This window comes from Psychrobacter sp. DAB_AL62B, assembly GCF_028895345.1.
Lineage (GTDB): Bacteria > Pseudomonadota > Gammaproteobacteria > Pseudomonadales > Moraxellaceae > Psychrobacter.
This window is the reverse complement of the sequence record NZ_SAXC01000007.1, coordinates 56,397-114,067: the sequence shown is the minus strand read 5'-3', so window position 1 is coordinate 114,067 and position 57,671 is coordinate 56,397. Positions and strand designations below refer to the sequence as shown.

General features: G+C 41.2%; 51 protein-coding genes and 2 tRNA genes (2 of these 53 cut by a window edge). 25 read left to right on the top strand and 28 right to left on the bottom strand.

Annotated features, from left to right (window positions below; all coding sequences use genetic code 11):
- Positions 1-48, bottom strand: the 5' end (the start) of a protein-coding gene (locus EPB74_RS10280) for an alanine/glycine:cation symporter family protein (protein WP_079690947.1). It extends 1,500 nt beyond the left edge of the window; the window shows 48 of its 1,548 coding nt (coding positions 1-48); the start codon lies at positions 46-48; its stop codon lies off the left edge, out of view.
- 938 nt (positions 49-986) lie between these two features.
- Between EPB74_RS10280 and EPB74_RS10275 the strand changes: the two genes are divergently transcribed.
- The 4 genes from EPB74_RS10275 (at position 987) to EPB74_RS10260 (ending at position 4,779) form a co-directional block, all read left to right on the top strand.
- A complete protein-coding gene (locus EPB74_RS10275; protein ID WP_274904063.1) occupies positions 987-1,616 on the top strand; it encodes a LemA family protein in 630 nt (209 codons plus the stop codon).
- A 308-nt stretch (positions 1,617-1,924) separates the two neighbouring features.
- Entirely contained in the window at positions 1,925-3,100 is a 1,176-nt protein-coding gene (locus tag EPB74_RS10270) for a TPM domain-containing protein (RefSeq protein ID WP_274904062.1), read from the top strand.
- Between the two features lie 51 nt (positions 3,101-3,151).
- Positions 3,152-3,676, top strand: a complete 525-nt coding sequence (locus EPB74_RS10265; RefSeq protein WP_274904061.1) for a TPM domain-containing protein — start codon at positions 3,152-3,154, stop codon at positions 3,674-3,676.
- Positions 3,677-3,780: 104 nt separating this feature from the next.
- Positions 3,781-4,779: an adenosine deaminase gene (locus tag EPB74_RS10260; RefSeq protein ID WP_274904060.1), complete on the top strand. Its 999-nt coding sequence runs from the start codon at positions 3,781-3,783 to the stop codon at positions 4,777-4,779.
- A 159-nt stretch (positions 4,780-4,938) separates the two neighbouring features.
- Here EPB74_RS10260 and EPB74_RS10255 read toward each other — a convergent pair whose 3' ends face one another.
- A complete protein-coding gene (locus tag EPB74_RS10255) occupies positions 4,939-5,739 on the bottom strand; it encodes an NAD-dependent deacylase (protein ID WP_274904059.1) in 801 nt (266 codons plus the stop codon).
- Between the two features lie 35 nt (positions 5,740-5,774).
- On the opposite strand from EPB74_RS10255, the gene EPB74_RS10250 reads away from it, so the two are divergent.
- Together EPB74_RS10250 and EPB74_RS10245 are read left to right on the top strand one after the other, a co-directional pair.
- Complete coding sequence (locus EPB74_RS10250) at positions 5,775-6,140, top strand: hypothetical protein (protein WP_274904058.1); 366 nt, start codon at positions 5,775-5,777, stop codon at positions 6,138-6,140.
- A 346-nt stretch (positions 6,141-6,486) separates the two neighbouring features.
- A complete protein-coding gene (locus EPB74_RS10245; RefSeq protein WP_274904057.1) occupies positions 6,487-7,749 on the top strand; it encodes a Na+/H+ antiporter NhaC family protein in 1,263 nt (420 codons plus the stop codon).
- A 133-nt stretch (positions 7,750-7,882) separates the two neighbouring features.
- Here EPB74_RS10245 and EPB74_RS10240 read toward each other — a convergent pair.
- Positions 7,883-7,959: transfer RNA gene (locus tag EPB74_RS10240), tRNA-Arg, on the bottom strand.
- Between the two features lie 381 nt (positions 7,960-8,340).
- Between EPB74_RS10240 and EPB74_RS10235 the strand changes: the two genes are divergently transcribed.
- The 6 genes from EPB74_RS10235 to queF all read left to right on the top strand — a co-directional run bounded on the left by EPB74_RS10235 (position 8,341) and on the right by queF (position 13,983).
- Positions 8,341-9,006 (top strand): c-type cytochrome, encoded by a 666-nt coding sequence (locus EPB74_RS10235; RefSeq protein WP_274904056.1) that lies wholly within the window; start codon positions 8,341-8,343, stop codon positions 9,004-9,006.
- Positions 9,007-9,388: 382 nt separating this feature from the next.
- Positions 9,389-10,351: an ABC transporter ATP-binding protein gene (locus tag EPB74_RS10230; protein ID WP_089555060.1), complete on the top strand. Its 963-nt coding sequence runs from the start codon at positions 9,389-9,391 to the stop codon at positions 10,349-10,351.
- Between the two features lie 56 nt (positions 10,352-10,407).
- Entirely contained in the window at positions 10,408-11,181 is a 774-nt protein-coding gene (locus EPB74_RS10225) for an ABC transporter permease (protein WP_274904088.1), read from the top strand.
- A gap of 75 nt (positions 11,182-11,256) precedes the next feature.
- Complete coding sequence (locus EPB74_RS10220; protein ID WP_274904055.1) at positions 11,257-12,108, top strand: hypothetical protein; 852 nt, start codon at positions 11,257-11,259, stop codon at positions 12,106-12,108.
- The gene (locus EPB74_RS10215; RefSeq protein ID WP_274904054.1) at positions 12,109-12,978 is read left to right on the top strand and encodes a hypothetical protein; all 870 of its coding nucleotides are present in this window, start codon (positions 12,109-12,111) and stop codon (positions 12,976-12,978) included.
- A gap of 141 nt (positions 12,979-13,119) precedes the next feature.
- Entirely contained in the window at positions 13,120-13,983 is an 864-nt protein-coding gene (gene queF / locus EPB74_RS10210) for an NADPH-dependent 7-cyano-7-deazaguanine reductase QueF (RefSeq protein WP_274904053.1), read from the top strand.
- Positions 13,984-14,105: 122 nt separating this feature from the next.
- Here the strand turns inward: queF and EPB74_RS10205 are convergent, their stop codons facing one another.
- The gene (locus EPB74_RS10205) at positions 14,106-15,824 is read right to left on the bottom strand and encodes a proline--tRNA ligase (RefSeq protein ID WP_274904052.1); all 1,719 of its coding nucleotides are present in this window, start codon (positions 15,822-15,824) and stop codon (positions 14,106-14,108) included.
- A gap of 593 nt (positions 15,825-16,417) precedes the next feature.
- Here EPB74_RS10205 and EPB74_RS10200 point away from each other — a divergent pair.
- Together EPB74_RS10200 and EPB74_RS10195 are read left to right on the top strand one after the other, a co-directional pair.
- Positions 16,418-17,197, top strand: a complete 780-nt coding sequence (locus tag EPB74_RS10200; protein WP_274904051.1) for a DUF4230 domain-containing protein — start codon at positions 16,418-16,420, stop codon at positions 17,195-17,197.
- A gap of 169 nt (positions 17,198-17,366) precedes the next feature.
- Positions 17,367-17,579, top strand: a complete 213-nt coding sequence (locus tag EPB74_RS10195) for a hypothetical protein (protein ID WP_274904050.1) — start codon at positions 17,367-17,369, stop codon at positions 17,577-17,579.
- 188 nt (positions 17,580-17,767) lie between these two features.
- Here the strand turns inward: EPB74_RS10195 and EPB74_RS10190 are convergent, their stop codons facing one another.
- Complete coding sequence (locus EPB74_RS10190; RefSeq protein ID WP_274904049.1) at positions 17,768-19,339, bottom strand: cryptochrome/photolyase family protein; 1,572 nt, start codon at positions 19,337-19,339, stop codon at positions 17,768-17,770.
- Positions 19,340-19,612: 273 nt separating this feature from the next.
- Here EPB74_RS10190 and EPB74_RS10185 point away from each other — a divergent pair, with 273 nt between their 5' ends.
- From EPB74_RS10185 to EPB74_RS10155, 7 genes are all read left to right on the top strand, one after another.
- Positions 19,613-20,296, top strand: a complete 684-nt coding sequence (locus EPB74_RS10185; RefSeq protein ID WP_274904048.1) for a phosphoribosylanthranilate isomerase — start codon at positions 19,613-19,615, stop codon at positions 20,294-20,296.
- Positions 20,297-20,491: 195 nt separating this feature from the next.
- Positions 20,492-21,694: a tryptophan synthase subunit beta gene (gene trpB, locus EPB74_RS10180; RefSeq protein WP_274904087.1), complete on the top strand. Its 1,203-nt coding sequence runs from the start codon at positions 20,492-20,494 to the stop codon at positions 21,692-21,694.
- Between the two features lie 127 nt (positions 21,695-21,821).
- Entirely contained in the window at positions 21,822-22,646 is an 825-nt protein-coding gene (trpA, locus tag EPB74_RS10175) for a tryptophan synthase subunit alpha (protein ID WP_274904047.1), read from the top strand.
- Between the two features lie 336 nt (positions 22,647-22,982).
- Positions 22,983-23,858, top strand: a complete 876-nt coding sequence (gene accD / locus EPB74_RS10170; RefSeq protein WP_089556034.1) for an acetyl-CoA carboxylase, carboxyltransferase subunit beta — start codon at positions 22,983-22,985, stop codon at positions 23,856-23,858.
- 189 nt (positions 23,859-24,047) lie between these two features.
- Positions 24,048-25,430, top strand: coding sequence for a bifunctional folylpolyglutamate synthase/dihydrofolate synthase (locus EPB74_RS10165; protein ID WP_274904046.1), 1,383 nt, complete (start codon positions 24,048-24,050; stop codon positions 25,428-25,430).
- 274 nt (positions 25,431-25,704) lie between these two features.
- Entirely contained in the window at positions 25,705-26,922 is a 1,218-nt protein-coding gene (locus EPB74_RS10160) for an SPOR and LysM peptidoglycan-binding domain-containing protein (protein ID WP_274904045.1), read from the top strand.
- A gap of 311 nt (positions 26,923-27,233) precedes the next feature.
- A complete protein-coding gene (locus tag EPB74_RS10155) occupies positions 27,234-27,764 on the top strand; it encodes a DUF2726 domain-containing protein (RefSeq protein ID WP_089556032.1) in 531 nt (176 codons plus the stop codon).
- A 28-nt stretch (positions 27,765-27,792) separates the two neighbouring features.
- Here the strand turns inward: EPB74_RS10155 and EPB74_RS10150 are convergent, their stop codons facing one another.
- From EPB74_RS10150 to gatC, 23 genes are all read right to left on the bottom strand, one after another.
- On the bottom strand, positions 27,793-28,746 hold the full coding sequence (locus tag EPB74_RS10150; protein WP_274904044.1) for a DUF1853 family protein: 954 nt from the start codon (positions 28,744-28,746) through the stop codon (positions 27,793-27,795).
- A 426-nt stretch (positions 28,747-29,172) separates the two neighbouring features.
- A complete protein-coding gene (locus EPB74_RS10145; RefSeq protein WP_274904043.1) occupies positions 29,173-29,970 on the bottom strand; it encodes a hypothetical protein in 798 nt (265 codons plus the stop codon).
- Positions 29,971-30,428: 458 nt separating this feature from the next.
- Positions 30,429-30,959: a DNA-directed RNA polymerase subunit alpha C-terminal domain-containing protein gene (locus EPB74_RS10140; RefSeq protein ID WP_274904042.1), complete on the bottom strand. Its 531-nt coding sequence runs from the start codon at positions 30,957-30,959 to the stop codon at positions 30,429-30,431.
- Between the two features lie 51 nt (positions 30,960-31,010).
- Positions 31,011-31,523: a hypothetical protein gene (locus EPB74_RS10135; RefSeq protein WP_274904041.1), complete on the bottom strand. Its 513-nt coding sequence runs from the start codon at positions 31,521-31,523 to the stop codon at positions 31,011-31,013.
- A gap of 193 nt (positions 31,524-31,716) precedes the next feature.
- On the bottom strand, positions 31,717-32,217 hold the full coding sequence (locus EPB74_RS10130) for a hypothetical protein (protein WP_274904040.1): 501 nt from the start codon (positions 32,215-32,217) through the stop codon (positions 31,717-31,719).
- A 149-nt stretch (positions 32,218-32,366) separates the two neighbouring features.
- On the bottom strand, positions 32,367-32,795 hold the full coding sequence (locus EPB74_RS10125) for a hypothetical protein (protein ID WP_274904039.1): 429 nt from the start codon (positions 32,793-32,795) through the stop codon (positions 32,367-32,369).
- 315 nt (positions 32,796-33,110) lie between these two features.
- Positions 33,111-36,089 (bottom strand): type I restriction endonuclease subunit R, encoded by a 2,979-nt coding sequence (locus EPB74_RS10120; protein ID WP_274904038.1) that lies wholly within the window; start codon positions 36,087-36,089, stop codon positions 33,111-33,113.
- Positions 36,090-36,091: 2 nt separating this feature from the next.
- Positions 36,092-37,279 carry a restriction endonuclease subunit S gene (locus EPB74_RS10115; protein ID WP_274904037.1) on the bottom strand — a complete coding sequence of 396 codons (1,188 nt, stop codon included), beginning with the start codon at positions 37,277-37,279 and terminating at the stop codon, positions 36,092-36,094.
- Positions 37,272-38,738: a type I restriction-modification system subunit M gene (locus tag EPB74_RS10110; RefSeq protein WP_274904036.1), complete on the bottom strand. Its 1,467-nt coding sequence runs from the start codon at positions 38,736-38,738 to the stop codon at positions 37,272-37,274. Before EPB74_RS10110 ends, EPB74_RS10115 begins: the two co-directional genes overlap by 8 nt.
- Positions 38,735-40,606 (bottom strand): DUF262 domain-containing protein, encoded by a 1,872-nt coding sequence (locus tag EPB74_RS10105; protein WP_274904035.1) that lies wholly within the window; start codon positions 40,604-40,606, stop codon positions 38,735-38,737. Before EPB74_RS10105 ends, EPB74_RS10110 begins: the two co-directional genes overlap by 4 nt.
- Positions 40,603-42,084, bottom strand: coding sequence for a type I restriction-modification system subunit M (locus EPB74_RS10100; RefSeq protein ID WP_274904034.1), 1,482 nt, complete (start codon positions 42,082-42,084; stop codon positions 40,603-40,605). Before EPB74_RS10100 ends, EPB74_RS10105 begins: the two co-directional genes overlap by 4 nt.
- Positions 42,085-42,334: 250 nt before the next feature.
- The gene (locus EPB74_RS10095) at positions 42,335-43,195 is read right to left on the bottom strand and encodes a hypothetical protein (protein ID WP_274904033.1); all 861 of its coding nucleotides are present in this window, start codon (positions 43,193-43,195) and stop codon (positions 42,335-42,337) included.
- Positions 43,188-43,886 carry a helix-turn-helix transcriptional regulator gene (locus tag EPB74_RS10090; protein ID WP_274904032.1) on the bottom strand — a complete coding sequence of 233 codons (699 nt, stop codon included), beginning with the start codon at positions 43,884-43,886 and terminating at the stop codon, positions 43,188-43,190. Before EPB74_RS10090 ends, EPB74_RS10095 begins: the two co-directional genes overlap by 8 nt.
- Before the next feature lie 81 nt (positions 43,887-43,967).
- Positions 43,968-45,344: a replicative DNA helicase gene (locus tag EPB74_RS10085; protein ID WP_274904031.1), complete on the bottom strand. Its 1,377-nt coding sequence runs from the start codon at positions 45,342-45,344 to the stop codon at positions 43,968-43,970.
- Positions 45,341-46,189, bottom strand: coding sequence for an ATP-binding protein (locus tag EPB74_RS10080; RefSeq protein ID WP_274904030.1), 849 nt, complete (start codon positions 46,187-46,189; stop codon positions 45,341-45,343). Before EPB74_RS10080 ends, EPB74_RS10085 begins: the two co-directional genes overlap by 4 nt.
- A complete protein-coding gene (locus EPB74_RS10075) occupies positions 46,189-47,307 on the bottom strand; it encodes a YdaU family protein (protein WP_274904029.1) in 1,119 nt (372 codons plus the stop codon). Before EPB74_RS10075 ends, EPB74_RS10080 begins: the two co-directional genes overlap by 1 nt.
- A 2-nt stretch (positions 47,308-47,309) precedes the next feature.
- A complete protein-coding gene (locus EPB74_RS10070) occupies positions 47,310-47,603 on the bottom strand; it encodes a helix-turn-helix transcriptional regulator (protein ID WP_274904028.1) in 294 nt (97 codons plus the stop codon).
- A gap of 126 nt (positions 47,604-47,729) precedes the next feature.
- Complete coding sequence (locus EPB74_RS10065; protein WP_274904027.1) at positions 47,730-48,806, bottom strand: hypothetical protein; 1,077 nt, start codon at positions 48,804-48,806, stop codon at positions 47,730-47,732.
- 118 nt (positions 48,807-48,924) lie between these two features.
- The gene (locus tag EPB74_RS10060; protein WP_274904026.1) at positions 48,925-50,157 is read right to left on the bottom strand and encodes a tyrosine-type recombinase/integrase; all 1,233 of its coding nucleotides are present in this window, start codon (positions 50,155-50,157) and stop codon (positions 48,925-48,927) included.
- Between the two features lie 161 nt (positions 50,158-50,318).
- Positions 50,319-50,395: transfer RNA gene (locus EPB74_RS10055), tRNA-Pro, on the bottom strand.
- 114 nt (positions 50,396-50,509) lie between these two features.
- The gene (gene gatB / locus EPB74_RS10050) at positions 50,510-52,039 is read right to left on the bottom strand and encodes an Asp-tRNA(Asn)/Glu-tRNA(Gln) amidotransferase subunit GatB (protein WP_274904025.1); all 1,530 of its coding nucleotides are present in this window, start codon (positions 52,037-52,039) and stop codon (positions 50,510-50,512) included.
- On the bottom strand, positions 52,039-53,535 hold the full coding sequence (gene gatA, locus EPB74_RS10045) for an Asp-tRNA(Asn)/Glu-tRNA(Gln) amidotransferase subunit GatA (RefSeq protein WP_274904024.1): 1,497 nt from the start codon (positions 53,533-53,535) through the stop codon (positions 52,039-52,041). Before gatA ends, gatB begins: the two co-directional genes overlap by 1 nt.
- A gap of 69 nt (positions 53,536-53,604) precedes the next feature.
- A complete protein-coding gene (gene gatC / locus EPB74_RS10040) occupies positions 53,605-53,919 on the bottom strand; it encodes an Asp-tRNA(Asn)/Glu-tRNA(Gln) amidotransferase subunit GatC (RefSeq protein ID WP_274904023.1) in 315 nt (104 codons plus the stop codon).
- Between the two features lie 617 nt (positions 53,920-54,536).
- On the opposite strand from gatC, the gene EPB74_RS10035 reads away from it, so the two are divergent.
- The 4 genes from EPB74_RS10035 to EPB74_RS10020 form a co-directional block, all read left to right on the top strand.
- A complete protein-coding gene (locus tag EPB74_RS10035) occupies positions 54,537-55,574 on the top strand; it encodes a rod shape-determining protein (RefSeq protein ID WP_197684681.1) in 1,038 nt (345 codons plus the stop codon).
- Positions 55,575-55,929: 355 nt separating this feature from the next.
- The gene (gene mreC, locus EPB74_RS10030; protein WP_079690986.1) at positions 55,930-56,790 is read left to right on the top strand and encodes a rod shape-determining protein MreC; all 861 of its coding nucleotides are present in this window, start codon (positions 55,930-55,932) and stop codon (positions 56,788-56,790) included.
- Positions 56,791-56,932: 142 nt separating this feature from the next.
- Complete coding sequence (gene mreD, locus EPB74_RS10025; RefSeq protein WP_274904022.1) at positions 56,933-57,418, top strand: rod shape-determining protein MreD; 486 nt, start codon at positions 56,933-56,935, stop codon at positions 57,416-57,418.
- Positions 57,419-57,554: 136 nt separating this feature from the next.
- Positions 57,555-57,671, top strand: partial view of a Maf family protein gene (locus tag EPB74_RS10020; RefSeq protein WP_274904021.1) — the 5' portion only. 564 nt of this gene lie beyond the right edge of the window; only the first 117 of its 681 coding nucleotides appear in the window; the start codon lies at positions 57,555-57,557; its stop codon lies off the right edge, out of view.

Here is a 57,671-nt window from a genome sequence, read left to right as displayed (position 1 = left end):
TGCTGGGCTCCAAATAATTCCGTTTACTAAATCGACTAAACCTTCCATATATCTATTCCTTCAACTGTCTCAAAATGACTATATATGAGGATGCAAAGAGTGAGCTAACGATTTAATATCCTTATTAACGCTAGCCACTCAAACTTTTTGCATATACTTAAAATTATCTTTTAAGCTTCATATGTGCATAGTCACCAAGAATGGACTGTAGTTGTCTGTATTTATCCGCTTGGCTTAGTACTAAGCTTGGCTATGCTCGCTCGTTTACTGTCAATATAACTTGGTGTTTTGTCGTTCTGTTATAAGCCTAAACACTGTTGTTAATAGACCAATGGATAAAACAGGCGGTTATAATATTAAATATCCATCATCATGACGGTATTCGATTTACTATGAGCGGTATCGGCTGAGCACAATTGCGTAATAGAATCATAAAGCGATGATTTGTCTGTCTATTCATTCTTTTAAATGATAAATAAATCATTCGCTAGTACTAACGAATAAATAAGTCCACTACCAAATGTGTGCAAACCGTACAGCTACGTAACTGCAATTTGCCATATTTTTTCGTCAATTACTACAATTTTTTTCTTACAAGTATTTATATAGTCATTTCGATAAGCGTTATTGAGAGATAGAATGCCGTAGGCTATGGTGTAGGCATTGTTTGTATCCATATTGAATGTTTTATTAATAGTAGGTGATGAGCAAGCTTATCAAGTTACTTAGTCAAAACAGAGCGCAAGCTTATGCTACAAGTCGTTGCTTGCGGTTGTGTTTTGGTAACGATGAATTGTAAAAAAAGCGTTATAGCGCCATTATTAGCACAATATATCGTAGGCTATGAATATGAAATAGTAGCTTATATAGTCTCGTACTATTATAGTTTCGTACTATTTAAGATAGCATCCAAAAAAGTAGTAAAAAAGCACACTAAAAATTTGTTATTCATTATTTGATTTTTATCATTATTAGGAGACGCCACAATGACGCGTAAATCTATTGTAAAACCTATGTTGCTATCGGCTGTATTAGCGACTTCTACCGTTGGTTTGACCGGTTGTGGTTATAACAATCTTCAAGCCCAAGATGAGCAAGTGACCGCTTCGTGGTCAGAAGTGGTCAACCAATACCAACGTCGTGCAGACTTGGTGCCAAACTTGGTAAAAGTCGTGCAGCAGTATGCTGAGCAAGAACAAGAAGTCTTTACCCAAGTGGCCGAAGCGCGCTCACGTGCTGGTAGTATTACCGTGACGCCAGAGGTACTCAACGACCCTGAAGCGATGGAGCGTTATGCCGCCGCGCAAGAACAGATGACTGGCGCGCTATCACGCCTAATGGCAGTCTCTGAGCGCTATCCTGAGCTAAAATCGGATGCGTTGTTCCAAGACTTACAAGCGCAGCTCGAAGGGACTGAAAATCGTATTACCGTCGCTCGTAACCGCTATATCCAAGAAGTACAAGGTTACAATACGACGGTGCGTCAATTCCCAACCAATATTACTGCCAAAGTATTTGGCATGAATGCCAAGCCAAACTTTAGCGTGGCTAATGAAGCGGAAATATCGACCGCACCAAGTGTTGACTTCGGTGATGATGCAGAGAAAGCTCAGTAAAACCAGATGAATGGATAATGGCTAAAGGTGAGCGCTTATTCTCTCTTTATCTATTAAATACTTGGTTTATTAAACTGAGTTTTTATGCCCGTCTTAGCCACATTTTTGCTGATATGAACACATATAGGTATCTATACATCATAATACCATAGCGTGTTCATACCTTTAGGTGATGGTAAGAGGGCAGCTTGCTTAGTAAAACGTCATTTGAAAGCCGTTATTGCTATATCAATGAATATTGTTGTATCGGCTAATATTGTTGCACCAATTTATTTAGTACAGATGTTACTTGAGGCGGTATAGATTAGATGAATAATTCAAAAACACTCTTATCAGTATTATTATTCACACTAAGCATCAGTAGTGCGTCTGTGCTGCATGCGGCGCCCAACGATAATGCCATTGCTACTGACAATCCCTCGAACATGCAAAACCGTAGTGTCGAGGACTTAGTGGCTATTGCCAAAGCAGGCGAGTCCAACGAAGCAATCAATGATGCCGTATTAGGTAACGAAGCGATTAATGAAGCCATCCTCGGCAATGAGGCAATAAATCCTAATGCTGCTAATACTGATGGCGTAGCAGCGACGCGAGCTCCAACAAAGCCGCCTGTGCAGTCAACTACCGCTAGTGTTGATGCCGATAAGCTTATATTAAATAATCCTGTTATTGATCAAGCTAATATCTTAAACCCGCAAGAAAAACAACGCTTAGAGGCGCAGCTGCGTACGATTTACCAGCAAGGATTAGCGCAAGCGGCGGTTGTCATTGTGCCTACTACCAACGGTGTGCCCATCTTTGACTATGCTTTGCAGGTTGCTGAGAAGTGGCAGCTTGGCAATAAAGACATCGATGATGGTTTGTTGATGGTCGTCGCTGTCAATGACCGTGATATGTATATTTTAACGGGTTACGGACTAGAAGGCGTATTACCAGATGCGGCGGTGAATCGTATTATTCGTGAGGATATTACCCCATTATTTAAGCAAGATGATTATGGTGCTGGCATATTAGCAGGCGTCAGCGCCCTTGGTGCTCGTCTGACCGCTGACCCTGAAGTATTGGCTCGTGCTGATGCACAGGCGGCTGAACGTAATGCCCAGCAAGGCTCAGATGAGCTGCCATCACCTATTTTCTTGTTCATCATGGCGATGATATTTGGTAGCTTTATTACCAGTATATTTGGTCGCGTATTTGGTTCTATTCTTACCGCAGGTGGTTTTGTTGCAGGCTCACTGGCATTGGGCGGCGGTCTATTTATGACCATCATCATGGCAATATTTTTATGGCTATTTTTAATTTCACGCGGCGGCGGCGGTGGCGGTAAAGGTGGACGCGGCGGCGGACGTAGAGGCGGCGGTATGATCTTCCTACCCGGTATGGGCGGCGGTGGCGGCGGCTTTGGTGGTGGTGGTTTCGGCGGCGGCGGTTTTGGCGGTGGCGGCGGTGGTTTCGGCGGCGGCGGCGCTGGCGGTTCTTGGTAAACCTATACACTAGATGACAGCCAGTAATGGCGTACTTGAGGAAATAATATAATGGTAAAAAGCAATTCGTCACAGGCAAGTTTTGCTCGTTGGTGGCGTCAAGTACTTTTTGTCCCTATGCTGCATAGCAAATGGCTGACGCCAGCAGCCAGAGCGCGGTTGTCAGAACAAGTGACGCGCGTGGAGAATGGCCATCGTGGTGAGGTGTTTTTAATTATAGAAAACCATCTCCCCATCCAAGAAGCTTATCGTATCAACTGTCGTGATCGCGCTATTGATTTATTTAGTGAGTATCGGGTATGGGATACCGAAGAAAATACTGGCGTTTTGGTCTATGTTAATATTTGCGAGCATACGTTAGAAATCGTCGCTGATCGCGGTATTAGCACTCATGTTAGCCCGACAGTATGGCAGGCGATGTGCGAAAAAGCTGTGTCCGGTATTGCCAATAAAAAAACAGAAGAGAGTTTGGTTGAGTTGTTAGATGAAGTTGGGCAAGTGCTGCGTCAGTACTATCATCTCGAACATGATCCAGCAGGTAATGAGCTATCTGATACAGTGGTGTTTTTGAAGTAGAGAATGACTGATACGTACCTTTTAAGCACACATATATAGATATATAGCATTGAAGAAAAAATTTCTCGATAGAGAGCCAATATAAAAATCACTACTGGAATACTATGATCGATTTAATAAAAAAATTGCCAAAAGCGGAGCTGCATTTACATATTGAAGGCTCATTAGAGCCTGAGCTTATGTTTAGATTGGCAAAAAAGAACCATATAGAGATTCCTTATAAAGACATAGAAGATGTACGTAATGCCTATAACTTCACCAATCTGCAAACCTTTTTAAATATTTACTATGCGGGCGCAAACGTCCTTGTCACTAAAGATGACTTTTATGATTTGACGTGGGAATACATTCTTAAGTGTGTCGAAGATAATGTCATTCATACTGAGATATTCTTTGATCCACAAACGCATACATCAAGAGGCATTGCTTTTGAAACAGTGATAACCGGCATCAAAGAAGCGCTCACTGATGCTAAGACGCAATATGGCATTACTTCGTGCATCATTATGTGTTTTTTAAGACATTTATCACAAGAAGAGGCGTTTGAAACGTTAGAAGAAGCGTTGAGATTTAAAGACGACATTATCGGTGTTGGTCTTGATTCTTCGGAGATGGGAAATCCTCCTTCAAAGTTCAAAGAAGTGTTTAAAAAAGCAAAAGAAGCAGGCTTTAAATTGGTGGCTCATGCCGGTGAAGAGGCGGATTTTTCGTATATCTACGAAGCCTTGGATTTATTAGAGATAAATAGAATTGATCATGGTGTGCAATCTATAAAAAGCGCCGCGCTGATGCAACGACTAAAAGATGAGCAAATGCCGCTGACAGTTTGTCCAAATTCAAATATTGAACTCAAGGTATTTGAGAATTATAAAGAACATAATATCAAAGAGTTGTTAGATTACGGTCTAAATATCACTGTGAACTCTGATGATCCGGCGTATTTCAAAGGCTATATCAATCAAAATTTTATAAACATATGCGAAAATCTGCCGCTAACCGAGGACGATATTATCACTTTGGTGAAGAACTCTTTTAGATCTTCATTTATAGATGATGAGTTAAAAGAGGCTTACTTAGCGAAAGTTGATCTTGCCCTGCAATAAATACGATTGAGCTACGGCTGCTTTAAGTTGTTTTCATAAATTTGCTGCTATAAGCTTCTTTGCCTAGCGCTAAACTAAGTACAGCATTAATAAGCATAACCTTCGAAAAACTCATACCAGCAACGCCTATTTCTTTTTTTATATGTCATACAAGCATGATTACAACGTAGTGATTTGCTGTATCAGTAATGGCATTATCACGCCCGCTTTTTCTGCTAAGGTAATATCAACGATGGTATTCGGAGTTGGATCGGGATTTATCTCGATAATTTTGGCGCCATTTTGCTTTGCCAATTGCGCTAATCCAGCCGCGGGATAAACGAGGCTTGATGTGCCGATACTAATAAACACCTCGCAATTAGACGCCGCATCTTCAGCTGTTTGCCATGCTTGTACAGGTAGTGATTCGCCGAACCAAACAATATTAGGACGAATATAACCGCCGCAGTGTTGGCAAGTGATTAAATCCTCATCGAAAATCAGGTCATTTTTGCTATTCGCTAAACGATTTGAACGGTTTTCATAAGTCGTATTACATTGACTACAACGATTCTGCCATAAATTGCCATGAAGATGAATCACCGTACTACCAGCCTGCTCGTGCAAGTCATCGACATTTTGAGTGATGAGCGTCAATTGTTGATCGGAGGATTGAGTATGGTACTGCCATTGCGCTAAAGCATCATGTGCCGGATTCGGTGTTTTATCGGCGACCAATTGTCTGCGCCATTGATACCATGACCACACTAGCTTTGGGTCGCGAGCAAAAGCATCAGGTGTCGCCAAGTCTTCCGCAGCATAGTTTTCCCATAATCCCGTTTGCTTATCTCGAAAAGTCGGAATACCACTTTCTGCTGAAATCCCTGCACCCGTTAAGAGGCAAATGCGTTGTTTTGATGCCAATAGTTTGGCGGCACGTTGTACTTCTGCTGTTAACGCTGGTGATAATTCTGCTAACATGAGCTAACCCTTATTAATAATGGATATCCCTTCTTATGATAGACGGAACTTGGTGGCTTGTCATATTGATAGCGGTCGGCGTTGGACTATGGTTTTTTGCAAAATCGCGCGCGCCTAAACATACTGGTAAAAATAATATAAAGTTAAAAAGTAAAAACACACCCCTAAATGATGCGCTACAAAAGACATCCGTACTGATTAAACAGTATTTTCCTGATTATCGCGTTACGCGTAAAGCAAATCATTTACTCGTCAGCAAACAAAATAAAAAAATCGCCATGATTACCATTGATAAAAAGCTTGCTGCCAGTCAGCGCCGCTTGGGTGATGTGCCGGTGATTAATTATCACCGTGTGCCTAGTCGCGCGCAGTTGGCTGCCAATCTAGAAGAGGCAGAATAGTTATAGCAACTTATAGGCAGAAAAACTATCGCTTGATGATATATTCCTGTGATTAAGTGACCGAGTTTGTTTCTACGATTTATTCAGTGTGACTAAAATATAAGAACTTGATAATTAGTAAATAACTGAAATAGAGGGCAGTTGCAAATGAATGGTTATGGGAACACTCAGGAATTTAAAAAACCTTCTTTTAAGCTAGCAGCGATGGCGTTACTGTCGGTCATTTTTAGCCTCATTTTATGTATCATGATCTTTAAAACCGTATCGATACAAGTAGGTTTACTGCTTGGGATGGTTTTTGTCACCTTAATCTCCAGAACCTTGGGCTATAGATTTAATGGTGCTGATGCAAAAGAGCATCGGAGAGTCGACCTTTGGCTTATGGTTTTTCATTGCGATCGGCGCCATTATTTCATCATGGATGGCCGCGGGGACCGTTCCTGCGATCATTTATTATGGCTTGGGTTTTATCTCACCGACTATTTTTCTACCAGCTGGGTTTTTATTGTGTACGATAACAGCGCTAAGTACTGGTACATCATGGGGAACTGTCGGCACGGTAGGCATTGCCCTTATAGGCATCGGTCAAGGCTTGGGCATTCCGCTACCCATAACGGCGGGCATGATTATATCTGGCGCGATTACTGGAGATAAAATGTCACCGGTTTCTGATACGCCAAACCTTACTTCAATGTCGGCAGGTGCTGATTTGTATGAAACGCTCAAGGCTATGATGCAAACGATAGCCCCTGCTTTTTTTATTACTTTAGCGTTGTTCGTATACTTAGGCTTCCGCTATGGCTCGGATGACGCGAATTTGAGTATCATTAATGAAACGCGCTCTGTGTTAGCAGATAATTTTAATTTAAACCCTATCGTTATGCTGCCGATGGCCATTCTTTTGACCTTAAATGTTATCAAGTTTCCCTCCTTACCTTCGATGACCATAGCAGTGATTAGCGGTTTGGTAGTCGCGGTTATCTTTCAGGGTGCTAGTGTGCCTGACGCCTTAGAGTTTTTAAATTCAGGGTTCGAAATCTCTACCGGTTCGGCTTATGTGGATCCCATCTTAAATCGTGGCGGCATCCAAAGTATGATGTGGACGTTCTCGGTGGCATTTATGGCGCTGTCATTAGGAGGTGTTTTAAGTAAAGTGGGCTATATGGAGACATTGATTGCTGGGCTGGTGAGCAGAGCCAAAACGGTGGGCTCATTGACCTTACTGACCATGGCTTCTTCAATGACTTCAACGGCGGCGTTCGGTGAGGCTTATATGTCTTTTATTTTAAATGGTGAGCTGTTTAAAGAGCAGTTTGATAAAGTCGGGCTAAGTCGTGCCATGCTGGCGCGTATTGTCAGTGAAGGGGGATTGATGATGGCACCGATCATGCCGTGGACCACGTTTGGTGCATTTGTAGTAGCAACACTGGGGATTAGCGGATTTGAGTTTGCACCCTATGCTTTTATGAGCTTTTTAAGTCCAATCATATCCGTGCTAATGACCTATTTAGGTTTAGCTGTCGTATGGAATAATAAGAAAAATAAAGGTATAAAAAGGTTTGAAAACGTCGATCTTTCTGATGAACCGGTTTTTATAGCACAACAATAATATTCAAATTCCGCTTTAAACTAAGTGATGGCATGACTAGATAATGAAAAGTAATATTAAAAGATGTGAAACGATGTTTTTAAAGGATATTACAGATATTGGGTAATACAAGGTTATGGTAAAACCTAGAAGTTGGTGCGCTCGGCGGGAATCGAACCCACGACCCTCGGCTTCGGAGACCGATACTCTATCCAACTGAGCTACGAGCGCATAATATGAGCTGACCGCCTAAATATTAACGGGCTAATTAAAAGTAACCGTTTAAAAAAATAGGTGGCAGTGCAGCATTCTAAAGCTGTCCCGAAAAATAAAGACCGCTTAGTCTAACAAATAAAAGTCATAAAGCCAATGAATGAAGGCGGCTATTGAGGTTTTTTAAGAAAAAACAATATAGTCAGCAAACAGGCATGGCAATCTACCTGTCTTTTCCCTTATAATGTCAGGGAGAATCCATATTTATAATCACCGATTACAAGTTCGCTTGCATGCGGGATGGCTGTTTGCTATTGATAACGGGTTGTTATCAAAGGAGGACAGACAGAATGTCCAAGTCGTGTCGGCCCTTGTATACGTAATAAGAGAACGTGACGAATGAGAAAAGTAGTTATGTTATCGGCAGCTGCCATTCTAGGAATCGCTAGTATCGCTGTGAGCCAAGCTGAAAGTGTTGTAGACACTCCTGTAACGATATCTGATGTCGCAGAAGGGCAAGACGTCGTCGAAAACGCCCCTCAAAAGCTGGGTGACGATACCCAAGCTGCTGCAGATACCACAACAGATGCTGCTGCCCCTGCAGATGAAACCGCGCAAGCAGATGCTCCAGCTGAAGAAACTGCAGCAGTAGCACCTGTAGCTGATGAAGAGCCAATTCCAGAAGATACACCACAAGTGCAAAAGCTGATTGCTTTGTATCCTAATTTGATTGCTCGTATTCAGCCTGTTGGTAAAGTATGCTTCGAAGACGATGAAGTTTGTGATGTGACCGCTCGTTCTTCTGGTCCATCAGCAGGCGATGGTCCTCGTGAGGGTAAAGCAGTATACAACGCGGTATGTCAGACTTGTCACGCGTCAGGATTGCTTGGATCGCCTATGCTAGGTGATGCTGGTGCTTGGGGACCGCGTATTGCAAAAGGTGCAGATACCTTATATACGCACGCTATCAATGGCTTTAACGCCATGCCTGCTAAAGGTGGCGCTGATATCCCTGACGAAGAAGTTCAGAATGCTGTTGATTATATGATTGCTGAAGCCAGCTAATTATCATTAGCCCATGTATAGCAATGTATAGCGGCAACTGGATAGCATATTTATACATCAAAAGCTTAAGGGTCGATAATTGATTGTCGGCTCTTATTTTTGCGCTTGGTTTAATAGACTATTCATTTGAAGCGGGCTGTTTTTTAGGCCAATGCCTTTTAGATTAATATTTTATAGATTGTAAGCGTGTAGAGCGCCTATCTCATTTGGTGAGATAGGCGCTTTTTTTGGCAAATGATTTATGCTCAATGATGAGTTGTACTAATAGCATGCTTATAGTATGACGCAGTTGAAATCTATCGTGGCTAGCCTCAGATTAAGGCTTACATAATCTGTTTTATAACCCCTACTATTTATTTCATAAAATTATAAAGAGGTATTCATGTCTGAAGTACCAGCGCTTTCTATCAAACATTTATCCAAAACTTATGACAATGGCTTTTCCGCCCTAAAAGATGTCAGCTTAACCGTACCACAAGGTGGGTTTTTTGCGTTATTAGGGCCAAATGGTGCTGGTAAATCAACAATGATTGGTATTATCAGCTCACTATTTAAGCCAACTAGCGGCAGCGTAAATATTTTTGGTGTTGATCTATTAGCCAATCCTTCGGTAGCCAAGCAATACTTAGGTGTGGTGCCGCAAGAATTTAATTTTAATCAGTTTGAAAAAGTAGAAGATATTCTGATTACTCAAGCTGGCTACTTTGGCATACCGGCTAAAGAATCAAAACCACGTGCAGAGCGCTTGCTAAAAGCATTGGGTCTATGGGATAAGCGTGATAGTAAGTCGCGGGAGCTGTCAGGTGGTATGAAGCGGCGCCTGATGATTGCGCGCGCGCTGATTCATAAGCCTAAACTATTGATTCTTGATGAACCCACCGCTGGAGTAGATATTGAACTGCGCCGCTCGATGTGGGAATTCATGCAGCAAATTAATATTGAAGAAAATACCACTATTATTCTGACCACTCACTATCTAGAAGAAGCTGAGCAGCTGTGTAAGCGCATTGCCATTTTAGATCATGGTGAGATTCGTATTAATACTGAGATGAAAGATTTGCTGGCGCAGTTGTCGGTTGAGACCTTTGTGCTAGATTTAACACAGCCGCTCACCCAGCCTTTAGTCATTGATAAGGTAACAGAAATTTCCCAGCCTGATGAGCTGACGGTGGAGGTGACCTTGAGTAAAGGTGAGACACTCAATTGTGTTTTTGAGCAACTGACTAAACTTGATATCGAGGTTGCCAGCATGCGCAACAAGTCTAACCGCCTAGAGGAGTTGTTTATGCGGCTAGTAGATAAAAATATTCAGAATGAGGACAGCATGAAGGAGGCAGGATTATGAAACAGGAAGTGACTCAGGAAGTGACTCAAAAAGTCACTATAGATCCTAATGAGACGATGTCTGCAGCCAAAAAGTGGATTGCTTTTCAAACTATTTTAATAAAAGAGATTCGTCGAATACTGCGTATTTGGCCACAAACCCTGTTGCCACCGGTCATTACCATGGCTTTATACTTTGTCATCTTTGGTAAGATGATCGGCTCGCGAGTGGGGGACATGGGCGGTGTACCGTACATGCAGTTTATCGTTCCAGGTCTCATCATGATGGCAGTGATTACCAACAGTTATTCTAACGTGGTATCGAGCTTTTTTAGTGCTAAATTTACCGCCAGTATCGAAGAGCTGCTAGTATCTCCGGTCTCTAAGCACGCCATATTAATGGGTTACATCGGCGGTGGTATTTTTCGCGGCTTAATTATTGCTATTATTGTCTCCATCGTTGCATTATTCTTCACTAAGCTGGGTATCGAGCATTTATTCATCACTATATTTACGGTATTGGGAACGTCTATTCTGTTCTCACTTGGCGGTTTTATTAATGCGGCTTATGCCCGCTCATTCGATGACATCACTATTATTCCAAGCTTCGTACTGACACCGTTGACCTTTCTTGGCGGGGTGTTTTACTCGATGGAGAATTTATCCACCTTTTGGTATAACGTTTCACTACTGAATCCTATCGTCTATATGGTCAACGCATTCCGTTACGGTATCCTTGGCTATTCGGATGTCAACGTCTGGTATTCGATGGCAGCCATTTTTGTATTTTGTGTGGTGTTCTATGTGATGTCTTATCGCTTATTAAGTGACGGTTCGCGCATTCGTTTGTAGCATATAGCATGGAATGATTTGTAAAATTTAGCGTGTCGCTTTATTATAAGAGTCCAACATTGTTGGGCTTTTTTTATGGTTGAAATTTCAATGATACACAAGTTTTTTATAATATCTGTATTAAGTAGCTTTTCCAGTACGGCTATCGCTGCATCGTTTGCGACTACAGATGATTACGATTGGGTGGTCGTGGAGATGCCTATAGACCCTGCATCATATAAGTATGACTGTAATCATGATTACAAATACCAGACTCATGCAGCTCTAAAAAACTGCCTTTATAATTTGCGAGAAGATGCTGATAATGCTTTTAGTAAGCAATGGGGGATTGAAGATAGAGTAGTCAGAGAGAGAAATGCGATTTATATTGACGTTCCTAATCGTAAAAAACCACTAGTCTTTGTCGATTGTTCTGATTCTTTCGAGACCGATTTCAATGCTTATTATTCATTACAATCTTATGATAAATCACGGCAATTATTGACCATACATCAAAATCTTTATGAGTCAGAGACTATGACAGTGGTGAATTTGAAGACTGGGTTTTGGCAAGATTTTGAGTTTAGGAAGCTAAGTATCTCTCCTGATATGAGATATATTGTAGGGTTTGAAAGCGAGATGGGCGCTACTGAAGACATTAATATTTGGGCGCTGCAAGATAGTGGCTATTATAAAGGGTATTACAAAAGAGTTTATGGCAGTAGAGAAGACTTGGCAAAATATCAGAATCATAAAGATTTTTATCAAGCGGATAAAGCCCAGCTGGTTTATGATGCCGAAAAGCTTACTTGGTTGAATAATAATAAATTTTATGCGGATTATTTTTATAAGCTAAATAAAAAAGATTCCGCAGCTTTTCGAGTGCGTTATACCTTTATTAAAAATACCTCAACGGATAAGTGGCAACTGCATGCAGGTGATAGGTAAATGATCGCTTTCTCTCATTGTATAAAGACAGTATTGACTGTCGCAGGGTTATTTATATTGACCACAATAACAGCCTTAGATGCACAGGCAGCATCTTCAGCTTTAGAGCCATCGACAAATGAGGAGGTATGGATAAAAGTCGCTGCGCCTGTAGCCATAGACTGGTATGAAGGCAGCTGTCGATACGATCATACTGAATATCAAACATTTACAGATTATGAAAACTGTATTTTTAAGTCGTTAGCCCAAGCGGATAATTCGCAAAGCCGAGAGTGGGGCTTGAGTGACAGAGTCGTTCGAGAAAAAGACACCATTTATATCAGCATACCGAATCAAAAGCAGCCTTTGGTGTTTAAGGATTATCTTGAACCGTTTGAAGAAGAGCATAGAATTCATTATGAATTACAGTACTACGATAAACCTCATCAACTATTACAGTTACTACATACGATGTATGAGAGTCAATCAACCATCATCGTCGATTTAAATACAGGACATTGGCAAGAGCTGTATGCGACCGATCTTAAGTTTTCTGACGATAGGACTCAAGTGGTAGGGTTTGGGGGTAGGCAAGGTATGACTAAAGATATCATGATATGGGAGCGTCAAAAAGATGGTAATGACAGGCGCTATACAAGGCTATTTAGTAGTAATGAATTATATGAACAAGATTATGATGATGACAAAAAACATGAAGTGTACGAAGCGCGAGATATCAGTTGGACAAGCGATAATAAAATCAACGTTGATTTTTATTACAGAGTCAACCCCACTGACACGGTAGCATTTCGCGTGCGCTATATTTATGCGGCTGATAATCAAGAAGGCAAATGGCAGAGAGTTTTACCTGATGCTAATACCAACGATTAAAAAATAATAAAAAGGTTTAACTCTTAAAGGTGGTCAAAATGTTAGCCTATCAGAGTGGTAAATCATTCCCATAAAATAGCTCATTGCTGTAAAATAGAGGTTGTTATTTCATAATATTTAAGCATGAAAGGTAAGTAACTTATGAGCATTCACGGTATTTTAGGCGAGCAGACCACCGATTATCCAACCGAGTATAGTCCAGAAACTTTATATCCAATTGCCCGTAGTATGGGGCGTGATGTCATTGGCTGGCAAGATGATAAGCTAAAAGTGGGCATTGATTGGTGGCATGCGTTTGAGTTGTCATGGTTAAATACGCAAGGTATTTCGCAAGTCGCGGTAGCACGCTTTGGTATTCCGGCAAGCTCGCCATTTATTGTTGAATCTAAATCATTAAAGTTATATTTAAACAGTATTAACTTTACCGAGTTTTCTAGCTGGGAAGTCGTGCAAACATTGATTGCTAAAGACTTATCAGCATGCGTACAAGCCGACGTTAAGGTTGAGCTATTTAGCTTAGATGATGAAAGGTCAGGGTTATTGATTACTCAGCCTGAGGGTATCTGCATCGATGATGCTTTAATCAATAGCAGCGATAAAGTAGCGTTATGTGAGCATCCAGATGCATCGTTATTGAGTGATGATAAAAAGGATGCTAATTTGGAAAGCAGCAGCACTCAACCCTATACTTTCTACTCTAATTTGCTGCGTAGTAATTGCCCGGTCACTAATCAGCCAGATTGGGGCACGCTGGCTGTAACTATGACCAGTAATTGTCCGGTCAATTATGCCAATATGTTGCGTTATATTCTAAGTTTTCGTCAGCATAATGGCTTTCATGAGCAGTGTGTAGAGCAAATATTTGCTGATTTAAGCCAACATTATGAGCCAAGTGAGCTCATGGTTCGCGCATGGTATACACGCCGTGGTGGTATTGATATCAATCCTTGCCGCGTGAGTGATATGGCATTATGGCCATCGCCAAGTCGCTTGATTCGTCAGTAAATATAAGCATTAATAATGATTAATCATACTTAAAGAACTTTTAGACAAAAATTCTAGCCGAAAAAAAGCGCCTACCTCATTTAATGAGATAGGCGCTTTTTTATTGCTAATGTTTTCTTAAGCTATTTGCTGCTTACTTTTGCCAATACTTCTTCACGGCTTAGTAATTGCTTTTCGCTATCACGGCGATTGACGTATTCGTATTTGTCTTCCGCAAGATTGCGATCAGACACCACGATACGATGTGGAATACCAATCAGTTCAAGATCGGCAAACTTCACGCCTGGGCGTTCATTACGATCATCAAGCAATACATTAATACCAAGCGCTTTGAGCTCTTCGTATAATGCGATGGCGGTTTGCAGGACCGTCTCTTCTTTAGACTTCATGGGTACGATAGCCACTTCAAACGGTGCCAGCGAATCAGTAACGTTTGGCGTTGATGGCCACATGATGCCATTTTCATCGTTGTTCTGTTCGATAGCGGCGGCGATAATGCGGCTAACGCCGATACCGTAGCAACCCATCATTAGGGTGACTGGTTTGCCATCTTCGCCTGAAACAGTACAGTTCATCGCTTGTGAGTACTTATCACCCAACTGGAAGATATGACCGACTTCGATACCGCGTTTGATTTGTAGCGTGCCTTTACCATCAGGAGAAGGATCGCCTTGATTGACGTTGCGAATATCAACAATACGGGTGATATGAGCATCGCGCTCCCAATTCATACCAATGGTATGTTTGTTCACCTCATTGGCACCAGAAACGAAGTCTGAGAGTGCTGCTGCTGCACGATCGACAAAGACGGGCATATCAAGCTCAACGCCGATATAGCCTTTATGTAGACCGGCAGCTTTCAATTCTTCTTCAGTTGCCATCGTTAAAGGCACATTGGCTTCTTCGATTTTCTCAGCTTTGATGGTGTTCAGCGTATGGTCGCCGCGTAATACGACAGCGATAAGCTGAGGCTCACCTTCAGGAGTATGGCCATTTACGATCAATGTTTTGACTGTGGTGGCAAGTGCAACGTCTAAATGCTCAGCAACTGCTTCACAAGTAGGCATATTGATGGTATCGACATTTTCGCGTGTCATCGTCGCAGGTTGACGTTCTGCGGTGCTCACTGATTCAGCAAGTTCGACGTTGGCAGCATATTCAGAAGAATCAGAGAAGGCGATATCATCTTCACCACTGTCTGCTAGCACGTGGAACTCATGCGAGGCAAAGCCACCGATTGAGCCGGTGTCTGCTTGTACGGCACGGAAATCCAAACCCAAACGCGTGAATATGCGCGTATAAGCGTCATACATTTCGTCATAGGTTTTTGCCAATGACGCTTGGTCGACGTGGAACGAATAGGCGTCTTTCATAGTAAATTCGCGCGCGCGCATCACACCGAAGCGTGGACGAATCTCATCACGGAATTTATTTTGAATCTGAAAGAAAGTAATCGGTAGCTGTTTATAACTGCGCAGCTCGCCTTGGGCAAGATTGGTGATCACTTCTTCGTGCGTTGGCCCTAAAACAAAATCACGATCATGACGGTCTTTAAAACGTAATAGTTCAGGACCATAATCGTTAAAACGTCCGGTCAGCTGCCAAAGCTCAGCAGGCTGGGTCATCGGCATAAGCACTTCTTGTGCGCCGACATTTTGCATCTCTTCGCGAACGATACGCTCGACTTTTTGCAACACGCGCAAGCCCATTGGCAACCAGATATATAATCCAGAAGCGATTTTGCGAATCAGACCGGCTCTTACCATTAATTGGCTTGAAGCGATATCCGCATCATTAGGCGTTTCTTTTAGGGTGGCAAATAAAAATTGACTGGCTTTCATAAATAAAGCATAACCTTATCAACGATAAAATAAATAAGAAATAGTAGGATATTGAGCGTGTGGTTTGATGGCCGACGCAAGATGACCTTTTATTACTTGGTAATAGTCTAGGACATGGCCTAGCTAAAAAGCACTTCAACAGACAGCACTCTAGTAGATAATGCGTTAATAAAAAGCACTTCAAAAAAGGGCGTAACTTTTCATTTCTGTATGAAAATATCTTTACGTACATCCTAGTATTTAAGACGTATAAGCCTGAAAAAAATGTAAAACGACATTTCAAACATACAACCTGACTATGTTAGGTAAAGTTCGCCTAAGACGCAATGACTTTTTGTTTTTTCAGAGCGAACGTTACTGAAAGAGTCAAATCAGACGGCTACAACTCGATTATTTATCAGTTTTGAGCGTATTTGTGGCAAGTGAAGAAGTATTTTTTGGAAAGGGTATTATTAGTAGTTATGTAGAGTATTGGTAGTCATTACTTGAAGTTGCTGCTTAGAAATAGCATTTATTATTTAGAACGTCATTTTTTAAAACGTAGTTTTTCATGTAATTATAAAAATAAATGATAAAACTCTCAAGGTGCTTATATGAACAGTCCTGATAATCGACCTCCTATTGATAATAATACGACTAACCCAAAAGTAAAAAGACCTATCGCTATGATGTCGTGGATAGTGTTACTTATCGGTCTAGTCGCCATCGCCTTTGCTATTTATAGTGTTCAAAATAGTACCAAAGAAGAGCCGATAGAAACCATTACTCGAGAAGGGGTGGTGCTGCAAATTCAGAAGTTAAATCGTTTAGAAACAGTGGCGTTTAGTGTCGATACGGTGATTACTAGCCAGCGTCCAGGTAGTTGGATGAAACTGTGGCAAGACGAACAAAAGGCGCTGTTTATCGCTCACGGGCGTGTAGAGGCGGGTATTAATTTGAGTGCATTAACGCCTGAGATGGTACAAGTGGTGCAGCCTGCTGAGCAAGTCAATAATGGCCTTGCTGATAGTAATGCTTCGACCGCCGATGGCAATGTTGATGTTAATGTCGATGTCCCTATTTCTATCATGCCAAAGATTAATATTACCTTGCCACCATCAGAGATATTTTCGGTATATCTAGACGATATCGAGATTTATGATTGGCAAACCGGCGCTTTTGGCATGATGCAAGTCGATCCGAAAATATTGCAACAAGCGCAAAGCATGGCTAAAAAAGAAGTCTTGGAACGTGCTTGCCGCGGCGATGTGATGACTATGGCACTAGAGAATGCACAAGTGCAGTTGCAGCAGTTATTTGCTTTGACGGGAGCCGTCGTTACAGTTACCACACAAGGTGCAGGCGCGTGCCAGATGCCAGTAAATAATGCCTAGATAATTTTACCAAAACCATAAACTGGGCAATCATACGGTAGCCTATGGCTAAAATCGTTAAAACCACTGAAAGTAACGCCATTTATATTGTATAGTAGAACTTATCTGTTATTCATAATTAACTTATGAATTTCGTTAGTGATATAACATTATATAAGAGGTGGCGCATATGACAACTCCTAATAATAAACCGTCTTCTAAGTCTGAACGTCAGCTTAATAAGCGTCCTAAGCCAAAAGAATCGCTCTCGTTTTCTACATGGATATTATTAATTATAAGCTTTACCTTGTTAGCCTATGCTCTCTACACTATCCAAACCCGTATATTAGAAGCGCCAGCTGACACTAATAAGGGTGTAGGTAATGTGACTAAAGTGCAGTAGGTGAAGTGTTTATCAAATTGATGCTTTAGTGTTGACGTCATATAGTGAGTTCAGTATAAAAACGATACAGCGGAACTGAAATGAATTTTTCGCAGCCTCTATCGGCGCAGGCACAGCAAGCCAGAAAAATTTATTCCAGTTTCGCGTAAAAACATCATGTATCTGTTTTATTTAGAATTGACTATATGTCAGTCTTTTTTAAATTCAGCAATCGCTAATTGCCGTGCGGCTTTATGATCGACCATAGGCTGTGGATAGTCAATTTTAACTAGCTGACCACTGGTGCTGAGCAGCTTGCGCATCTTATCTTCGCTATGCAAAATGCTGGCAGGAACTTCTTTTAGCTCAGGTAGCCAGTTCTTAACAAATATCCCATCAGGGTCATGGCTTTTGGCTTGGCTAAAGGGGTTCATAATACGGAAGTAGGGCGCAGCATCGGTACCAGTCGAAGCACTCCACTGCCAGCCGCCATTGTTTGACGCAAAGTCACCATCTATTAGCTGCTGCATAAAGTAGCGCTCGCCCCAGCGCCAATCAATCAATAAGTCTTTGGTCAAAAACATCGCCGTAACCATACGCAAGCGATTGTGCATAAAGCCCGTCGCATTGAGACAGCGCATTGCCGCATCGACTAATGGCACGCCAGTCTTGCCTACACACCATGTATTAAAGTCCTGCTGATTATAAGACCAATTAACCTTGATATCGGTATCATGTTTATAAGCTTGATGGCGGATCAGTTCGGGCTTATAGTCTAAAACATGGCGATAAAAATCTCGCCAAGCCAGCTCACTTATCCAGCGGTTGATGTCATTATTGTCAGAAATATCAAGATTGTCACTATTATTTCCATGTAACTCCCCCAGCGCTTTAGTTGCTTGTAAGTAGCAAAGTCTGGGACTGATTGCACCAATAGTAAGGTAGGCTGATAACTGACTGGTCGCCTGTAAGCTTGGTACATCGCGGCTTACATCATAGTTATTAATATCTTCGGCGATAAACTGGTCTAATCGATGACAAGCAGCAACCTCTCCAGCAGGGTAAGCGCTACGAGCTTGACCGAGCTGGGCATCCGTATCTATATGCTTATAGCTTTCCTTACTCTGTAAATGTAGCTGATAGTCGCTGACGATATTTTTGCATAATGCTTCGCTAGTGTTTGCACTAACTTCTGATAATTTTAGATCTACCTTGTTATTGCTATTGCTACTGATAGCTGGTGCTTTATGCATTTGTATATCGCCCACCTCCAAGGTATGTCGCCATTTCTTATAAAATGGGGTAAATACTTGATACATGCTGTCGTCATTGGTAGTGATACTTTGCGGTGGTAAGATACATTGGTCATGCCAGCGGATAAACTCAATATCAGTATCGAGGAGCTGGTTGATTAATTGCTCATCACGTGCAATCTCATTGCCTTCGTACTCATAATTGGCCATGATACAGCTGATATTGTTTGCGATACATAGCGCGTTTAGCGTCTCAACACAATCAGAAAAGCTCGGACAAACTTGTACGGTTAATTTGATATTTAATTGAGTTTGCAAATTTTTTGCGAGAATAGGCAAAGTGCGCGCGATATGGTCAAGCTGTGTGAGCGACATATCATGTGCTTGCCATTGTTCAGGGGTGCAAAAAAACACAGCGCTGACCTGAGCGTTGTCTGCGTTTGCCCGCTCACAGAGTGCAGCTAGAGCGGTATTATCATGAACTCGTAGATCGCGGCGGAACCACATCAGATAATGTGGCTGACTCATATTTTCCTTAAGGTCCTTACTATTGCTGTTTTTTGTGCTTTCCGCCATCGTTTTAGACATCCAAGAATCCTTATTTTAATCAATCACAATCATAAACAAAACTATGAATAAAAGTATGCTAGGATAAGTTTTTGGATGCAATTGATTTGCCATCCGATTAACAAATCATCATCATATCTAATCTTTAGGATTGGTGATTATCATTTAACGCCAGCCAGTTTAGCTAAGCCAATTTAATAATGTCATACTGAGTATTATATTTAAGGTCACACCATGCACGTTAAGTTTTGCGGTTTTACCCAGCTTAGTGATGTTCGTACTGCTGCACAATTAGATGTGGATGCGGTCGGTTTGGTGTTTTATCCACCAAGCCCGCGTGCTGTGACGATCGAACAAGCGCAAACCTTAAGCGCTGCTGTACCAGCCTTTATCAGTGTGGTAGCTTTGGTAGTCAATATGTCTGAGGATGAACTGATTAAACTGGCAAACAATGTCTCTTTTGATATCATTCAATTTCACGGCGATGAAAGCCCTGAGCAGTGTCAACAGCTGGCAAATTCAGTCAATAAGCGCTGGATTAAAGCGTTGCGTATCAATGCTGAGCAAGATACGCTTGAGAGTGTTAATACACAGGTTGACAATTTTGCCGCAGCAGGGGCTAGCAGCATATTACTAGATGCTTACCATCAACATAAATATGGTGGTACTGGCGCACGCTTTGACTGGAGCCTTATACCAAAAGAGAGCTCACTACCGATTATCTTAGCGGGTGGACTTGATGCTGACAATGTCGCTAGGGCTTATGAACTGCCTATTTATGCAGTCGATGTCAGCGGTGGTATTGAGATTGATAAAGGTAAAAAAGACCCTGCTAAAATGCGCGCCTTTATGAAAGCGGTCAAACGCGACCGATGGCAAAACGATACGCTTAGCGAACCTTCGAATATAAATAGCTAGCTTTATAGTTTCAAGTTTTATGGTTTCAAACTGCCAAAGCTAACGACGTAAACTGTTTCCCCTATAGTTATTTTAAAAAAATACTAATCCTAAAAAATACCACTTATTACAGTAGGAATTACCATGAGTCATGTCGCTAATAAAGATTTATCTACCACCGCCCAAGCTATCAATACCTTTACCAATCCAGAAAGCGTGCAAGATTTTAATCAATATCCTGATGCCCGCGGACATTTTGGTGTCCATGGTGGGCGTTTCGTCTCTGAAACCTTGATGGCAGCATTAGAAGAGTTAGAAGCGTTATATAATAGAGTTAAATTAGATCCTAAGTTTTGGGAAGAGTATCACAATGACTTGGTCAACTACGTCGGACGCCCAACGCCGCTTTATCATGCTAAGCGTTTGAGTGATGAAATTGGTGGTGCGCAAATTTACTTTAAACGTGAAGACCTGAATCATACTGGCGCGCACAAGGTGAATAATACGATTGGTCAAGCGTTGCTTGCTAAAATGAGCGGTAAAAAACGTATTATTGCAGAGACCGGAGCAGGGCAGCATGGTGTGGCGACGGCGACGATTGCCGCGCGTTTGGGGCTAGAGTGTATTATTTATATGGGCGCTGACGATGTTGAGCGTCAAAAAATGAACGTCTATCGTATGCGCTTACTTGGTGCAACGGTTGTACCAGTCACCTCTGGCTCACGCACGCTTAAAGACGCCATGAACGAAGCGATGCGTGACTGGGTTACCAATGTTGATAGCACTTATTATATTATCGGTACGGTTGCCGGTCCGCATCCTTATCCGTTATTAGTACGTGATTTCCAAGCGATTATCGGTAAAGAAGCACGTATTCAGCATTTACAGATTACTGGCAAATTACCAGATGCGCTAGTCGCTTGTGTTGGCGGTGGCTCTAATGCCATTGGTTTGTTCTTTGACTTCCTAAACGACACAGAAGTTAAAATGTATGGCGTCGAAGCAACAGGCGATGGCATCGAAACTGGTCGTCATTCAGCGCCGTTGGCAGCGGGTCGTATTGGTGTATTACACGGCAACCGTACCTATTTGATGGCGGATGATGAAGGTCAAATTCAAGAAACGCATTCTATCTCGGCAGGACTTGATTATCCTGGTGTTGGTCCTGAGCACAGCTTCTTAAAAGACATGAAGCGCGTTGAATATGTCGGCTGCACTGATAAGGAATCGTTAGAAGGTTTTCATGAAGTCACACGTAAAGAAGGTATCATTCCTGCGCTTGAATCTGCTCATGCCGTTGCTTATGCACTGAAGCTCGCTAAGACCATGACCCCTGATCAAACCATCATCGTCAATATGTCAGGTCGCGGCGATAAAGATTTGCATTCTGTTATGAAAGCAAAAGGGATTGAGTTGTAATCACAACTATCTTTACTAGTTATTGCATTATCCTTATAAGAAAAACTGCTTAGCGCCCTTTAATATTTAATACAGATTATTTAATAAAGGGTGGAATAAGCCAGTTTATAATAATTAAGAGACCACTATGACCAGAATTGAAAGCACCTTTAAAACCCTAAAAGCACAAAATAAAAAAGCACTCATCCCCTATGTAATGGCAGGCGATCCTAATCCTAGTAACTTTGTTGGTTTGCTACATGACTTAGTCAAGCACGGCGCGGATATGATTGAAGTTGGCTTGCCATTTTCTGATCCAATGGCAGATGGTCCAACTGTTGCGCTGGCAGGAGAGCGTGCGTTGGCAGCGGGCACCAGTACTCGTGATGCGCTAAAAATGGTCGCAGAGTTTCGTCAGCAAGACACGCAAACGCCAATTATCCTGATGGGTTATCTTAATCCAGTTGAGATTATTGGTTATGATAACTTCGTTGCGCTATGTGAGCAGTCAGGCGTTGATGGGGTTTTGATGGTTGATTTACCACCAGCAGAAGCAGGTAGCTTTACCCAGCATTTAACCGAACATACGATGAATGAGATTTTCTTATTGTCTCCAACCACCTTGCCTGAGCGCCGTGAGCAAGTATTGACCCATTGCGGTGGTTATATTTATTATGTGTCTTTAAAAGGCGTCACCGGTTCGGCAACGCTGGATACTGACGATGTCGCAAAGCAAGTACAAGCAATTAAAGCGGAGACGGATTTGCCTGTATGTGTGGGTTTTGGTATTCGTGATGCGACGTCAGCCAAAGCAATCGGTGCTCATGCAGACGGTATTATCGTGGGTAGCGCACTGGTACAAAACTTTGCCGATATCGATGCCAATGATGCCACGGCTGTCGCTAATGCACAGCAGAAAATCATGGCAAAAATGGATGAGTTACGCGGCGCACTTGATAGTTTGAATGCTTAATTTTTTGAGAGTGCGAATGGCTGAGTTAAAATAGCGTCACATTTTTTATAATAATGTTTATACAGACACGGTCAATTGGCTTTGCTAAAGTTAGTTTACGTGTGTAAACTAACATCACATATAAATTGTTACAGTTACGCGTAAGCGTGCTTTATAACTGCTCATGTTATGACTGTATGTGACTCTTAAACTGATTCTTATAAAACGACTCTTAGTGACAAGTGAATGAGCCAACTTGCCGATAAGCCTTTGATAATGGCGAATAATATGACTGATACGATAACAAAATTCGAAACCAATAACGATGGTGCTGCTAGCGCTCAGCAGAGCAGTAGTATGGCTGGGCAATCATGGTTTGATCGCCCGATACCGGGTATAAAGCAGCAATTAACAGCGCCATTAACCGCAGTAGAAACCGAGCCGTCAACAGAATGCACGAGTTGTCATTCAATGATTACCAATACGGCGCTGATTTTTAACTGTTATGTCTGCCCGCATTGTGATCATCATTTGCCGATGAGTGCTCGTGAACGCTTAAACTGGTTACTCGATCAAGTAGAAGGTGAACTTGGGCAAGAATTTACCGCCAAAGATCCGCTAAAATTTGTAGATAGCAAGCCTTACCCACTACGGATGACGGAAGCACAGACCAAAACGGGCGAGAGCGAAGCGCTGATCGTGATGTATGGTAAGCTGCGCAATCTTGATGTGGTCACTTGTGCGTTTGACTTTCGTTTTATGGGTGGCTCTATGGGGTCAGTGGTTGGTGATCGCTTCGTCCAAGCTGCCGAAAAAGCCCTTGAAGATAAAGTACCTTTAGTCTGCTTTGCTGCTTCTGGCGGTGCGCGTATGCAAGAAGGTCTGCTTTCATTAATGCAAATGGCACGAACTGCTGCTGCGATTGAACGCTTAAGAATTGCTGGCGTGCCGTATATCGTGGTACTGACCAATCCTGTGTATGGCGGTGTGACCGCATCACTTGCAATGCTTGGTGATATTCATCTGGCAGAACCTAAAGCGATGATTGGCTTTGCTGGCAAGCGCGTGATTGAACAGACCGTACGCGAGACGCTAGAAGAGCCGTTCCAGCGTGCTGAGTTTTTATTAGAGCATGGTGTGGTTGATGAGGTAGTGCATCGTCATCAGCTGATTGATACTATTTATCGTCTGCTAGCAAAATTATCCCGCGTACCTAATGTTGATGCTCAATAGGTTAATAAACCTATTATTGAGACTCTTATTAAGTATATAACGGCTTAGCGGCGTGCTAATATCTGCCAAATATGTAAAACTAACGAATAGCATTTATCGTGAATAACGGTAAATGCTATTTTTGCTTTCTACCAAGCTCGTTATACTGTCTTTATTCTTTATTTTCAAACTTTGATATAGGTTTTGTCCATGTCTGATTCTTTAGTTTCTCATAGCCCTAGCAGCAGTAGCCCTCACAATGAAGCCAGCCTGACCGAATGGCTTGATTATATGCAGCAGATCCATGTTTCTGCGATAGATATGGGCTTATCACGCGTGCTACCAGTCGCTGAGGCACTAGGGGTGGTACAGTCAGCTAAAGACGACACTTATGTATTTACCGTCGCAGGTACCAATGGCAAAGGTTCAACGACTGCGGTTATTGCGCAGATGTGCCAAGCTGCAGGGTATAAAACGGCACTGTATCAATCACCGCACTTGAGTGTTTTTAACGAGCGTGTGCGCATCAATGGCGAGATGGTCAGCGATGAGATCTTAATTAATGCCTTTAGAAAAGTAGAAGCAGCACGGTTGCAGTGCGATTTAACTTTGTCATTTTTTGAGATGACGACACTCGCAGCTTTACTTATATTTGCCGAAGCAGATTGTGATGTTTGGGTATTAGAAGTAGGGCTGGGCGGACGTTTGGATGTGGTCAATATTATTGATGCTGATATGGCAGTCATTACCAACATCGCCATCGATCATGTCGATTGGCTAGGCGATAACGTTGAAGATATTGGTACGGAAAAAGCGGGTATCTTACGTGATGGCATTAGCGTGATTTATGGCGCTACTGAGATGCCAACCAGTGTACAGCAAGCCATTGATAAGCATCAGGCGACCTGTTATCAAATGGGGAAAGATTTTAGTTACCGCGAAATTGACTCAACTACGTGGCAATATAGCAATGCCGCTGTTACTTTACAATTGCCACGCCCTGCGCTGTCGTTGACCAATACCGCCAATGCCTTGTCAGCGGTATTGGCAAGCCCATTAAATGTTGATACCAATGCCATCGAGCAAGCCCTACAAACGGTAAAGCTCGCAGGTCGCTTTGATTACCGTGAGATGCATAATCGTCAGTGGTTATTTGATGTGGCACATAATGAGCAGGGCGTTGAGTTTTTATTGGCGCAGTTATTACCGTTTTGGCAGCAGCATCTAGCAAAACAAAAAACAGCTGAACAAGTTAACCAAACTGACCAAGCTAAAAGCACACCTGCCAGCATTAAAATGCTGTTTTCCATGCTGGGTGATAAAGATATCAATAAAGTCGTGCAGTGTTTGACTGAAGCAGGTTTGCCGATTAGCGACTGGTTTATTGCCGAAATTGATTATCCTCGGGCAGCCAGTACGGAGCATTTGCAAGATATCTTAGCGCGCTATGTCGATGATGCTCAGATACATGCGTTTAAACGTTTGCCAGAAGCAACCTATGCGATTATAGCTGCCAGTCAGCCACAAGATTTAATCGTGGTATGTGGCTCTTTTCATACGATTGGAGAGGCATTGTTTGCACTTGAGATGTGATAATTTAAGTTAAAACCGTGACCGTTTAATGTTAGTCTTAGTAGCAGCGTGATGGCAGACAGCATGAAAAATATGCTTTATAATCAAAGTGATTTAGAAGGCTGTTATTAGAAGGTCGGCATAAAATTTGAAAACTGTTTGAAAACTGATAGACGTAATCGGCGGCAATAACTGTTTATCAAGGCTATTTATAGTATAGCTTTCTATAACATAGCTTTGAGACGATAGAAGCGCCGCTCAATCAACCTTATTACCAACTAAGAGACGTAAACGGATGAATTTTTCGAGACAAGCCTTATTGGGCATTGGGATGATTATAGGCGGTAGCGTGATGCTATACGCTATGGTGCAACAGATTGGTGATACGAATAAACCAGCGCCAACGTCAGCGATGATAGATAAACCAAGTAGCGAGCAAGCGTCTCCACAGCCACTGACGACTGATATCGAGACAGAAAAACGTATCTTGGCACAAAAACAAAAAGAACGTGCGGCTCGCGTCGCAGAGCAAGAAAAGCGTGCCAAGCTGTTCTTAACCGAACAAGAGGCCGCTGAGGCACAAGCATTGGCAAAAGCAAGAGCTGAAAGTCAGCAGTATATGGCTAGCAGCGCACCCGCTGCTGAAGACAGTCTTAAAGACAGTGCCAATAAAGAGACGGCAAAAAATACACTTGAAACGCCAACCACGCAGTTGAGCAATAATAATAGCGCTAATACATCAGCTGACACGACCACAAACTCGAGTACTAACGCTCAGCAAAAATCTGCCCAAGCGCAACAAGAAGCTCAGCGACAAGCCAGCATCAGAGCACAAGCCGCTGCTAAAAAGTTAGCAGATAGCAAAAAAGAAGCTGAAGCGAAAAGGCAGGCTGAAGCACAGGCCATGGCTGAGAACAAAAGAGAGGCGGCTAAAGTAGCAGAAGCAGCTAAGAATGAGCCGCCTAAGTCGCCCTCTGATTATCAAGTCAAAAGAGGCGATGGTCTGATTAAACTGGCAAGGCAATACAATATGCCGGTAGAAGTCTTGGCTCAAGCGAACAACCTCTCACCATCGGCATCGTTACAGCTGGGTCAAAATATAACGATCCCATCACGTAAGCAAGTACAGCGTTTAGAGCGTGAAGCAACAACTGCTGAGCAATCGCGTGAAGACAAGCGTCAAAAAGAAGAAGCGTTAGCCAAGAAGTCGGTTGATGCGAAGCGTGACGCCCAGCAGAAACTTAGTGAGGCTCGCAAGGAAGTTAAAGAAACCGATGCTAAAGGTAGCTTTGGCGTGCAAGTGGCGTTGGCGAATGACCAAGCCAAAGCGGATGAATTAGCCAAAAAATTCCAAGCAGCAGGCTATCAAGTTAAGACCAGTATTACTAGTCGCGGTGTACGCGTGGTCGTAGGTCCCGAGCGTGGTAAAGTAGCCGCTTTAGCCCTAAAAGATAAAATCAATAGCGACCCCAAAGTTAATACGACCAGTGCTTGGGTATTATACTGGCGCTAAAATAGCGTCTAGGCTGCTACAAATGAATGATTCCTAAATAAATAGCATAGCTTTCGTTATATTTATTTAGCTTCTTACTTTCTTATGATTAAAACACGACATCTGATGTCGTGTTTTTTGTTTTAGTGTTTGCTGATTAGCCCATGCTTAGTTACGATGAGCGTCGCTTTTTTCTGTTTCTCTCTGTATAACCTGTCAGCCTATAAGGGCTGACCTGTTGCGGTTAGAGGTATGACATGTTTAGCCAAGCTATCATATTGGCAAAGCCATCATACCTATCTAACTGTTTTGATAATGTATAAGGTAAAACAATGTCATTTGGTGTTATATTTTTAATATTGGCGGTTGGGTTTTTGGGGCTTATTACCTTACCAAAACTGTTTTCTACTAAACAAATTACTGAACCTGACCCGCAACCTGTACGCGGCGACGAGCTACCTATTTGGCCATTTGCGCCGATGCCGATTATGACCGCTACTGAGGTAATATTTTTTAATAAGTTAAAAAACGCGCTGCCGGAATATCATATCTTTGTGCAAGTTCAGCTGTCACGAATCATCGAGGCGAACAGTAATGAGACCTCCGAGCGCAGTTTTTGGTTTAATCGTATCTGTCGTCAGAGTGTTGATTATGTGATCGTCGACGTTGATGCACAAACTACTTTGGTGGCCATTGAGCTTGATGATTGGACGCATAGCAGTAAAGCACGACAAAAAGCGGATGATAAAAAAGATAAAGCCCTTGCTAGCGCGGGCATTGCTATCGTTCGCTTTCACGCTGAGCGTATGCCTAGTGCGGATATGCTGAGATATGAGCTGATGCAGGTTATTGAGAGTTATTAACAGGTATTAAAACCTTTATTAAAACTACTTAGAATTTGTCATCTATCCGATCGCGCTGCTCAGGGTAGATGACTATCGGTCTATCTCCTTCGAAGTATAGTCCTGTTTTTAGTATATCGTTTGCAGCGCAGGTGAGTGGTGGTTGACGATCATCATAGAAGTCGCGCCTAGTAAACCATTCAATATAGTGGGCGCTTCGCAGTGCGGTTATATCAATTGTCGCGAGATTAGCCGTATTATTCTTATCGCACCATTCATGTATCGGAAAACTCGGCGCTAACCAAGCAGGATAACTAAAATCATTAGTGTTTATTGGCAAAAAGAACCGACCTTTTATGACACCATAACGTTTATCAATTTTAACTTGCCCATGATTTTCAGTGTCTACCCACACTGTACGGAACTGTTTGGTTTGCATATGTGTCATCTTACGCTGCAAATTATCTTTGGAATTAATCCCAACCCAATTCTCAGGCTCAAAAGGCGCTGATCCCATAAAAAACTTAATCGCCAACTCCCAATGTTCGGTTAGCTTTTCTTTATGGTTATATAAAATCAAATCTAGCTCGCCAGTCGTCTGTTTACCATTAAATAACTGCACATTACTAGCAAGTATCTCGTATGGATGTAAGTTACGCGCAAAGCCATCTGCTAACCAAAATGATAGCAATCCTTCAAAATGAAAACCCAAACGATTGGGACTGGGCCGTTTTAATAAATAGCGGGTTAGCTCCTGATAACCATTGGTAGTATCCAGCTCTTTTAAACGCTGCTGATATGCCTCAAACTGCATTTGCCAAAAACTTGCGCTATGTACCGTAATCGCATGTGTATTCTGATGTGGCGCAAAGTCCAGCCATGCCGTCAAAACATTTGGGCATGCCAGCACGTAAGCCAAATCTCGCACATAAGGTCGCCTGTACGCTTCCCAAAGCGCATAAGTTGGGGGAGTATCAGAGCGTGAAGTCTTAAACTCAGACATAGGTCAAACCAGAGTAAACATAAGGTATTTACCCTAGCGGCTTGTTTGGTAAAAGTCTATAGATGACAAGTATCAGCTAGGGTAGTGCTCAGTTTTTTGACTTTAAAACAGGATGTTAATGTGATGAATATTAATGCTGATATCAGGCGAAGATAGCAAGTAAGGTAATAAAATGCTGAATACCGTTTTGAGTATCGGGAGTAGCCATTTTGATAAGTTGCTAGGTGCGTTATGCGGTGGAACTGAGTTAAGAGAGGTGTGATTCTGATATTTCATGTGTCTAGCTCCATGTTATGCCGTCACACTAGGGTGCGTAACGGTGCATGGGCTTATCTTATGTGGTAGATTGATATAGCTAAATACTCATGCATGCATGGATTGTCGTATGCATGCATAGAGCGTTCAATGCATGCATGCGACAATCTGCTATGAGAAGTCACCCTTATCAGCTTCGCTTAATAGACGACATACAGTAGGGAATGACGGTGTTTTATCTGTATCAACATGCAATTTAATATAACTAGCTGCATCGGTGTAAGTGCTAAACCCTTTGTCTTTCATAATCTTAATATATTTCTTTTTACGTTCCTTTTTTTCTTCTCTATGTGGCTGCCACCTTGCATCAGACGCTTTTTTACCCCTAGCTGAAATTTCTTCTTCTAGGTAATCAGTAATATCAACTCGTACATCAACCATTATTCCTCCATACATGATAATTGCTACTTCATGATGTTTGAAAGAAATATCATAAAAACCTAGATCGTATGATAGATATGACAAACTTTTATACATTATTATTCTTACTACCTCTGCGATATTACAACTTAATAACCTCTGTTGCTCTCCTACTGTAAAACCAGCTAATGCATTATTTACTAGAGTGTTATTATTCTCTAGATCTAAATTAAATTGCCGCGCTATATTTTTGAATGTAGACATTGCAAAAACATTTAAACTGCATTCACAATCATAATCACACCCGCAATCAGGACTACCATCAAACGTATTATCTTTTTGATAGTCTATTTCACTTTCTTGTACATAACTATTTATGGCTTCCTCTAGGTTAGCTAAAAAAGTATAGTTATTTTTGCGCTGGATATCATTACAGTCTTTATCAAAGAAAACTAAATTTTCAATCTGCTCATAAGTTGGTTTTGATAAATTACGCTCAAAAGTTGTATTCAATAATTGATACTTACGCGCTTCATCTTTATACGACACAATTCAGACCTTTACACACCCTTAAACCAAAATAGCTGCAAGGCATTACCAGCCTAAAAGTGTGTGAACGGCTGGCTTTCGATTACTCATCGTGCCTTGCAAGATTTTTATTATTATTTACTTAATGAACCATCATACAATCACTAGCCAAACATAGCAGTAAAGAGAAAAGCCAATCATTGAAAACAATGATTGGCTTTTCTCTTTACTGCTATGTTTGGTCGGAACGGCAGGAAGTAAAGTATTGGCTGTACGCTTTTATATGTATAGGTTTATTATTTAATAAATAAAAATATACCGCAAAATATACCGCAATTTGAAAAAGTCACTCAACCTTTAATATTTATTTGAAAGTAAAAAAATACCAAAAATGATGACAGAATAATTATGGTGGTTTGATAATATTCTTAAGTATATTACATTGAGAGACAGATTTTGTCGCTATATCATCTACTTTACTACACAGGCTTTAATATAGATTCGCCTTCTGGACCTTTAATTATCTGTACATGATCAGATGAATTATAATCAAGAACTTCGTACTTATTCATCTCTAAGTCTAATTTTATTTTCGCTAGTGTCTTTCGCACTTCAATTCGGTAGTCATCATAGTGCTTTGAGTTAAACATATCAGATACTTTTATTACCACTAACTGCGCTATAGTTTTAATTTCATTGTTTTTCAAGAAGGTGGTAGTTCGATTAGACATCTCTAGAGCTTCAATACCGAGTGAAAAAATAGAATCAGTATCAGATACTGAATTATCAATCTCGCTATTAGTTGCTTCACTAGAGTCGTCCATAAGCCCCTGTGAAGACTCTGTAATAAAGTCATCAGCCATCTCATAAGCTTCTATTACAGTTATATCTTTAACTTTTAATAACTCAAGTGCTATGTACTCACGTTTATTCAATGTCATGGTTCGCCCTATGGCTATTTGTTGGTTTTGGCTTGTTGGGACGATGTTGAAAATAGGTAAACTACTCATTAGCTACTAAAAACCCTTATTAGATATATTTTATTTAAAAGGGCATTTAGATTATTTTATCTTAGCTAATTTACCGTTTTTTATCTTATATGATTTTTTGGTTTCTTTTTCAGGGCAACACCCTGGATCTGTCTTACCATAGTCGTATGAAACAACGTTTATAACACCATTGTTAATACTATTTATTTTAGCCTTTAACCCAAGCGAAGCTGACCCTAATTTAGTGAACTGGTTTTTGCCAAGACCTTTAAAAACTACCAAATCAACACTTTTTGTGGTCGTATGGCAATTGGTTTTCTCACAATAATAAAACAATACTATTGCATCTTTAATACCGTCAGAATTAATATCTTTCATGACTATTTTTTGGCCTTCAGTATCATACTTAAATGCCTCATCTTGTGCATAGCCAGCATCTAGCGTAATTTTTCTCTCATTTACGTTCAAAATATTAACTTTAGTAGCAACTTCTTTCTTAATCGCTGACTCAATAGACTGAGCATAAGAAGTAATAGATAGAGTAGTGAGTAAACATATAGCGGTAGCTTTAGTCAAGTAACTCATTTAAATGTCCTTATCATAAATAATTTTTATAAGAGTATATAGCGCAGGTTATCTAAATTTGAGCTGTCCAAGAAATGGGCTATGCTCACTAATAATCTGAAGTTTACATTCAATCACTTTATGGTCATCTTAGATAACTGCGTAAGCAAGGATATAACCTAAAGAGTAGTTACACAGAATTCAGGATAGTCTCTTAGCTACAGATAATAGTTTTTTGTTTTTTATCAAACTTTAAGTTCGTTTCCCACATACCGTCATCTACTTTGTAACCATTTTCGTTATTTTGGATGATGTGAAAACCTTCGTTCTCCACATCATTAACTTTTGGTAATTTAAATTGCGGACGTAATGCCATAAATTTAGTGTCTTTAAAATATAATTCTAAGTAAGCCCATTCATAACCTTGTAAATGTTCAATTTTTAATAGAGGTTGACCAAATGCAGTGGCGTTTTTCAAAGAGTAGGTGGTAATTTTATCACCACGATATCCGACTATGTCATAGTCTTCTGAACCTACTTTCACTTTTGTACTTACGATAGATGCTTTATAACGTGCTGGAAGCTTGTCAGTTGGATTAGGATGTTTACACCCTGACATCATTGGTTTTAAATACGATGTCCAATCAGTTGCAGCATTAGCAATAGTTGTTTGTCCTAAAAAGATAACGCCTAAAATCATGAGTGCTCTTTTCATATTTTTCTGCTCTTATAAAGTTTTTAATAAATTTAAGATGGGCGCTATCTCAAAATATCCTATAGTCAGACACCTTACTTTTTTACTGTGCCATTACTAGCCTTTTAAACTTACTCCTGAAAACCTAGTATTATGAACAACAAATAATATTAGTCTTTTGCCCACCCATTCTTATCTTCAATATAAAGAAGAACTGCCAAACCACCTTCATTATCGTCAGGGGTATGTTTCTTCGTTTCAATATACTTGCTAACACCTTCACTTATCTTGTTTGCTTTGTCAGTATGAAGGTAATAACTTTGGCTTTCTAAGCCTATGTTTCTTCCCTGATTATTATAAGTCACGCCTCTTTTAGCAAAAGCTTTTATATCCCATTTGCCTTGATAGCGGTAAGAATTAGGAATATCCTTCCATTGTTTGGATAGTGCTATGAAGCTATTACAATAAATATCACCCTTACAAGCAGCTATTTTGGGTGCCGATTTAGGATTGTTGTATACCTTCATCATCTCAGGTAGTCCTGCAAAGCTAGACACACTACTTACCATCAACGCTAACGCAACCAGTATTTTTTTCATTATAAATCCTTAAAAAAATCGAGTCTTAATAGTAACAGCAACCTGTTTTTATTGTTACTGTTTTGTATGCTAATCACTACATTTTTTGAACGCACTAATTCAAGGATAATCATAGCGGAAACTATAGACGTTAAAAGTGATATATAAGCTGAGGTGGACAGAGCATAAAGGCTATAGTTAATATGGCTTTTATGAATAGGTGGACTAGATTTAAATCAATCATATTTCGTTGAAATTTGGCACAGTTATGGTAGGGGTTAGGTATTACTACCAAACCTGATTGATGATTGATTTGGTAGCTGTACATCTCACAAATCAATAATACTCTTTAATATAAGCATAAGCCCGATCGAACAGTTCCTGATCTTTATGTAACTTATACTTCAAAAGTGCTTTGCGTAAGGATTTTTGTACTTCACGCTCGCCAGCGCTGGTTGTTTGCCAGCCAGGAAAGCGAACGATTCTCACAATGGCATCGATATCAGCCACAATGCGCTCGACCACCGCCGGTGTTTGATCCGTTTTTAGTTCTAGAAATAGTTCAGACAAAGCCGATGTAGGTGATTTCTCTTGGACCTCGATTTCTAGCTCTTTTTCTGCTTGAACGGTTTCTTTCGCAATTTTACAAAGCTCTTTTACAAAATCAATGGATGCTACTAAACCTTTTTCAGCTTTATCTCGTAAAGCCTCAAGGCGTTCACTTAGAGACTTAAAAGTAGGCAAGTCGCCTGCACCCTTAAAGCGCTCAACTAAAGCTTTCTCTAGTTGCTTTACTTTTTTCGGACTAGGATTATTGAAGATATCTTCGATGATATTTGCATCCATGACAAATTCATCTAAGACATGCACACTGCCCACATGCACGTTGTCATGGATCAATTTGGTAGTCTGTGCACCCAGTGTCAACCAAAGCAATTTACCGATACTGTCCGAAGCTGGCTTAACAGACTCATAAACCTGAGCCAGCCACTTATAATCTTGGTTGTAACTGTCTAACACTGAATCCGGTGATAACGACTCCCAAAGCTTAAATAAAAACTTGAAGTCCAATGCGAAAGCATCTTTCTTTTCATTATTAGCTATAGCGTTCTGTGCTGCTTCTAGGCCCTCAAAGCCTTCTAAGGTTCTATCTACGCTTTCAAAGTGGGATAGGGCATTGTGCATGGCTTGTGGTAGTTGTTCGCGCAGCTCTGACAGGTTAGTAATGATTTGCTGAGCGCCTAGCTCATCGAACTCTAGTGCTTTTGCTGCATCATCAAATACACCAAAGTAATCAACAATGCAGCCAAAGGTCTTGCCTGGATATAGACGGTTGGTTCGGCAAATCGCTTGTAGCAAAGTATGGTCTTTCATGGACTTATCTAAGTACATGGTCTGACAAATAGGAGCATCGAAACCTGTTAAAAGCTTTGCAGTAACGATAATGAATTTAAGCTCTGAGCTAGCATCATTAAACTCATCAACAATTTTTTCTTGTTGGCTCTTGTCTATACCCCATTTTTTCTTAAATTCATAATCATCGTTAGCGGTAGTAGAAATAATCACTTTACTGGCCCCTTCAGGAAAGTGCTCGTCAAGTGCCTCTTTATATAGCACACAAGCATGACGATCTGGCGTTACTATCATTGCCTTAAAGCCGTGAGGCTCTACTTTCTCCATAAAGTGGATAGCAATGTCTTCAGCTATTCTAGTAATGCGCTCAGGTGACTTTAAAAAGGCTGCCATTTTAGCGGACTTTTTGTTTAAGGTATCGGCATCTTCATCACTCAGAGCTTGGCTTTCTTTAAAGTCAGCAAAGGCTTTATCAAGCGATTCTTTATCAATATGCACATCGACCAAGCGTGGCTCAAAATGCAAGGGTAGGGTGGCTTCATCACGAATGGAGTCATGAAAGGTATAGCGACTCATATAGCCGCCTTGGTCTTCCTCGGCACCGAATGCCCAAAAGGTATTCTTATCCGCTTTATTAACGGGCGTACCGGTTAAGCCAAATAGGAATGCATTAGGCAACGCAGCGCGCATCTGACGCCCTAAATCACCTTCCTGGGTACGGTGGGCCTCATCTACCAGTACGATAATGTTATCGCGGGTATTCATATTAGGTTTGGCATCACGGAACTTATGAATGGTAGAAACGATAATTTTACGGGTATCACGCTCAAGCATCTGCTGTAATTCTCTGATACTTTCAGTGCTTTCTACGTTAGCAATATCCGCCGCATTAAAGATGCCGCTTATCTGTGTATCTAAGTCAGTTCTATCTACCAACACAATAACGGTTGGACTTTTTAATTTGGCTTCACGGCGTAGTTTTTGTGCGGCAAACACCATCAATAAGGATTTACCTGAGCCTTGGAAATGCCAGATTAGGCCCTTTTTAATTTTACCTTCAACGACACGTTCAACAATTTTATTCGCACCTTCATACTGCTGAAAACGCGGTATTATTTTCATGCGCTGTTTTTTCTTATTACTGCTAAATAGTGAGAAGTTACGCATGATATCGAGCAGGCGCGCAGGGTTAAGCAGGTCTTTTAATTCTTTACCGACTCCACCTAAACCAAAGCTTCTAGCGATAGCGTCGTCATCACTACTTAGACGCCAAGGTGCCCAGAATTCTAACGGACAGCGTACAGATCCATAAAAGAACTCTTTGCCTTCAGTAGCGAAGGAGAGGATATTAGGAACAAATAACTGTGGCACAGCATTTTCATAAATATTGTGTATTTCATGCGCGCCGTCTAGCCAGCTAACAGAGGGGCGAATAGGGGTTTTAGCTTCGCCGACGACGACAGGAATACCGTTAATCATCATCACGATATCGGGTATTTTGGTTTCTCTATAATGAATACGAAACTGGTTGGTAATGATGTACTGGTTATTATCAGGATTTTCAAAGTCGATTAGGCGAATAGACACATGGTGATTATTCTCACCAAAAGGCATGGTTTTTTCGCCCGTTAACCATTGGAAAAACTCTTCGTTGGCTTTGACTAAGCCAACTTGGTTCACCGAAATTAGAATAGCGCGCAGGGCATGGATAACTTCATCAGCCAATACAGGGTTTGCTTGAATCTCAGGATTTAAACGCAACAGAGCTGCTTTTACTTGCGATTCAACCAATACTTCATTGACACTGCGACCAAGCTGCTCTGCAGATTGGAACTGCCACTGGGCACCATATTGAATGCGTGGCTCATTAACTTGGTTGCTGTCTTGAGCAGCGTTTAAGTTAACGCCACTCATTTGATTGATGATGTAGTGCTCTACGCTGTTTAATTCGGTAAAAGACATAGCTAAAAGACCTGATTAATTATTGCTTTTCTTAACGCCTTGATTCTTTTGATTTTAACTTGACTGTCGTAAATAATCTCTTCAATACTTTCGAATTCTTTTAAGTAGATTTTTTGCTGAGCTTTGCTAGGTATAAACACGGGCATCTTCAAGAACTGCTTCTGAGAAATATTAACCATACTTGCATTTGTCCCATTACTTAGCGATGCTATATCCTCTCTAACTTTCTTACTTGAGAGATAAAACCACAAGAATTTAGGTATAACCACCTTATCATCTACTTTAATACTCCAAATCAGATCTGGTAAATAAATATTTTCGTAGCTTTTATCCATATATTTAGAGGAGCCAACTAGCTGCTTTGTATTTTTACGATTGAACAAAATACATCCTTCCTTAACATTACACTTTAATTTTTCATAATGTTCTGGATTAACAACTTTTACCTCTTCATAAACAAATGTATCGCCTGTTATTGAACTAGTTTTTAATATTCCTTTATCACCTTCTTCAAATTTATGCTTCTCACAATTAATGCTTGTTCCAGCGACTACATTACTAATAATATCTCCAATCTTATACTTCTTTCTCTCTACACTTTCATCCTTAAAAAGAGTTTGTTGCGTGAACGAATCTTTGAGAATTATAGCTTTTTCAAGAATTTGATGACTTAAGGTAAGAGATATCTCCAGTGCATTAATCAAGGCCATTATGCCCTTTTGTTCAGGAATAGAGGGTATTAAAAAATTTAACCCTTCCAGGTCTCTCCATTTAACACGCTTCGACATTGTCCCCTCTGAATTGGAGTTTGCAAATTTCCATATCAGATCAGAATTAACTATTAAAGAAAAAAATCCAGGAACAATATACTCATCTTTTTCTCTTAGGACAAAGGCGTCACCTGAGCAAACACCTGAAAAATCAACCTGTGAGGCCCTTTTCAAGTACGTATTTCTTCTCGCGAATAATATATCACCAGACTTAAAAATTTTTGCAGCTGAGACTAAACCTTTGGTACTAGCATATTTGATGATTTTCAAATCTCCTGAAATAAAATGTTCTAAGCCAACAAATCTAGTAAATCCAGATTTTTCAGGATCATTGATTCGCTCAGAAAATTCATATGCTAATTTACCTAAGGGAATTGATTTCCATTTTTCTTTATTAAAATACAATACTTGCTTAGTCATAACTCTTCTCTGAAAAAAAACTTTCCATCTTAATATTTAAATTATTCGATGATACTTTCCAGTCTTGCAAGATATCATCAAATGAATTTTCAGGAGATACTTTGTCTCTTACGAATAACTGAACACTTAATCTTGAATTATCATCTTTTAAAATAGAGCAACAATCAACAATACTTGAGAATCCATCAACAATAGTAAAATCAGTATATGCATTCAGAATTTTAAGAATGTGATTGTCATCCAAATAACTCATTGTTTTTTCTTGTCTCAAGGTATCTACAGCTTGTATAAACTGCACTTTATTTTTTTTATGTTCAGGCTTATTGTTATTTGTTACTAACAAGCATGAGACCATTGAAGAATTGTAGAATAAGTTTGGACCAAGACCAATAACACATTCCACCAAGTCTTCCTCGATCATCTTACGGCGCATCTCTGCTTCTGAATCACGAAACAAGATACCGTGCGGCCATAGTGAGATAGAACGACCGTTATTGAGATCTAGACTCTTTTGAATGTGCTGTTGGAATGCATAATCCGCACAGCCTTGCGGCGGTGTGCCCCATAGATTTCTACCGTAAGGATCATTCTCAAAAGCTTTTCTATCCCAAGACTTAATCGAGTAGGGTGGGTTAGCCAATATCACGTTGAATTTTTTCAGCTCACCGTTTTCTATTAAGCCTGGGTTGGCTAAGGTATCGCCACGCACAATCTCAAACTCTTCTATGCCATGCATAAACATATTCATGCGAGCAATGGCTGAGGTAAGCAGGTTAATCTCTTGGCCGTATAATTTGAGGGTACGGTACTCTTTGCCTTCATCTTTTAAATGGAGCGCACAATTCAGCAATAAGCCACCAGAACCACAGGTTGGATCATATATCGATTCACCTGGTTGTGGGTCCATGATCATAGTCATCAGCTTTACAACGGTACGGTTGGTATAAAACTCTGCTGCTGTATGGCCGCTATCATCAGCGAACTCTTTAATTAGATATTCGTAAGCGTTACCCAGCTTATCATCAGGTACATTGGCTAAATTAAGCGTGTGCTGCGAGTAGTGCTCAATAAGATTAGTAAGCATAGCATCGGATAGGCGCTCTTTATTGGTCCAGCTGGCATCGCCAAAAATACCTTGTAAAGTATCAGGATTGGCTTGCTCAATGGCGCGCATAGCGCCTTGCAGTGCTTGGCCAATGTTAACCGTAATTTCACGCACGTCTTGCCAGCGTGCACCTTCTGGAATTTGGAAATGATGGTTTTCTGCAAAGGCTGCGTACTCCATATCTCCATCTGATTCAGCCAATGCTTTTTCAAATTCTTCATCGTATACATCAGAGATACGCTTAAAGAATAGTAAAGGAAAGATATACTGCTTGTAGTCGCCCGCATCAATTGTGCCGCGTAAGGTAGTGGCTGCGCCCCAGAGGTATTTTTCTAATTCTTGTTGGGTCATCATACGGTAGGTTCCTCGATCAAACTTGCTTGTTCTTCAACATCCCTAATAATTTCAGAGGCATTAATATCTCGACCCTCAGCTAGAATACGTATTGCTTTAGCCACATAAGCGGCTCTTTTAGCAATAAATTGAGCAAAGTCACTTTTAACCTTGTCCGCTTTTTCTTCACCAGATAAACCAGTGTAGTCCCCACACTTTAATTCATCCAACGGTATTAGATGTGATTGCAGACGTGCATTGACGATATCCTCGCTGGTCCAGTTATAACGTTCTTTCAGGTAACTGAGTGGATCTTTACTGCTGATATTTAAATTAGTTTTATCGGTAATTAGTGCACAGTTCAGTGCAAAGTAACTTTCCGTTCCCACTTCTTTTAATAAGGCATCAGGGAACACATGATGATAATGTCTGCGGCCATCAACAAGTTGTTGTTTAGTTAGTGACGAACCATCGGCAAAATCGTAAGCACCCAGTTTGCTAAAGACAGCCATAATGCCACGGGCTCGAATGTTCTCACGCTTGGGCCAACCAACACGTTTTAATTCATCATCGGTCGAGAGGGCGTATAAAGCACGATTTAACACGGGAACATCATTTTCAGTATAGGGCGTGCCATCCGCTTTTGTTTTTGCTGTGATGATGTTTTTAAGCGCTACAAAATCGTTAAAGGCATGTGAAGCAGCAGAGTTTTCATAACGGTCTGTAAAGAAGCTAGACCAAAGGTATTTTTTCAGTAATACCTCAAAATTACCTCTCGAATCTAAATTTTCAGGAATATCAACATATAAAGCGGCAATCACAGCTAACACCGCATTGGTGGGTAACCTAGCACGGTCATAAATAGCCTGGCTTTCCATAAACGTTGCCATTTTAGATAAACCTTGAGACATTTTATCCCAGTTATCTACCATAGCTTCTTTACTCATATCCCACATACCACGTTGATTTGGTAGCTTTGATTGTATTAAGGCTGATGTGGCGAGTATAAGAAATGGCAACTCAAAATAATACTGAATCGTTGGATATTTATGATCTAATTCATTTTGGTAATCATCTAAAGATACGCCTTTGACGCCTTCTATTTCAGCACGAATAATGTCGTACTGTGATAAAGGTTTACTGTTGGTATTCATGTTAATAAATACTTGTAGAGCCGTTTCTTTACTAGTCTGAGATGGTAAGGCTAGATAGGGTAAATTAAAATAACTAATAACTTCTCTAAAGTCCCTTATTTTATTTTTTAGTTTTTCTTCTTTCCCCATCCATTCTTTTAATAGGCCTTTATAGTTTTCATTATCAACACTTGGTTCCAAGCTTGATAGTGCAGAATCAATCCAATCTTCAGTTTCTTCAGGGATATCACCAGGTCTAAATAAGTTCATAGGTATCAGGCCGCGTTTTAAACACTCACTAGGCTCATCCACCCATAACGGCATTGTTTTACCATTTTTATTTGTCCAACGACCTTTATACCAAACTTCTGACTCATCTGTTCTTTCGTTTTCGGGCACACTTTCATCGTAAGCGTTCAGGTATAAAAAGTAATCAATATCCTTATAATTATTATGCAAAGCTCGCCACAGCGATGTTAAACGCTGCTGACCATCTAGAAGGTGCTCGGTAACACGCCCTTGGGTTTCTGGAGCAGTAACTAAGTATCTTGATACAAACTGCTCTTTATCGACATCAAGCAATAACGTTACGCCTAGTGGTAAATTTTTGGTAACTGTATCTAGTAGGCTACAAACTCTATTTTTATCCCAAGCCTGATGCCGTTGGAAGCGAGGCAGTTTTATTTCGCCACTTTGAATTTTTTGAAACCAGACAGAGACTTGTCTATCTTGCGCTGAACTAGATGGTGTTTTCATACTATAAATCCCTTTAATATTGTTTTAAACTCCTCTTCCGCCTCTAAGCTGGCTTGCCATGCTTGTTTTAAGTCCGCCATAGCTTCTTCCACACTTGGCAAATTATCCTCAATGACCTTCTCTACATAGAGTGGAATATTAAGATTAAAATCATTCTCTTTTAGGTCCTCGAAACTGGCTACCTTGGCGTAGTTCTCAACATCTTGGTAATTGCTATACCATTGGTATATTTTCTGAATATGCTCGGGCTCTAGGTGATTTTGAGCGCGTCCCACACGTATCTGTTCAGAAGCGTCGATAAATAGAACGTTTCCTTTTTTATCGGTATCTTTGTTTTGTTTAAAGATCATGACACAAGCGGCTAACTGGGTTCCATAGAATACATTAGGACCTAAGCCGATGACGGCTTCTAAAATATCTTGATCTAATAGTGCTTTACGGATTTTACCTTCAGCACCTTTACGAAATAGGGCACCATGAGGCAATACCACGGTCATACGGCCTGTACTATTCATGGATTTAACCATGTGTTGTACCCAAGCCATGTCGCCATTACCTTTAGGTGGCACGCCAGCAATATTGCGCCCATAGGGATCATCAGCCCAATTATCCGCGCCCCAATCTTTTAATGAGAACGGCGGATTAGCTATGACACAATCAAAAGTTTTTAAACCATCTGCTTGAAAAAAGGCGGGCTCACGTAAGGTATCACCGCGGAGAATTTCAAAATCTTCGATGCCGTGTAAGAACATATTCATACGCGCAATAGCACTGGATGTTAGGTTTCTTTCTTGGCCGTAGAGTTTAAGTGTACGGAAGTCTTCACCGTTATGTTTCAGGTTATCGACACACTCTAATAGCATACCTCCGGTCCCACAGGCAGGATCATAGACAGATTCACCTTCATGCGGATCAAGGATAAGCCCTAGCAAGTGTACTACTGATCGCGGAGTATAAAATTCACCTGCTTTTTTATTGGTTAGGTCGGCAAAATGTTTGATCAGATATTCATAGGCGTTGCCCAACATATCTGGATTGGCATTTTCATGGCCCAAACGATACTGTGAGAAATGCTCAACTAGGTCAATCAATAGCTTATCTGGTAGCTTGTTTTTGTTACTCCACTGAGCATCACCAAAGATACCGTATAAAAAGCCTTGGTTAGCCTGCTCAATACCGCGCAGCGCCTGTTCTATGGCTTGACCTACGTTAGTGGTCGTTTCACGTACATCATTCCAGTGACAGCCTTGTGGGATTTCAAAGCAGTGCATTTCTGGCATGGATGCGTATTCAGTATCACCGTCAGACTCTTCTAGTGCCTGTTTGTATTCTTCGTCATAAACGTCGGAGATACGCTTGAAGAATAAGAGGGGGAAAATATAGACCTTGAAATCTGAAGCATCAACTGGACCTTTTAGGATCCAAGCAGCTTTTGAAAGGTATTGCTCTAACTGGGACAGTGATAAAACTTCACTCATTAATAAATTCTCTCAATAAAGCAGGTATGGATAAAATATAGCAGGATAAAAAGAGTAGACTAAAATAAACAGTTTACTATAAACCACGCAGCTATTCTTGTCTTGCATCGCAATAGGGCGGTTTAATATGGATGAGTCTTACATTGGATTTTGAATGATATATTGTTTCCAAGAAATGACTTCAGCTTGTTTAATGTATAGGTATTGCTTTGAATCATGGTTTATTTATTGCCTCTCTACAATATAGAGTTTAATCAAGGGCGGTATAATCCATGACATCACTCCGAATTTGCGGTTGCTGGTCGTTATACTGAATACCAAAGTCTTCGCTCTCTGCTGTTTTCTCTATCTCTAGCAAGCGCGCATGAAGTTCTGGTATCAAACGCGCACGTGCTGCCTGTTCCTGCTCGTGAATATTACCAAGCGCAGCTAACGCATTTAAACGACGATCTTGATCTGATTGCTTAAAGTCGTCTGCGGTGATACCGCACAAAGGCATCTCTACCTCGGCTATGATCTTTAATGACTTAGCGAGGTTTCCAACCGTATCCGACAAAGATTCTGATAGTAATAATGCCTTTTGAACTTGCTCGCCAGCAGCTTCAGGATCTTCATCAGCCGCATTCGCATATCCCTGTAAAGATAGTGCCGCGGTCAATGCCTGATCAAATAACTGACCTAAATTATCAAACCTGCGTCTGGTGTTTTTAATGATCTTAGCACGACCTTGCGCATCAATAACCACGCTCTCAATTATTCCTTCAATCTTGCTTCCTGCTGCTTCCAATTCTGTGTCTGATTCCAGGTTTTGTGCTTTATTAGTTCTCGATGAAATTAAATGAGTATTTTTCGGTTTCTGCTTCCATTCTGGCTTGCTTCCATCGCTATTCGCCTCTAGGTCCATGTCTTTTTTAGAAGACTGTACCAGGCTGTGCTTAACCCAGTTTTCTTTCTTACGCCGTTTACTGATTGTACCGCTCGATTTTGGTGCCGCATTTCCATAACCAGTCTTTAGCTGCTCAATTAGTTCACGGTCGGTAATGTTAGGCGTGTTCTCCCAGATAAATCTAGCCGATGCCCATACTTCATTTTTCGAGTAATGACTACTCATAATCAATTCCTACCATTTCTGTATCATCTATCATCTCAGGCTTTGGTAGAGGGGTGCTGTAATGATATTTTTGATCTCTATCTCTAATTAAATGATGGCGGTCTTCATTATTAACACGCTCTTTGATTTGCACCATTTGCATATTGACGGCGTTTATCTTTCTTGCTTGGTCAACTTCTATCTTTCTGATAATGTGCATGACTCTACGAGTAGCTTGTACGACCGGCTCACTTAATTCGCTGGCACACTTCTCAGATCTTATAGCGTTGCACAGCTCTTTGGTATATGTTAATAGCGCTTCGTGGTCGTTTTTACAGATAGATTTCATATGATCAACCACAACGCTGGCAAGTTCAGTGGCCATCATCTCAATAAGGGCATGTGATTGATTGACGACATGATTCACTGTACCTGCCAATATATCAATCTCAGGCTCAATGGATAGGCCACAAATATAATCAAGCGATTGTCCATATAGATCTTGGAATATAAGCAAGTCGATTAGGGTCAGATTCTTTTTACCGTTCTCAATCTCGCTAATACGATTACGATTGTTTGACACCCCCCAGACAGCTTTCATAACATCTGTTTGTGTCATGCCAGTATTACGACGCGCCGCTGCTAAATTTAGTCCTATGGTGATATTAATGCTTTTAACATCACGTTTTGTATATCCTGATCGTTTGGCCATACATTTCTCCTAATTATTAATATTTTGAGAGTCTCATTAATAGGCGATCATATTTATTATGAACGCGCTAAAACTAATTAATTATGAGTAACCAAATGCATAGTCCGGTATCACATCCAAATCACTTGTTATTGGCATATTATTGCTAAAGCGTGCGTATGGACCTTCAAACGCCAACCTAACAGTCCCAGTCGGTCCGTTTCTGTTTTTGGTTAATATTACTTCCGCCATACCATCAAGCTTAGCGCTACCACCTTTCTCTTTTTGCTCGTAGTAGTCGTTACGGTAAATCATAACGATAAGGTCCGCATCTTGCTCAATCGTCCCTGAATCGCGCAAATCTGACATGATAGGACGCTTGTTGGGGCGCTTTTCAACCTCACGGCTTAACTGAGATAACAGAAATATAGGGCAATCAAACTCATGACCTAATGTCTTTAGCGTGCGGGTAATGGTACTAATATTATCAATCTTGTACTGCCCATGGAGGCCACCCATGATCTGCAAATAATCGATACCAATCGCTGATAGCTTGCCGCCAGTTTCACGTTTTATTCTGTTTAGCTGGGTGCGTATCTCAGCAATGGTAATCTCCTTTGTCTCAACGATGGAGAGTCGCATATCCTCTTCATCTGAGATAAAACGCTGCATTCGTGCCCATTCATCAGTACTTAGTTGACCTTTTCTAATAGAAGTTAGATGGATACTAGTCTTGGCACTTGCCAGCCTATCCATGACCTGATCTGATGGCATCTCTACACTAAAGAAGACTGCTTCACCTTCTTTATATTTAGCGATATGCGACAGACAGTTCATAACCAATGCAGTTTTACCCATGGAAGGCCGGGCTGCAACGACGACCAGATTACCAGCATCAATCATCGCCAAATTATCAAACTCTGAGAACCCAGTACTGGTAAAGTTATTCAGGCCGTCTTTAGCCGCTGCAATGCGCTCAATCATACCGCCCATCAATGTACCCACTCGCGCATGATTATTAGTGCCGCTACCCACTTCAAGATTGGCAATGGCACTCATGACCTCGTTGTTCACATCAATGGTTTGATTGTCACCATCCTCAAGTTTTTGAATGCCAAACTTAAACTGAGAAATCGATTGTCTACGTATTGACCGGCGTTTTACCAATTGGGCGTGACTACGTAAACTGCTAAACGAAATATTCGGAACTAAGCTCATCATGGCAAAGTAATTAGCGGGGCAGTACTTATCGTTAAGTTGATTACGCTCCTCAAGCAGGTCAGTCACCATAACTTCATCGTAAGGCTTGTTAGCCATTGCCAAGTCACTAATAGCTTGATACATAACCTGATGTCTTATAGCTTCAAAATCCTCAGCAACAATGATATCGCTAACCACATCAAACGCCGTATCTTTACCTAGCATTTGATTGAGAACGGACTGTTCGACTTGGATGTACCTTTGCTGTTCATTATTCATTTGGCAGACCCCACAAGCTGAATAACCGCGTTTTTGGCTCGATAGCTATCCCAGTCGCATATCATTACTAATAAATTTTCACGTAATCTATCCCATGCTCTATCGCCTAAAAACTCATGCAAGTCAGCGATGTCCATATTAGTTGTGATCACGGTAGGCGCTTTTTCATATCTTGAAATAATTATCTGGGCAATTCGTTCGCGATCCTTTGCGTGTCGATCACCTGCGCCCAAATCGTCAATGATTAATAGCTCATTGGACGCCAAGTTTTGCAAGTAATCGTCTTCACTTTTTTGAGAATTACCCCAACAAGCTCTTGCTTGGGAGCCAATATTAAAAGAGGTTATTAGCTCGCAAGTGTGATCATAGAAACCCTGCTGGTTATGACTGTCAAACTCACTTGGTAAGGATTGATGTTTTTGCAAATAGAGGTTGATCGCTATCGCATTGGCTAACATAGTCTTGCCTGTACCTGTGCGGCCAAGAATGATTAGATTGGGCGAGTCGCTATTAATTGATTCGCTATACTGCTGTAGCTGGGCAATCTTATCGCGCTGCTCAGTGTTTTTAGTTTCATCATACTGCCAGTCACTAAAACGCCCCTTATTTACGCTCAAACCTTTTGATATCATTTTCGTGGTCATTAGCGCTTTCATGTTTTGGCTGTCAATTTTCTGCTGTTTATCTCTATCTTTCTTCATTTCAGCGTCATTACATTTGTAGCACTCGATACTACCGTTGATATCTAAATGCTTTGTCTGTCCATGAGTATTGCAATCGATGATCAACTCACGTAGAAGGACGCTGCCAAACTCTACTCGAGATAACTCTTTAATGATTTCCATCAGACAGCTCCTTGTGCTGTAAACAATCCACCCAAAGGGTCATGGTTTGGATCATCATATTTCGCGTTTACATTCATATTGCTATAGGTGGCCGCTTGCTGATTAGTAGGAAGCTCATTGGCAATAATATCGTCTAGCCAACCCTCATTATTCAAATAAGTGTACGGATCTTTGCGAAACTTTTTGACTGGTGTTGAAACAATATAGGCTGGCAAGTGCTGCATAACCTGTTCACGAACTTTATTGCTAAGAGAGCTCCATTTAGATTCGCATTTACCTCTGGCCACAGATTTAGCATAAACTTGCCAAAATATATCGAAAGGTATATTTAATTGTTTTTGGTTATCATTATCAGAGTTAGTTTCTAGTTCTTCGTTTATAGTTAATAGTTTATAGTTAGTATTGCGACCGTCATGCGTTTTACATGCGTTCGCATTGCGTTCGCTCGATACCTCTCTATTACTAATCCTAGATTCTTTTTCAGGCTTGTCTTCACCCCATCTTATCCTAGCTGATGCGCGTGCTTTAGCTGATTTTGCCTGGTATGCTTTAATGTCTCTCTCAACTCTGTCGTTGATATAACCATAATCTGTAAGCTCAAAGAAGTAACGCAGTACGACCGCAATGCTATCGCTATGCGTTCGCATACTTATTAGTAAAGCAATCTCAGCAATATCTATAGGTAGTGGCCGCTCATTAAGGTAGCAATAGTCCAACATGCGGCGATATGCTAAATCCTCCATTGGCTCTAAAAAGTTAGTTTTACTCATATAGTCTTTTGGACCAAAGGTGTAGTAATGCATCAAACGGACTCCTATCATCATAATTTTACAGAACACCTTGCTAGATACATTACCTAAACTTAGGTTGTGATAGTTTTTGAAGTGGAATAGTGAATGTTGAAGAAATATGAATGGTTTAGGGCTTTTAGAAACAATCTGTTTGAATAAAGCTATATAACTTTGAAGGCATTGATGTGGGCCTACGTTGAAAGTATCAATAAGCTCAAAAGAGTCTATGCTGCCCGTATAGAATTTTTTGATATTTATGCAGAAAGCTTGAGTGCAATCAATTTTTTTGTTAGAGGTTTGTTGGTTTTTTTTCTTTGGGATATTCATGATTACACCTCCTCAACAATAGAGATGTTTCGATTACTCAGCCATTCGATAACATCAGCATTGCGCCATGCAGTCATAGTATTCGAGAGGCGGACAGGCGAGGGAAAGCGTCCATCTCTTGACCAAGCCCATAATGTACTGCTACCGAAAGGTAGGAATGGCAAAAGCTGGCTGGCACGACTCATGCCTTGCGGTGGCAAGTATTTGGCGTGTAGGTTATCTGCTATTTGTTCAATTTCGTTCGAGAGGTTATTAGCGAAAGCGATAACTGGTGTTTGTGTATTAGTGTTTGTCATGTCAATTACTCCATACTATGTGCTACTACGGCTTGTAATAGCTTGTCTTGTATGGATATATAATAGATAACAAAAAACCCTCTAAATAGAGGGCTTACGGGCCGTAAAAGGTCTTTTACGGACTCTTTATTCCGTGACGGGTAATTGTTTTTTAAATAAAAGATCGATATTTACTTTGTTCTTGTCATCATTGCTTTGCCTACCTGTTTTAAACTCCAGTCCTTGTAAGTGAGTATCGTACAAAGTGTCATAACTTACAGTCAGGTTATCAGCTTTTTTATCGTCTTGATCAGCAAGGATAAAAGCTAAATCTTTCATGTAGGGTATTATAAAATCAACTATATCACCTTTTCTCAATTTATTTTGAGAGTCTAAATCTCTTAATACTATAGCAAGGCTTCTATTGAACTGCTTGATGGCTATCTGTTTAATATTCTGCGCCTCTACATTTGAAAGATTATTGCTGTCGGTTGATATATTTTTCAGGGCTGCAATAGCTTTTGTTAATTGGCTATCAAGGTCCGCTATTTTGGCATTGGCAGCTGCAAGTTCCTGACTTGGCTGTTCTTTACTTTTAGGTTTTTCGTATGCTAATTCCTTTTTTGATTCGTCTATCTTATCTTCGTTATTCTTGAACGTAACTTGTGGCGTCATTGGTTTTTTAAAATTATTACTAATAGCTTGTTCATTTTTAATACTAAGTTTTGTCCGCTCGGCTAACTTTGATTGGTCGCTTAGGTTTTCCCTTTCAATTAAAAACTTTTCGATAGTTCCTTTGCTTAGTAAGAGGTCTGCACGATAAGGGGTCAATCCTAAGACACGTTTATCTACTTTATATCCGCATACTTCTTTTTTAGCAAAATAGTGGCATCCACGCTTATAGGCAAAAATATCGTATTCTACTATGGGCTTGAAATCTCCTAGTGACTTAGTTTCAAAGTATTCATTACCCAAAAGTGGTTCAGTTAAAGCTTTATATGTACTAGTAAAGTTTGGCTTGCAATAATCGTTAAGTAAACGGTTAAAACTAAGGTATTCATCTTTATAATAAACTGGAACATGCTTAGTCATACCGCTATATAGTAGATATTTTCTAACATTATCGAGATTGTCATTAGTGACTTGTGATATTAACTCTAGCGTTTCTGAAACTAGAATAAACTCATCTTCTCTTTTTTTAATTTTATTCGTCAAATTGCTCATATTCACACCTTCACACACACTTAAACCGAAGTAGGTGCAAGGCAGTACCAGCCTAAAGGTGTGTAAAGGGCTGGCTTTCGGGTAATTAATCCTAGCCTTGCATAGTCGTAGCTAAGTCTTAGCCTAGCTGTTGTGCTTTAAAACCAGCATGTATGACATTATCAATCTTACCGGCGTAAGAATCATCAATAAAGTTTGCCCATTTATTCATCATGTCTATTCTATACTTCAGATGCTGAGCTCCGTTGTAAGCTTTGCTTATCTTGTTTTCTTTCTCATGTGCCAGTTGTAGTTCTATAGCTTCATGCATAAATTCCTGTTCATGTAGGGTAGTGCTGGCAAGTCCACGAAAGCCATGACCAGTCATTCGCCCTTTATAACCCATACGCCATAAGGCAGTAATAAAAGCATTGGTACTGTATGGTTTGCGGTTTGACGGATTAAAAAAGACATGCTTATCTGAGAACCCTAGCTTTTCGATCCGCTTCAAGATAGCCATTACTTGCGGTGCCAGTGGTACTAAATGCGGTCTATCCATTTTCATCTTGTCGGCCGGAATACGCCATATTTTGGCTTTGTAGTCTATTTCACTCCATTCCATGAAGCGCAATTCTTGCGTTCTTACAAACGTATAGCACATAAACCATAAGCCTAGCTTCACTAGTACATCACCATCATAGGCGTTAATGTCTTGTAGTAGCTTTGGTAATTGCTGGCTAGTTATACGGCTATGATGCTTCACTTTGTGCGGCTGCAAAGCTTCGGTTAAATCGTTGGCTGGGTTGTGAATAGTTAAACCTTCACGTATTGCTTGTTTAAATATTTGCCCTGATTGACGTATAGCTCTACGTGCCATATCAGCTGCGCCTCGTGCTTCTATAGCTTTACCAATAGCCAAAACATCAGGCGCGGTAATATCATCTACATTTAGGTGACCAATGAACGGCTTTATATCTCGTTGGTATTGTGAGTAGTCACGGCTATAAGTAGTAGGGGCGATATGAGCTTTACGGTCGTCATGCCAGCGTTGCGCTATAGCATCAAATGTTTTTGTACCGTCAACATCTGCTTGCAAGCGTTTTTTATCCTGCTTAGGATTGATGCCTTGTGCTATCAAGTCTTTGATTTGTTGGTTGCGCTGGCGAGCGTCAGCTAAGCTCATTGCTGGATATTTTCCAATGGTTAGGCTTTGACGTTTATCAGCATACTTGTAGTCACATACCCATACCTTACTGCCAGTGCTACGCACCCATAAGCGTAGGTTATTACCGTCGCTATATTTGTCAGGTCGGCTAGGTGTGCAAGTATCGGAAGGCTTAAGGCGTTTGATTTGGCTATCAGTTAATGACATGACGGTATATTTCCATGACGGTATAAAATATACCGTAAAATATACCGCAATTTTACATGGATTACTATGTTTTATGATGGAGGACTATGGAAGGTGTTTAGCCTATATACGAGCAAAATAAAGGGCAGACGGTCAATGACGGTCTGCCCTAATATTATGTTTGGTCGGAACGGCAGGATTTGAACCTGCGACCCCTACACCCCCAGTGTAGTGCGCTACCAGACTGCGCTACGCCCCGAATGACTGACTATTTTACGCAAAATTATGTATATTGCAAGGGCTATTTATTTTAGCCAAAATCTACAGTCGTATTTTACCTATAACAGTCAGCTGAACCAATGAGCAGTTAACCTTAACCCAATAGCTCTTTTAGGATCTGGTTTACTTGCTGCGGGTTAGCACTACCACGGCTGGCTTTCATGACTTGTCCAACTAGACCGTTAAAGGCTTTTTCTTTGCCGCCGCGATACTCTTCAACCATCACTGCATTTTTAGCGATGACCTCTTCAACGATGGCTTTGATAGCACCGGTATCCGTTTCTTGCTTAAGGCCTTTTTCTTCGATGATTTTATCTGCCGCGTCATCAGCATCGCCGCCTTCACGCTCATACAAGGCCCCAAATACTTTCTTAGCCAATTTGCCAGATAGCGTATCGTCTTTGATACGTTTTAGCATGCCAGCCAATTGCTTGGCGCTGATAGGGGAGTCAGTAATTTCTTTATCATCTTTATTCAGCGCACCCAGTAGGTCGCCCATGACCCAGTTAGCTGCCATTTTGGCATCTTGCTGATCAATTTCAGCCACTACATCTTCGAAGTAATCGGCAATTTGACGGCTACCAGTCAAGATACGAGCGTCGTATTCTGATAGACCAAGAGCCTCTTCAAAACGTGCACGACGAGCCACCGGCAGTTCCGGCATTGCCGCACGGATGCTATCAACCGTATGCTGCTCGATACGCACAGGTAGCAAATCAGGATCAGGAAAATAGCGATAGTCGTTGGCGTCTTCTTTAGTACGCATAACACGAGTTTCGTCGCGCTCGGGATCATAAAGCATCGTCGCTTGCAGAACTTTACCGCCATCTTCTAAGATGTCGATTTGACGTTCGATTTCACGATTGATAGCGCGCTCGATAAAGCGGAACGAGTTCAGATTTTTTAGCTCAGTACGGGTACCAAGTTCAGCGCCAGGCTTACGAATAGAGACGTTACAATCACAGCGGAATGAGCCTTCCGCCATGATAGCATCTGAGATACCAAGCCAAGTCACCAGCTGATGAATGGCTTTAATATAGGCAAGCGCCTCATGAGCTGAACGCATATCAGGCTCAGATACGATTTCAATCAATGGTGTGCCAGCACGGTTAAGATCCACGCCAGTCATACCATCAACGGCATCATGAACGGATTTCCCAGCATCTTCTTCTAAATGCGCGCGAGTGATACCCATGCGTTTAGGGTATTCATTCTTTTCACCTTCGTTGACCACAACATCGATATAACCTTCGCCTACGATAGGGTTGGCCATTTGGGTAATTTGATAGCCTTTAGGTAAGTCAGGATAAAAATAGTTTTTGCGGTCAAAAGTATTGAATAAACCCAGCTCAGCATTGACGCCGATACCGAATTTTAGCGCACGATCAACCACGCCAGCATTTAGAACTGGCAATACACCGGGTAGACCTAAGTCAACGATGCTGGCTTGGGTGTTTGGCTCATGACCGAAGTCAGTCGGTGCGCTTGAGAATATTTTACTTTCCGTATTGAGCTGGCAGTGAATCTCGATACCGATGACCACTTCATAGCCATCAACAAAAAGCTCTTTACGAACAGCATGTTTGCGAACGGCATTATTATCAGTAGTAGTTGCTGTGTTCATTATACCGTCTCCTTCGCGATGGTAGAGTGTTGCAAATGATGATCCGTATGCTGCTGGAATAAATGCGCGGTTGTGAGCAATTGACTTTCTTGCCAATGCTGACCAATCAGCTGTAAACCAATAGGTAAGCCATTAGAGGTCAAGCCAACAGGCTGACTGAGCGCAGGTAGACCGGCTAAGTTAACACCAATGGTATAAACGTCACCCAAATACATCGTAGCAGGATCAAGGTCTTCACCCAGTTTGTAAGCAGCTGTTGGTACGGTAGGACTGGCAATCACATCACAGTTAGCAAAAGCATCTTCGAAGTCTTTGACGATTAAACGACGTACTTTTTGTGCTTTTGTATAGTACGCGTCAAAATAACCAGCAGATAGCGCATAAGTACCGGCCAAAATACGGCGTTGTACCTCGGGACCAAAACCTTCAGAACGTGAGCGCGTGTATAAGTCCATTAAGTCTTTTGGGTTTTCACAGCGATAGCCAAAGCGTACGCCATCGAAGCGTGATAGGTTTGATGATGCTTCAGCCGGTGCGAGCATATAGTAAGTGGCAAGGGTAATCTCTGGATCAGTGATTGTCACCTCTACGATGGTCGCGCCAAGCTCTTCGTATTTCTTTAATGCCGCACGTACTGCTTGCTCTACCTCAGTATCAAGACCTTTACTAAAGTATTCTTTAGCGACACCAATACGTAAACCAGCTAGCGGTTTAGACTGATCAGCTGCTACTGCGTCATTGAGGTCTTGTACATAGTCAGGCATATCATAATTGATAGAAGTCGCATCACGTGGGTCATGACCAATCATCGGTTGCAGTAGATACGCGCAGTCCATGGCACTACGCCCCATGCTACCTGCTTGATCAAGACTAGAGGCATAAGCAATCATACCGAAGCGAGAGACGCGACCATAAGTAGGTTTGATACCGGTTAAGCCACAAAATGAGGCCGGCTGACGAATAGAGCCACCAGTATCACTACCGGTAGCAACAGGTATAAAGCCTGCCGCCACTGCTGCTGCACTACCACCCGATGAGCCACCAGGGACGTGATCTAGATTCCAAGGGTTATGCACTGCACCATAGTACGAGCTTTCATTATCCGAGCCCATCGCAAACTCATCCATATTGAGCTTACCAAGACTGATCATGCCCGCTTTATCGATGTTAGTAACGATAGTTGCATCATAAGGGGAAACAAAATTGTGCAACATCTTAGAGCCACAAGTAGTCAATACGCCTTGGGTACAAAAAATATCTTTATGCGCCATTGGCACGCCGAGTAATGGGCGCTTGTCACCTTGCAAGCGCATCTCATCTGCCGCTTGTGCTTGCGCACGTGCCGTCTCAGAAGTATGGGTGATAAAGCTATTGATCTTACTGTCTAGCGCGTTAATACGCTTGATATAGTGGTCAGTCAGCTCAAGGCTGCTAAATTGTTTGTCTTGCAAGCCAGTAATAAGCTGCTGCGTACTTAATAGATGAAGTTCAGACATAAGGTGTCGTCCGTCAAAATGTGAATAGCATAAAATTAGGGGAGGTCAAAATAAAATAGCGACAGCGACTTATTCAATCACTTGCGGTACTAAATACAAGCCATCTTCGATAGCAGGCGCGACCGACTGATTGCGCTCGCGATTGATATCATGTTTAGCGATATCAGCACGTAACTCTTGGCAGGCTTCATGGATATTTGATAAAGGTTTGATATCGGTGGTATCGACATTACCAAGCGTATTCATCAGCTTTAATATTTTAGTGATATCAGCAGCGTAGCTATCGGCCGTATTTTCATCAACGCCCAAACGAGCAAGGTTGGCAACTTCTAGGATTTCTTCACGGCTGACATGGTTATCAGACGTTAACGGTTGCTGTGACATAGTGTCTCCAGTGACGGACAGTTTTTGTTAGAGTAAGGTAGGGCTAAAAAGATCAGCACTTAAATAAGTGCCTTAGCTCAAAATGTAGATATATAGTGCGGTTATTATAAAGCATCTGACCTAAGTTTACAGAGCATGATGCTGGATTGCTGCACAATCTTTACTGAGATAAGACGTTTTGCAAATTTGACTGAGTAGTTAGGGCTTGATGAGTAATTGCTTACCATTCGCTTATGAAATACGTTACAGTGGGCAGCTCGCTGAGCAAACTATTAGGTAAGCTACTCATTAAAATCAGCACATAGCGTTCGCGTCTTATTAGTTGTTGAATTAAAGGCTGTTTCATTAAAGAGAGGGTTTTGTCTGCCAGTTCAAACTTTGTAACAACTTTTAGCGCTTAAGCGCAAAATCCTAGCGTACTGATGCAAATTTCTGTGTTTTTTTTGAGCCAAGTCGGTATAATTTATCTCAGTTTTTTCATTTCATCATTATTGCTTCGGTTTGACTTGTTGCGATGATAAACTCTCGCGATGAGTGATACGACCTGCTCAACCCTGACGAGTACCTATTCAGTCAGCCTCATTCGCCTCATTCGCCTCATTTGTAATACGCTGGAAATATTAGTCATGAACCTGTTTGGATTTTTATCAAATAATATCGCAATCGACCTCGGTACTGCGAACACCCTTATTTTTATTCCTGGTAAAGGCGTGGTGCTCGATGAGCCTACGGTGGTTGCGCTACGAAGTAATCGCACACAAAACCCTACCGTCGCTGCTGTTGGTGTTGATGCCAAGCAGATGCTGGGTCGTACGCCTGCCAATATTACCGCTATTCGTCCCTTAAAAGACGGCGTGATTGCTGACTTTGAAGTGACGCAAAAAATGCTCAAGCATTTTATCACTAAGGTAAAAGCCAAACGTTTTATGGCGCAGCCTAACGTAGTGGTTTGCGTGCCTTGCAAATCTACGCTTGTTGAGCGTAAAGCGATTCGTGAAGCGGTTTCTTCAGCGGGCGCGAGCAAAGTATTGTTGTTAGAAGAGCCAATGGCAGCAGCGATTGGTGCTGGCATGCCGGTTCACGAAGCCAGTGGTTCAATGGTCGTTGATATCGGTGGTGGCACCACTGAGATTGCGGTTATTGCTTTGTCAGGTTGTGTTTATGCCGAGTCTATTCGTATCGGTGGTGATATGTTTGATGATGCCATTATTACCCATGTACGGCGTACGCATGGCTGCGTGATTGGTGAAACCACGGCTGAGCGTATCAAGCAAGAAGTGGGCTCTGCCTTAAACGAAGATAGCCAGTTAGAAGTAGAAGTGCGCGGACGTAGCATGGCAGAAGGCGTGCCAAAAGCCTTTACTGTCAACTCAGAAGAAGTACAAAAAGCATTGAGCGACCCATTAAGTGGTATCGTCAGTGCGGTAAAAGCAGCACTTGAGCAGACGCCGCCTGAGTTGTCATCAGACATTGCTGAGCGTGGTATTGTATTGACTGGTGGCGGCGCATTGCTCCGTGATTTGGACAAACTTATTTCAAGAGAAACGGGTCTGCCAGTTACCGTTGCTGAAGATCCATTAACGTGCGTCAGTCGTGGCGGCGGTATTGCTCTTGATTTTATCAATAACAAAAGCCTAAACATGATTTTTGTATAAATCATGGCTTATAAAGCATTGTCATATTAGCAATGTTCAGATAAGGCTTAAGTTAAAGATAAAGTTGAATGAGAAGTAATAGATGAATAAGATTAAAGGTAGCCAATAAGGTTACCTTTAATCTTATCAACAACAGCTACAACTAATGATTAGTAGTACCGTTATTAATTTTTCAGTTATTAATACTGTTAGTGATAAAGGCTGTTAATGATAAAAGCTACTAGTTATAAAGACTATTAATGCGATGATAAGTTCAAACATTTAATGTTCTTAGATTTTATAACATGGTCACATTTATATAATGCTATTCAGTGCTGGCTACTGCTCACATTAGAACCTCTATATTAGACGACCTATGATTCCAAGTATTTTTGCTCGCCAACCACTCGCGCTGCGTATGACTGCTATTTTATTGATAGTGGCATTGATACTGATGTGGTTTGATAGCAAAAATCCAGAATGGTTTAACCCTATTCGCTCAACGAGCCACGCCGCAATGCAGCCTATTTATGAGCTGTCATTATTACCCAGTTATGCGAAACACTGGTCTAGCGGTAGCTTGCAATCAAAAGAAGTGCTACGCCGCGAAAATATGCAGCTGAAATCGCAACTTATCCACGCCCAAGCCAAGCTACAGCAGCAGGATTATATCTTGGCGCAAAACGCTCGCTTGCAAGGTATTCTATCGACCACGCGCCCTGAGCAGTTTGATTTAAATCTAGCACAGGTGATTGGTACCGATACCAATCTTTTGCGTCAAATTGTGGTGTTGAATAAAGGGGCGCAAGATGGCGTGCACGTCGGGCAAACGGTTATCGATGAAGACGGCATCTTAGGGCAGATTATCAATGTCTATCCCAATACCAGCCGTTTATTGCTGATTACCGATGAGCAGCAGTCAGTTGCCGTTACCGTCAAGCGGACTGGTCAACGCGCTATTGTCACCGGTCAGGGCATACCTACTTCATTGAGCCTCGATTATGTCTTTAAAACCTCAGACGTGCGCGTCGGTGATGAGCTGGTATCATCAGGATTGGGCGGGCGTATACCAGCAGGTTATAGGGTTGGTCGTATCGCCCATATTGAAGATACGCAAGCGGATAACTTTAGAAGCATTGAAGTCAAACCAGCGGCGAACTTTATCGACAATGCTTATGTACTGATACTGCAAGATAAGCTGACTAGTAAAAACAATGCCGGCATCACTGAGCCTTGATAGTCATTGTTCAAAATAATAGTTGTCTAATATTTAGCCGCTATCCAATCTAAGCGTACTGTTTTGCCTCTCGTTTTTTATTCCCTGCAATGCTGAGTTCATTATTAAGTAGCTGCTAAATATTCGCTAAAGGTAAGTATTCATGGCATATCCTGATTCTGAACATGCAAATGGGCTATTGCTTGCCATTATTGTACTGAGCTTCATTATTGCCTCATCACTCAGCGTTTATCCGTTAAGCCCTACTATGGCAACATTGCGTCCCATGATAATGATCATGGTGCTGATTTTTTGGTTGCTATTTCAACCGCGGTATGTGGGCATTTTTAGTGCATTTACTATTGGACTTATCGCCGACCTATTGATGGATACGCACCTAGGACAACAAGCATTTTCTGCTGTGGTCGTGGCATTGGTGATAAAAGTCACTAGCATCTATATGAGACAACTCAACACTGTCAGTGCTTGGTTAGTCGCGAGTTTAGGACTGACTGTCTTTCAAGTAAGTTTGTGGATACTACAGATGTTTATCCAAAATGTCTTTGTCGCCCAATCCGCTTTATCATTATTAATGAGCATTATTAGTTGGCCATTGGTACTACTGGCTTTACGTAAATTTGCACGTTAATTACGGCGGTGATTAAAGCAACTATTAAAGCCGTTATTCCAATCAATACCTTTTGTTGACTGCCATGTGAGAAAGCTTTTTAAGCGCATGTCTCAAAACCGTACACATTATAGTTCTAAATTAAAAGAGAGTAGCGATGGATATCATCTTAGCGTCTGGCTCGCCGCGTCGTCGTGAGTTATTATCAAGAGCACAATTAGATTTCACTATCTTGAGCGTTGATATCGATGAAACGCCGCATGATCATGAGTCA

Coding starts and splice junctions, on each gene's coding strand:
- EPB74_RS10275 (WP_274904063.1), top strand. CDS start 987: ATGACGCGTAAATCTATTGTAAAACCTATGTTGCTATCGGCTGTATTA.
- EPB74_RS10270 (WP_274904062.1), top strand. CDS start 1,925: ATGAATAATTCAAAAACACTCTTATCAGTATTATTATTCACACTAAGC.
- EPB74_RS10265 (WP_274904061.1), top strand. CDS start 3,152: ATGGTAAAAAGCAATTCGTCACAGGCAAGTTTTGCTCGTTGGTGGCGT.
- EPB74_RS10260 (WP_274904060.1), top strand. CDS start 3,781: ATGATCGATTTAATAAAAAAATTGCCAAAAGCGGAGCTGCATTTACAT.
- EPB74_RS10255 (WP_274904059.1), bottom strand. CDS start 5,739: ATGTTAGCAGAATTATCACCAGCGTTAACAGCAGAAGTACAACGTGCC.
- EPB74_RS10250 (WP_274904058.1), top strand. CDS start 5,775: ATGATAGACGGAACTTGGTGGCTTGTCATATTGATAGCGGTCGGCGTT.
- EPB74_RS10245 (WP_274904057.1), top strand. CDS start 6,487: ATGCAAAAGAGCATCGGAGAGTCGACCTTTGGCTTATGGTTTTTCATT.
- EPB74_RS10235 (WP_274904056.1), top strand. CDS start 8,341: ATGAGAAAAGTAGTTATGTTATCGGCAGCTGCCATTCTAGGAATCGCT.
- EPB74_RS10230 (WP_089555060.1), top strand. CDS start 9,389: ATGTCTGAAGTACCAGCGCTTTCTATCAAACATTTATCCAAAACTTAT.
- EPB74_RS10225 (WP_274904088.1), top strand. CDS start 10,408: ATGTCTGCAGCCAAAAAGTGGATTGCTTTTCAAACTATTTTAATAAAA.
- EPB74_RS10220 (WP_274904055.1), top strand. CDS start 11,257: ATGGTTGAAATTTCAATGATACACAAGTTTTTTATAATATCTGTATTA.
- EPB74_RS10215 (WP_274904054.1), top strand. CDS start 12,109: ATGATCGCTTTCTCTCATTGTATAAAGACAGTATTGACTGTCGCAGGG.
- queF (WP_274904053.1), top strand. CDS start 13,120: ATGAGCATTCACGGTATTTTAGGCGAGCAGACCACCGATTATCCAACC.
- EPB74_RS10205 (WP_274904052.1), bottom strand. CDS start 15,824: ATGAAAGCCAGTCAATTTTTATTTGCCACCCTAAAAGAAACGCCTAAT.
- EPB74_RS10200 (WP_274904051.1), top strand. CDS start 16,418: ATGAACAGTCCTGATAATCGACCTCCTATTGATAATAATACGACTAAC.
- EPB74_RS10195 (WP_274904050.1), top strand. CDS start 17,367: ATGACAACTCCTAATAATAAACCGTCTTCTAAGTCTGAACGTCAGCTT.
- EPB74_RS10190 (WP_274904049.1), bottom strand. CDS start 19,339: ATGAGTCAGCCACATTATCTGATGTGGTTCCGCCGCGATCTACGAGTT.
- EPB74_RS10185 (WP_274904048.1), top strand. CDS start 19,613: ATGCACGTTAAGTTTTGCGGTTTTACCCAGCTTAGTGATGTTCGTACT.
- trpA (WP_274904047.1), top strand. CDS start 21,822: ATGACCAGAATTGAAAGCACCTTTAAAACCCTAAAAGCACAAAATAAA.
- accD (WP_089556034.1), top strand. CDS start 22,983: ATGGCTGGGCAATCATGGTTTGATCGCCCGATACCGGGTATAAAGCAG.
- EPB74_RS10165 (WP_274904046.1), top strand. CDS start 24,048: ATGTCTGATTCTTTAGTTTCTCATAGCCCTAGCAGCAGTAGCCCTCAC.
- EPB74_RS10160 (WP_274904045.1), top strand. CDS start 25,705: ATGAATTTTTCGAGACAAGCCTTATTGGGCATTGGGATGATTATAGGC.
- EPB74_RS10155 (WP_089556032.1), top strand. CDS start 27,234: ATGTCATTTGGTGTTATATTTTTAATATTGGCGGTTGGGTTTTTGGGG.
- EPB74_RS10150 (WP_274904044.1), bottom strand. CDS start 28,746: ATGTCTGAGTTTAAGACTTCACGCTCTGATACTCCCCCAACTTATGCG.
- EPB74_RS10140 (WP_274904042.1), bottom strand. CDS start 30,959: ATGAGTAGTTTACCTATTTTCAACATCGTCCCAACAAGCCAAAACCAA.
- EPB74_RS10135 (WP_274904041.1), bottom strand. CDS start 31,523: ATGAGTTACTTGACTAAAGCTACCGCTATATGTTTACTCACTACTCTA.
- EPB74_RS10130 (WP_274904040.1), bottom strand. CDS start 32,217: ATGAAAAGAGCACTCATGATTTTAGGCGTTATCTTTTTAGGACAAACA.
- EPB74_RS10125 (WP_274904039.1), bottom strand. CDS start 32,795: ATGAAAAAAATACTGGTTGCGTTAGCGTTGATGGTAAGTAGTGTGTCT.
- EPB74_RS10120 (WP_274904038.1), bottom strand. CDS start 36,089: ATGTCTTTTACCGAATTAAACAGCGTAGAGCACTACATCATCAATCAA.
- EPB74_RS10115 (WP_274904037.1), bottom strand. CDS start 37,279: ATGACTAAGCAAGTATTGTATTTTAATAAAGAAAAATGGAAATCAATT.
- EPB74_RS10110 (WP_274904036.1), bottom strand. CDS start 38,738: ATGATGACCCAACAAGAATTAGAAAAATACCTCTGGGGCGCAGCCACT.
- EPB74_RS10105 (WP_274904035.1), bottom strand. CDS start 40,606: ATGAAAACACCATCTAGTTCAGCGCAAGATAGACAAGTCTCTGTCTGG.
- EPB74_RS10100 (WP_274904034.1), bottom strand. CDS start 42,084: ATGAGTGAAGTTTTATCACTGTCCCAGTTAGAGCAATACCTTTCAAAA.
- EPB74_RS10095 (WP_274904033.1), bottom strand. CDS start 43,195: ATGAGTAGTCATTACTCGAAAAATGAAGTATGGGCATCGGCTAGATTT.
- EPB74_RS10090 (WP_274904032.1), bottom strand. CDS start 43,886: ATGGCCAAACGATCAGGATATACAAAACGTGATGTTAAAAGCATTAAT.
- EPB74_RS10085 (WP_274904031.1), bottom strand. CDS start 45,344: ATGAATAATGAACAGCAAAGGTACATCCAAGTCGAACAGTCCGTTCTC.
- EPB74_RS10080 (WP_274904030.1), bottom strand. CDS start 46,189: ATGGAAATCATTAAAGAGTTATCTCGAGTAGAGTTTGGCAGCGTCCTT.
- EPB74_RS10075 (WP_274904029.1), bottom strand. CDS start 47,307: ATGAATATCCCAAAGAAAAAAAACCAACAAACCTCTAACAAAAAAATT.
- EPB74_RS10070 (WP_274904028.1), bottom strand. CDS start 47,603: ATGACAAACACTAATACACAAACACCAGTTATCGCTTTCGCTAATAAC.
- EPB74_RS10065 (WP_274904027.1), bottom strand. CDS start 48,806: ATGAGCAATTTGACGAATAAAATTAAAAAAAGAGAAGATGAGTTTATT.
- EPB74_RS10060 (WP_274904026.1), bottom strand. CDS start 50,157: ATGTCATTAACTGATAGCCAAATCAAACGCCTTAAGCCTTCCGATACT.
- gatB (WP_274904025.1), bottom strand. CDS start 52,039: ATGAACACAGCAACTACTACTGATAATAATGCCGTTCGCAAACATGCT.
- gatA (WP_274904024.1), bottom strand. CDS start 53,535: ATGTCTGAACTTCATCTATTAAGTACGCAGCAGCTTATTACTGGCTTG.
- gatC (WP_274904023.1), bottom strand. CDS start 53,919: ATGTCACAGCAACCGTTAACGTCTGATAACCATGTCAGCCGTGAAGAA.
- mreC (WP_079690986.1), top strand. CDS start 55,930: ATGATTCCAAGTATTTTTGCTCGCCAACCACTCGCGCTGCGTATGACT.
- mreD (WP_274904022.1), top strand. CDS start 56,933: ATGGCATATCCTGATTCTGAACATGCAAATGGGCTATTGCTTGCCATT.